This is a genomic window from Halomonas ramblicola, from assembly GCF_030409215.1.
Lineage (GTDB): Bacteria > Pseudomonadota > Gammaproteobacteria > Pseudomonadales > Halomonadaceae > Halomonas > Halomonas ramblicola.
The window spans coordinates 417,780-462,819 of sequence record NZ_JAUFPL010000017.1; the positions used below are offsets into that span (position 1 = coordinate 417,780).

The window sequence follows — 45,040 nt, forward strand, 5'->3', positions numbered from 1 at the left end:
GCGCGACACCCCACCCACCCCGCCTGCCACCCTGAGCCGGGCACGCGAGATCGCCCGGGCCAACGGGGTGCGCTACGCCTTCACCGGCAACGTCCACGACCCCACCGGCAGCAGTACCTACTGCCACGGCTGCGGCGAGTTGCTGATCGAGCGCGACTGGTACACCCTCTCGCGCTGGCATCTGACCGACGACGGCCACTGCCGCACCTGCGGCAGCGCCTGCGCCGGCGTCTTCGCCGGCCCGCCCGGCCGGTGGGGCCGGCGCCGCCAGCCCGTGCGCCTGGCCGACATGGTGTCGCACCGCTGAGGGAGGCCAACGAACGGCGCGTCTCCCGGGGGCGGCAGCGTTGCCGTCCATGGCGGCTACGCTCAGGCGACGAGCCCCTCCAGCCAGGCCACCACGAGATCCGCCATGGCCGCGTCGTCGAGCCCCTGGGCCTCGAGCGAGGCCCAGGTGGTGAATGCCAGGCCGTGCTGGAGGGTAGTCGCCAGGCGCGAGTCCCGATCCGCCCCGAAACCCTCGCACAGCCCCTCGCCGACTTCACGCAAGTAGTCGCGGAACGCCGCCATGGGCCCCTGCAGTGCCGGGACCTCGGGCTCGTCGCGGTGGGCGGCACGCCACATGCGCTGGGTGCCGCGGTAGTAGCGGTAGAAGGCCAGCAGGGTGGCACGGGCGCGCTCTTCGCCCGCCTCGCAGGAAGCCCAGCCGGCGGGCTCCGGCGGCGGGTGCAGTTCCAGCCAGCGCGCGGTGCAGGCCTCGAAGACCGCCGTCTCGTCGGGGAAGTGACGGTAGACGGTCAGGCGCTGCACGCCGGCCCGCTGGGCGATGGCGCTGATGGTGGTGGCGCGGGGGCCGACCTCCTCGTGGAGCTGCATCGTCGCCTCGACGATGCGTTCGTGGGTCTCCTCCCGGGCGGCGGCGCGCTTGCGCTGGGTGTAACGGCGTGTCCTGGTCATTGGATAAACATAACTGTTCACTCAATTCTTGACAAGGGTCGTTGGCGGGCCTATCACTTAACTTATGAACACTAGTGTTCACCCAAAACAAGACCGTCCCATGACCAGAGAGTGGAGACCCCGATGACCATCAACCCCTACCCCGTGATGCTGCCGACCCGGAATGCCGGACGCGACTGGCGCGTGCTGCCCGCCTTCCTGCCCCTGCCGGGCATGGGTGGCCTGGCGGTGAACGCCTTCCTCCACAAGGGCGCTGAACCCGTGCTGGTGGACACCGGCCTGGCCGCCCTCGGCGACGCCTTCGCCGCGGCGCTGGAGGCCGAGATCGACCTCGCCGACCTGCGCTGGATCTGGCTGAGCCATACCGATGCCGACCATATCGGCAACCTCAGCCGGCTGCTGGCGCGCGCGCCCCGGGCCCGAGTGGTCACCAACTTCCTCGGCATGGGCAAGATGGGCCTGCTCGGCCTCGACACCGATCGCGTATACCTGCTGGAGCCCGGTGCCCGCCTGGCGCTCGGCGACCGCGAACTGGTGCCGCTACGCCCGCCCTACTACGACGCACCGGAGACGCTCGGCTTCCTCGACACCCGCTCGCGCGCCCTGTTCGCCGTCGACAGCTTCGGCGCCCTGCTCCCCGAGCCGGCTGACAGCGTGGCGGCGATCGAGGCGAGCACCCTGCGCGACGGCCTGGTGACCTGGTCGGCGATCGACGCCCCCTGGCTGGCCACCACCGATCGCATCGCCCTGGGGCGCTCGCTGCGTGCCCTCGAGCGCCTGGCGCCGGCGACGGTGCTCTCCGGGCACCTGCCGGTCGCCGAGGGCGGCATCGCGGCGCTCACCGCCCTGGTACACGACGCCTGGTGCGCTGGACCGAGCGCCGGCGCCGACCCGCAGGCCATCGAGGCCGTGGCGGAGGCGCTGGGCTGAGGGCGAACCCACGGCAACGCCCGGCCCTCAAGGCAGTGTCTCGGCAGTCGACTCGAACAACAGCTGGACGTAGCGTCGCAGCAGCATCAACTGGGTGGGCAGGATCTGCGGATCCCCGGTGGCGCGGCCGAGCACCAGGCCGCCCTCGATGACCGTCGACACCATGTCGGCCAGGGCCTGGGTGTCCACCGGCTCGCGAGACGGATACTGTTCGACGATCTCGGCCAGGATGGCACTGAAGCGCGCCCGCCAGTGCAGGACGATGCGACGGTTGAGCTCGCGCACGCCGCGATCGAAGAGGCGCTCCTGGTAGCAATAGGTCGCCACGAGGCAGCCGGGATAGTCGCCCGGCAGGTCACTCATCGTCTCCGCCAGCAGCTTGAGGCCGGCGAGGAAACCGTACAGCGGATCGCCGGCCAGCTCCCGACCGCGGGCGAAGACATCGTCGAGCAGGACGTCCTCGCGCTCCATGTAGCGCTGAAGCAGCGCCCGCGCCAGCTCGTTCTTGTCGCGGAAGTGGTAGAAGAAACCGCTCTTGGTGAGCCCGGCCTCGGCGATCACCTCCTCGATGGAGGTGGCGCCGAACCCCTTCGCCAGTACCGCCGCTTCCGTGATCGCCAGGATCCGTTCGCGGGTCGCTTCGCCCCTGCCCATGGTCATTCCCCCGTCGCGACCGTACCGGAGGTCCAGTTTGTCGGCCCCGCCCCGGGCGGGGCCATGCAACAACCGGGGCGGCACGGTGCGTATACGGCTGATTGTAGTCGAGTCCGGTGACGCCTCGAGAACCCGACCACGGGTTCACTAGCCACGATCCCCGGTCACACCCACTCTGGTAGTGAAGCCGGACTACCCGGCTGCCACTCACCCACAGGGGGGGAAGAATCATGACGGCACCCGCTGATGTGGCCCCTGCCGCTTTCGATGAACGACGCGCCGAGGCCTTCGCCGAGCGGCTCGTCGAGATCCTCAACAATGGGGCCCTGTGCCTGATGACCTCGCTCGGCCATCGCACCGGCCTGTTCGACACCCTGGCGCAGATGGGCCCGGCCACCAGCGGCGAGATCGCCGACCGTGCCGGCCTCCAGGAGCGCTACGTACGCGAATGGCTGGGCGCCATGACCGTGGGCGATCTCATCGAGCACGACCCGACCGCCGGCACCTACCAGCTGCCCGCGGAGCACGCCGCCTGCCTGAGTCGGCGCTCGCCGACCGACAATATCGCGGTGTTCGCCCAGTACATCCCGCTGCTGGGTACCGTGGAGGACGACATCGTGCGCTGCTTCCGCGACGGCGGCGGCGTCCCCTACGAGCGCTACGGCCGCTTCCACGAGATCATGGCCGAGGACAGTGGCCAGTCGGTGGTGCCGGCACTGGAGTCGCACATCCTGCCGCTGGTCACGGGGCTGGCCGAGCGCCTCGAGCGCGGCATCCGCGTGCTCGACGCCGGCTGCGGCCGCGGTCGGGCCATCAACACCCTGGCGAGCCGCTTCCCCGCGAGCCGCTTCACCGGCTACGACCTCTCCGAAGAGGCCATCGCCGCGGCACGTCGGGAGGCCGAGGCCCTCGGCAACACCAATGCGACCTTCGAGGTCCGCGACCTGACCGACTTCGACCGCACCGCCGAACCGGCCGCCTTCGATCTCATCACCACCTTCGACGCCGTCCACGACCAGGCCGACCCGCCGGCGCTGCTGCGCGGCATCCGCCGCGCCCTGGCCGACGATGGTGTCTACCTGGCCCAGGACATCAAGGGCTCGGGGCACCACCACGACGACCGCGGCCACCCCATCGGCCCGCTGCTCTACACCCTCTCCTGCATGCACTGCATGACGGTGTCACTGGCCCGCGGCGGCGAGGGGCTCGGCGCGATGTGGGGCCGGGAGAAGGCGCTGGACTACTTCCACACGGCCGGTTTCGCCGACGTCGCGATCCACGAGCTCGACCACGACTTCCAGAACTACTGGTACGTCTGCCGACCCTGAACCAACGGGTGGGGCGCAGCAGCCCCGCCCGAGCCGTGGTGCTTTTGCCCAATGGCACTCGGGCATGCCGGGACGATGGCGCACTGGCGGCGGGGGTGAATCAGCCCAGTCAGCTCCGTGTAGCGCGCGCGAATGCTGACAGCTCCGTATTGAAGCGTTCGGGATCTTCCAGGAACGGCATGTGAGCCACCGCTTCGTACCAGGACGCTTTCGCGGTTGGACAAACCCCCAGGATGTGCTCGGCCATGGCAGGCAGAACATGTTGGTCCAACTTGCCCTGTGAAACCAGTACCGGTACTGCCAGGTGCTGAAGGACATCGTCAGAATCGATCTCCCGCATCAGCAGAGCGGCCCGAACCTCGGCAGGAACGATGATGTTATATGCCAGCGCATACTCGAAATCCACCTCCGCCATGGGGCGGGCGACCAACTCCCGAACGAACTGCCGCATTGCCTCGATATTGGTCGGCAAATCCGGCTGCGTCGCCGCCTCAATATAGCTCAGCAAGCCAGGCCCGTAGAGCATATTCAAGCTAGCTTGTGTGAGCTTCACCCCGCCTCCCACATAGTTAACCCCCGAGATGGCCGAGCTTCCATAAGCGCGTAGATAGTCGCCAATGACGAAACCGCCATACGACCAGCCGACCAGCACTGGGCGATCAAGATGCAACTCTCCAATGATGGCGGCAATGTCATCTGCCCAGAGTTGGGCATCGGTATAGTGATCCGCTTCCAGCGGGACATCGGACATTCCATGACCACGCAGGTCCATGGCCACCAGCCGAAACTCGTCCGCCAGGGAGCCTTCATACTGGTGTCGCCAGGCCAGATGGCTTCCGGACCACCCATGGATGAATAGTATGGGAATACCGGCAGTATTCCCCCATTCGCGTACGTGCAAGCGAAGGTTCCCGCCACCCGAAACCTCATGCTTCGTTGCCATGATACACCTCGACAGAATGTCAGCCTTTACTCGTATTATCATGGCTCGCAGAGTCGCAATGGGGAATGGGAAAAGTGTCCCTTATTGTCCACGTCACTGCCCGAGTCCGGGACAAGCGTCCCGGTCAGACGTCAAGCCCCTGATCACGTACAAGAACAATGGCTTGGGCACGGCTTCGGACGCCTAGCTTGCTGAACAGGTGGGATATGTGATTACGCACGGTCTTTTCACTGATGTTCAGGCGATCGGCGATCTGGACGTTGGTCAGTCCATCGGTGATTCCCGTGAGGACCTCATGCTCGCGTCGCGACAGGTCGGCGAATGCCGCGGCATGGGCGTGTTTCAAGCCGGTGAACTCGAGCACCCGCTCCTGGAAGGCCTGCCACGCGGGCTCGTGTTCGAGCAGGATGTGGTTGCGGGACTCCAGCTCGACAAAGGTGGCGTCGGGAATCTCCGAGGCGATCAGCCGGCCCTCAACGGCCGGCACCACCTCGTCGTCACGGGCATGGAGCACGAGTGTCGGCGCCCGGATCTTCGGAAGCAGCGCGGTGACGTCCAGGCCACCTCGGGCTTCCAGCAACTTCACGGCGATTTCGGCAGTGGTGGTCCGACGACAGAGGTCGTTGAACCAGCCGAGCTGTTCATCGCTCGCGCCCGGAATGAATCGAGAGGTGAAGACCTGGCGGAATGCCGGATTGTCGCTGTTCCACCCGTGGCGCATCAATTCCAGCATCGCGTGGTAGAACCGTTCCGTGTCCGGACTGTCGCGCCGCGCCCAACCACGGGCATAGCCACCATACAGGATCAGCCGTGAAACACGCTCGGGATGGCTGGCGGCATAGTCGATGGCGGTAGCCGCTCCCTGCGAGATGCCAAGCAGGATCACCGGCTCACGGGCCCTGGCCTCTTCGATGACCGCGGTGAGATCCGCCAGCCAGCAGGCTGGAGACAACATGTCACCGACATGCCAGTCCGTCATCCCGCTCCCCCGTTCATCGTAACGGATGAAGCGAAAATGTCGCGCGAAAAAACGCATCCAGTGCCGCCAGACCGGACTCTGCCAATCGTATTCGAGATGGGTCAACCAGTTCGCTGGCTTGGCGAGCATCGGCCCGCAGCCGGCCTCTGCCCAGGCCAGATGGATGCCGTCCGGCATCGTCAGGTATCGGATCCGCTGGTGCATGGCGCATCCCCGATCAGGGTAGGTGACGAGAGTAATGTCGCTGAATCAGGCGCATCATTGCGCCGGGGCACGCCGCTCAGCGAGCGTTTGACGCCCTCACGGCCCGGCACTAGCTTGAATCGATACCGGCACACCACCACCAACAACCCCCTGGTGACCACCATGCGCCCCTCTCCCTCGCTGAACGGCGTGCCCCGGGCCTGGCTTCTCCCCGGCACCCTGCTGCTGACCCTTTCCACCCTGTCGCTGTCGGCCCAGGCGCAGTCGTCGGATGCCGATGAACTGCCGCGTCTCGAGCCCTCGGAGTGCGCGACCGAAACGCTCAGCGCGCTGGAGGCGGAGTGCTACACCTTCCATGGCGAGGAGAACTGGGACGCACCCAACGGCAACGGCGTGGCCCTGCCCGTGGCCGTCTTCCAGCCCGAGCATGCCGAGGCCGGTGAGGTGCCGGTGTTCTTCTTCCCCGGCGGCCCCGGCTACTCGTCGCTCGACAACCGCGATTATCTCGAGCAGCTGCTCAAGGACGTCGGCGAACGCACCCTGGTGACCATGGACCACCGCGGCTTCATCCATGCCGAGCCGGCGCTGGAGTGCCCCGACTATGCCACCGTCTCGCCCTACCACAACATCATCCATACGCCGGCGATCACCGCCTCGCTCGACCCCATGGAACGGCTGGACGCCATCGCACCGCTGGTCACGGCGTGCTACGACAAGCTCACCGACGAGGGCATCGACGTCACCCAGTACAACCAGTACAGCGTGTCGCGCGATGTCGACGAGATCCGCCGTCTGCTCGACTACGACACCCTCGACGCCTTCGGCTCCTCCACCGGCAGCGGCACGGTGCTCTCCTTCATCCAGTATCACCCCGAGAGCGTTCGTGCAGCGATCCTCGGCTGGCCCTGGTTCGCCCACCTGCGCAACCGTCCGCCGGTCGACGAGTTCTATACCGCCAAGCAGACCTTCAGCGACGTGCTGTCGCGCTGCGTGGCGGACGAGCCGGCGTGCCGGGAGTTACTGCCCGACTGGCTGCTGGCCATCGACCGTGCCCGCCGCACTCTGGATGGCCACCCCTACATGGCCACCGTCGAGGAGAGCGACGGCAGCGAAAAGCGCCTCTATTTCGACGGCGCCGCCTTCCTCGACACCCTCTACCTGATGCTGCCCGTCGCCTACGCCGAACTGCCGAGCCTGCTCGCCGATATCGAGGCCGGCGACTACTCGCGCCTTCACGACTTCTTCCTGATCGACGACTACAACCCCGAGCCGACGGCGCCCAACTACGCGCTGGGCTACTTCCTGGCCCACGTGTGCGGCGACATGGGCGGCAACCGCCCCACGCCGGCGGACTCCACCGCCGCCGTGCAGCGCGAACCCGCGGTGCTCGGCTTCGAGCCGCCCTGGCTGTGTGCCTGGTGGGGCGAGGATGGCGACGTGCCCGCCGAACACAACGATCCGCCCGACACCGAAACGCCGGCGCTCGCCATCCACGGCCAGATGGACCCCTGCTGTGGCACGCGCTGGAGCGAGCACGTGCGCCCGGGCATGCCCAACCTGCAGTTCGTCGAGTACCAGGGCCTCGGCCACAGCCCGGTCAACGAGTGCCGCTCGACCATGATCGACGCCTTCCTGGCGGACCCTCACGCCCGCGTCGACGACAGCTGCAAGGACGAGGTCGCCCTGGAGCCCTGGGTGGTCGACCCCCCGCAGTAGCGCTGGCCAGCTCGGGCGGCGCGAACTCAGCTTTCCGGCTTGCGCGCGGTGATGGTCCAGGAGCTCGAGCCCATGACGATCCTGCCGTCCTGCTCGAAGGGCGCCAGGGCCTGGCGCAGCGCCTCCTCGATCTCGGGGCGCTGCCGCTCGGCCTCCTCGCCGGCCTCGCGGAATACCTCCCCCGCCGGCCCCAGGGCGAGCTGGAAGCGCATGGCGTTCTCCACCGAGTCGCCCACCTCCACCGGCCCGTCGTTGCGCTCGAAGGCGATGTTCTCGAAGCCGGCGATCTCCAGCTGCTGGGTGACCACCTCGGGATTGGCCATGGAGAAGGGCCCCGGACCACAGGTGCGGGCGTCCTCGCCGGGCGGGGGCAGGAAGTCCAGCACCACCTGCCTGGGCAGGCCCAGCCAGGGGTTGTCCTCGATATCGCGCCAGACGATGAACATCAGCTCGCCGCCCGGCTTGAGCGCCTTGTGGACGTTGCGCATGGCCACCACCGGATGCTCGAAGAACATCATGCCGAAGCGCGAGAAGCACAGGTCGTATTCCGGCTCGAAGGGGTAGTGCTCGACGTCGGCGGCGATGAAGCGCACGTTGTCGACGTCCGCCTCCGCGGCGCGGCGCAAGGCGTCCTCCAGGAACTGCTCGACACAGTCCAGGCCCAGGACCTCGCCCCGGGGGCCGGTCCGGCGCGCCAGCTCGATGGCGGTGTCGCCCCAGCCGCAGCCGACATCGACGATCCGGCTGCCCGGTTCGATCTCGAGACGCTCGAGCGGCACCCGGCTGTGGTAGCTCAGACCGTTCATCAGGATGTCCTGGAAGCTATCGAACTTCTCGGCCAGGGTGTCGTTCCAGAACTCGACGTATTCGCTGGCGGGTTGCGTGGTCTGCTGCATGGCGTACCTCCAGGATGGGGGCCATGGATGTCGCGGCGCCGAGGCACCGCAGGACGGCGACGGGGCATCTCGATTCCACGCCCCGCCGCCTATCTATCAGTTCTAGCAGTTGGGTCATCTTTCTGCGGCCCTAGTCGAACCCTGCCCGGCGCAACCCCTCCAGATAGTGCTCGGCATCGGCGTCGCGCCGGTAGGGATCGAGCGCGGCCAGCCATTCCAGACAGCCGATGTGCGCGGGGAAGGTCCCGCGGGCCAGTTGATAGCGGAAATGGCGATAGACGGTGTCACGGTGATGCCGGCCCTGCTCGAGCTGCCCGAGATGGGCATGGGCCGCGGCGAGGAAGGCCGGCGTGTTGCAGAAGGCCTGGGGCGCCGAGGCCAGGGTGTCGATGGCCTCGCCATAGCGCCGGGCGCTGAAGAAAGCGATCCCGGCCATGCCGGCGTACCACTCCGGCCGGTAGGGGGCCAGGCGTAGCGCCTTGCACGCCGCCTCCACCCCGCGCTCGGGGTCGCCGATCAAGGCCAGGGCGAAGGCGGCATGGGCGAGCACGTCGGCATCGTTGGGATTGAGGACGAGGGCCAGCGTCAGCTCCCGGTCGGCGGCCTCGTAGCGCCGTGCGTAGAGCTCGGCCAGGCCCAGCATGCAGTGGGCGCGATGGTCGTGCTCGTCCAGGGCGACCGCCCGGCGGCCGAGCGCCAGGGCCTCGTCCTGCAGGAACGCCCAGTGCTGCCAGGCGTAGCAGGCCCATTCATCCAGGTGCGCCAGGGCCAGCCCGACGTAGGCCCGGGCGAACTGCGGGTCCCGGGCCAGCGCCTCCCGGAAGCAGCGCCGCGCCTCCTGGATCGCCGGCAGGTCCGGGTGGCGCAGGGCGTGCCAACCGCGCAGCCAGAGGTCATAGGCCTGCCAGTCCCGGGGCGGGATCCGCCGGGTCCGGGTCAGGCGGTCATCCTCGATCCGCCCGACCAGGCGGCCGACGATATGCGAGACGATCTCGTCCTGTACCGCGAAGAGCTCGTCGCGCCGGCAGTCGTAGCGCTCCGCCCAGACCTGGTGCCCACCCTCGGTCGCCAGCAGGCGGGCGGTGAGCCGCAGCCCCTTCCCGAAGCCGCGCAGCCGCCCGTCGAGGAGATAATCGACGCCGAGTTCGCGACCGATCCGTTCCCGGCTGGCCCCACTATGGCGATAGGCCAGGGCGCTCGCCGGGGCGATCACCTCGAGCTCACGGAAGCGACCCAGCTCGGTGGCGATGTCCTCCGCCAGGCCCTCGCCCAGGTGACGCAGCCCCTCCTCGGCCGGCTCGAGGGCCAGCACGGCCAGCGCCGGCAGCCCGGAGGGCTCACCGCGGCGCCACCGGCGTGCCGCGGCGGCGGCCTCGATCACATCGGGGCGCTCGGGCAGGTCGTCGATCTCCCACGCCAGGTCGGTCGCATCGCCCGGCAGCAGCGCCAGCAATTCCTGCCGCAAGCGTTCGGTCTGCGGGGCGGGAGTGGCGCCGAGTTCATCGGCGAGCCGTTCGCCGAAGCGTCGATACTGCGCGAGCGCCGCCCCGATCCGGTCCTGGTAGAGGTAGAGGCGCATCAGGATGCGCAGCACCCCCTCGTCGAGCGGATCCTCCGCCAGCAGCCGCAGGGCGAGCTGGATCCCCGGGTCGATGGCGCCGGTGATGACATAGTGGTCGAGCAACCGGCGCATCAGCTGCTGCAGCTGCTCCTCCAGGTGGCAGCGCTGGGCCGCCAGCCACATCTCGTAGGCGTCGCCGCAGTCGACCATGCCCTCTAGGAAGGGTCCACGGTACTGGGCGAGCGCCCGTTCCAGGGTCTCCGGGGTACCGTCGGCCACCCGCCGCTCGAATGCCTCCAGGTCGACCTCGAACGCCTGCGCCTCCACGCCCACCTCCCGGGCGCCGATGACCAGGCCGTCGCGCGCCTCCGGCGGCAGCGCATACCGCAGGCGGGACAGCACCTGGCGCAGGTTGGCCCGGGCCCGTGACTCCGCCATGTCGTCCCACAGCAGGCCAGCGAGCCGGTCCCGCGTCTCCCGCCGGGACGGGCTCGCCACCAGGTAGGCCAGCAGGGCCTCGACCTTGCGGGTGGGGAAGGCGAGCGCCTGCCCGTCCGGCGTATGGCAGGCGAACGGGCCCAGCAACGAGACATGCAGACGAATCATGAGCAGTCCTCCTGACTCAAGCCTATCCCCGGATGCGGATCGCTGCCCGACTTCGTTCCCTCCTCCCGTCACGCCGTCGTCACGCTTCCGGGACGGTCACCCTGCTATGCCTGGGGATGAGCCGGCCCGGGCCGGTTCGCCCCCTACATCGCCGACGTCCCGGCGTCGCACGGGGGCGTCGACCCCGCCGGGCGGTCCGATAACCCCAAACCGGGAGGTGCGAGATGAAAGTTGCCGATATCGAGACGGGGCATGGCGCCCTGGATGCAAACGCCCTGCACGCCCTGGAACAGCGCCTGCACGGCGCCCTGATCCGACCGGGTGACGAGGGCTACGACGCGACACGCCGGGTCTACAACGCCCAGCACGATCGCCGCCCCGCCCTGATCGTCCAGGCCGCGGATGTCGCCGACGTGATGGCCGGCGTCACCTTCGCCGGCGAGCACGACCTCCCCCTGGCCGTGCGCGGCGGCGGACACAGCGTGCCCGGCTTCGGGACCTGCGACGACGGCCTGGTCCTCTCCCTCGAGCACATGCGGGGCATCCGGGTCGACCCCGAGCACCGCCGCGTGCGCGCCGAGGGCGGCTGCACCTGGGCCGACCTCAACCATGCCACCGCCGCCTTCGGCCTGGCGACCACCGGCGGTATCGTCTCCAGCACCGGCATCGCCGGCCTGACGCTGGGCGGCGGCCTCGGCCACCTGGCGCGGCGCTGCGGGCTGACCTGCGACAACCTGGTAGCGGCAGACCTGGTCACCGTCGAGGGCCGCTTCCTGACCTGCAGCGAAGGCCACCACGAGGACCTGTTCTGGGCCATTCGTGGCGGCGGCGGCAACTTCGGCGTGGTCACCTCCTTCGAATACCGCCTGCACGAGGTGGCCGACATTCTCGGCGGCCCGACCTTCTATCCGCTCGAGGCCGGGGTCCTCCAGGCCTACCGGGAGCTGATCGCCGAGGCGCCCGAGGCACTGGGGGCGATTCTCGGCATCACCCTGGCGCCACCGCTGCCCTTCGTGCCCGAAGGGTGGCACGGCCGGCCGGTGGTCGTGGTGCTGACCTGCTGGAGCGGGCCGGCCGACGAGGACGAAGCGATACGCGAGCGGCTCGGCCGCCTCGGCCCCGTGCTGGGACAGTCCGTCCAGCGCATGCCCTACCCGGTGATCAACACCCTGTTCGACGAACTGCTCCCCGCCGGGCTGCATCACTACTGGAAGGGTTGCTTCAGCCGGGAACTGACCGACGCCGCGATCGCCGTGCACCTCGACTTCGGGGCCCGCATTCCCTGCCCGCAGACCGCGACCCTGCTGTTCCCCATCGACGGGGCCTGCCGGCGCGTCGCCGCGGAGGCCACGGCGTTCGCCTACCGGGAGGCGACCTTTGCCACGGCCCTCGGGCCGAGCTGGCCGGACGCCCGCGACGGCGAGGCCAACATCGCCTGGGGACGGGCCTACTACCAGGCGCTGCGGCCGCACTCCCAGGAGGGTGGCTATGTGAACTTCATGTCCGCGGACGACGCCGACCGGGTCTCCGCCAACTACCGGCAGAACCATGATCGCCTGGTGGAACTCAAGAGCCGCTTCGACCCGACCAACCTGTTCCGCCTGAATCAGAACATCGCGCCGACCCAGGCCCCCGGCGCCTGAGCCGGGAATCGCCGACCGGGTAGCGCCCGAATCCTTCGAGCGCTACCCGGCCGTTGCCGCACCGCGGCGTGACAGCTGTAACGCTGCTGTATGGTGGTCAACTGCCACGCTGCCATGGTGGAATACACCGGCCTGCCCAATGCCCCACCGCCGGGCAGGACACGTCGGTCGACCGACGACTTCCCGGGGCGACGCCCGCCGCTGCCCCGGACGGTGCAGCCGGCCCCGCCTCCTCACCCAAGGCCCCTCGTCATGCAGAACGTACTGCTGCTGGTGGACGTACAGAACCTGTATTACACCGCTCGCCATGCCTACGGTCGGCATATCGACTACAACGCCCTCTGGGCCCGGGCGACCCGGGGACGCCGGGTGGTCAGGGCGTTCGCCTACGCCATCGAGCGAGGCGACGAGAGGCAGCGCCAGTTCCAGAACATCCTCCGGGCCATCGGCTTCGAGGTGAAGCTCAAGCCCTTCATCCAGCGGGCCGACGGCTCGGCCAAGGGCGACTGGGACGTGGGTATCACCCTGGATGCGGTGAAACACGCCGGGCGGGCCGACGTCGTGGTACTGGCCTCCGGCGACGGTGACTTCGCGCTGCTGGCCGACACCCTGCGTCTCGAACACGGCTTGGAGGTCGAAGTCTACGGCGTGCCCGCGCTCACCGCCGGGGCGCTGATCCGGTCGGCCACGCGCTTCGTGCCCCTCGAGGACGACCTGCTGCTGTGAGCGGACGGCCGGGGCGGGCCAGACGCTCCCCTGGTGGAATGCACCACCCTGCGCCATAGTCTCCTTGACGACCCACCGGAGCCCGGCGAGGTGCCGTGATGCTACCCATCCGCGGGATCGATCATCTGGTGCTGCGCATCCGCGACGAGCACCGCATGCTCGCCTTCTACTGCGAGGCGCTGGGCTGCACCCTGGAGAAGCGCCAGGACGAGCTCGGCCTGATCCAGCTGAGGGCGGGCGACTCCCTGATCGACCTGATCCCCGTGGACGGCCCCCTGGGCCGCCGCGGTGGCCCGCCACCCGGCCGGGACGGCCATAACCTCGACCACTTCTGCCTGCGTCTCGCCCCCTTCGACGAGGCGGCGATTCGCCGCCACCTGGCCGCCCACGGCATCGAAGCCGGCGAGTCCAAGCCGCGCTCCGGGGCCCAGGGCACGGGCCCCTCGCTCTACCTCGAAGACCCCGAGGGCAATACCATCGAGCTCAAGGGGCCGCCCAAATGACATCACCGCCGACCGGCTGCGCTCTCAACGCCTCTCCAGGGCGGCTCTCAATTCATCGCCAGGGCTAGATGGAAGTCCCCCGTGTAGCCCTCTCCGCTTTCGGTCAAATCCAGCACCAGCTCGTCTCCGCCACTGCGCCGGTAGATGCCGTCTCCGTCATTGCGCACATTGCGTGGCCCCCTTTCGGCATACGGGGGCTGCTGGTGCACGCGATCGGTCAGGGCGTCATCGAAGTACAGCTGCGAGGTGAATTCCAGACCACGCTCGGCCTCGGGGTCGGTACGAATCTTGAAGTGGATATGCACGGCCCGCCCCGAATACCAGCCGGGGTAGAGGGTGGTGAATCGGGCCATGCCACGGCTATCCGTTACCTGATAGCCGCGCAGGAAGCGCTGTTCACGAGTATCGAAGCGCCCCGCGAAGTCCCGCACTCCCGAATAGACGCCCCGGGCGTCGCACTGCCAGAGATCGACCACGGCTCCGGCCAGCGGCGTGCAGGTGTCTTCGTCGAACCGGGAGACGTGAAACGTCAGCGCCACCGGCACGCCCGGCTTGCGAGTCCCATCGGTGGGGTCCGAACGAAGGTCGCTGCGCTCGAGCCGGGCATCCACGAAGTAGGGGCCCTCGGACTGGCGTGGCCTGGCCACGCAGAAGGGCGCATTAGCCTGCGCCCCACCGGCATCGCCGGCCGACGCCGTGACGCCGCCCGCCCGGCCCCAGAGTGACGCGACAGCGGCCACCCCGGCACAACGCAGTATCTGGCGGCGACTCAGCCCCTGACGGCTCGGCATGGTGCCCCATTTGGCCATCTCATGGCCCTCGAAGAACGCTTCCTGTATAGCGTAGCCCGCCTTTACCCACGATTGGCGCTTCACTCAAATGATTACCATCACTGGAAATGCTTGCCAGGTCGCAGACGGTCGATTTCCTGACTCATCCTGGTCGACCGCGGCGCGTCATCCCCGCCTCGTTGCACTATGCTGCGGTCATGACCGGCCACTGACCGATTCGCTTCGAACGGGAGGGAGGCGCATGACACACGCGAGCGGCAAGCCAGCGTGCCGGCATCTGCCGGGGGAGCGCGGCAGATCCTTCGCCGCCCGGAAGGGACTCGCCGGCGTGGCAGCGGCACTGCTTGTGATGCTGGCCGTGGCCTGCTCCGAGGCTCCCCAGTGGCAGACCCGGACGCTGGAGCCGGGATTCCCCGGCCTCGATTTCGAACTGATCGTGGAGGACGGCGAGACGATAACCGAAGCGCAACTGGAAGACGCCGTGACCCTGCTGTTCTTCGGCTATACGCACTGCCCCGACGTGTGTCCCACGACCCTGGCGAGATTGGGCGCCGCCCTCCGGGAATTGCCGGAAGCGCAGCGCGATCACGTCAAGGTGCTCTTCGTCAGCGTGGATCCCGAGCGTGACGATCCGCAACGCCTGGCCAGCTATACCGGCGCCTTCGGTGCCCAATTCATAGGCGCCACCGCCGAGCCGGAACGCCTCAGGCAACTGGCGAGCCGCTATGGCTCGAGCTTCCACCACGACGCCGAGAACGAGGGCGAGCACTACCTGGTGACTCACGGCAGCAACGTGCTGGCGTTCGATCGTGAGGGGAGTGCGCGCCTGCTCATCCGACCCGAGGATGGGGTCGAGGAGATCGCCCATGATCTACGGTTACTTCTCGCGTCGTAAATGGCGGGTCGCCGGATCGCGCCCCGGCCTGCCCGCCAGTCGACGCCTCAGACACTGGCTCGCCGCCATCCTGCTGCTGGGCGCCTTCGGCCTGGCATACGCAGGCACCCTCGGCTACCTGTTCCACGAGGCGACGTTCCTGACGCAACCGGGAGATCGTCTCGTCGTCGTCTTCCCCCCCGATAGACCTGTCGCCACCGCGCTGGAGCAGCTGGGCTCCGCCGGCGCGACCCTCACCGGCACCACGGCCTGGCCCTGGCTCTACCGGGCCAGGGCGCTCGACGACGGCGCCGCGGAACGGCTCGCCCCGCATGCCTGGGTGATGCGGATGCCTGGCCAGCCGACCTTCGCCGGCTGTATCGCCTTCGTCCTGAACAAGCGAGCGAGCGCGGACTCATGGTGAGCACAGCCCGGATGACGAGCGCGCCTCAGGCGCCGCGCCGACACGACGCGCCGGTGTCGTGGCCCCCGCATATCGCCGCCACCGTGGCCTTCGGCGGCTTGTACCTGGGCGTGGCGGGCTTCTCCGGCGGGCTCGTGCCGGTGGGCGCGGCAGGGCTGCTGGTGATCGGGCTCGCGCTGGGGTTCATCGGCGGCCTGGGCAAGCGCATCCTGGTGGCCATCGCACTCTGGAGTGCCGTCACGGCGCTCGCCACCATCAGCGCGAGATTCGGGGAGGTGGGATTCGTGGTGATCGCGCCGGTGATCTTTTGCCTGCTGATCGTGGCGTTGGGGCAGATGGTCGGCACGCTGGCAGGCGCGGCGTTCCGCCGCCCCGAGCCAGCGGCAGAACGCCAGGAAGCCTCGACGGAAGACTGAGGGAGCACGCCTGGTCGCCAGGCTGCTGCTCGCCTACAGCGAGGCCGGCGAGACGGCGCGAAACGCCACCGGCAGGCGCCGGCCATCCTCGAACTCCAGCGTGACGGTCACCTCATCTCCCACGGCCAGGGGTCGACTGCGCTCCATGAGCATGAGGTGATAGCCACCGGGGGCAAAGTCGACGCTGTCGCCCGACTCGATGACGAGCCGCGGGACATGCCTCATCTGCACCTGCCCGTCGTCTTCGACGCTCCGGTGCAGCATGACCCGTGCAAAGGCCGGGCTTTGCGCCCCGACCAGCACCATCGTTTCGTCGCTGGTATTGCGCAGGCCGTAATAGCCTGCCGCAGGCAGGTCCCCCGGCAGTAACCGTAAGCGTGGGTTCTCGACTTCGAGGTCGGCGGCGAGCGCCGTAGAAGAAAACAGCCACAGTACCAGCGCCCAGAGTAGCCGCTTATCGATTGGTAGCATCCCCTTCCTCCTCACTTGTCCAGGATGGCGACTCGGCGTCGAACGCCCCCCTTGGCGATGCCGGACATGGATGTAGCAGCCGGCCGTCAACCGGCCTCCGCCAGGCGTTCGAGCAACCCCGGCAGCGCCGCCTGCGAATCGAGGTCGGGCAGCACCTGGGTCAGGGCGACATGGCTGGCGGCCGCGAAGCGCTGCGGGTCGCCGATGGCGACCTGGAAGGCGTTGACCACGGCCACCAGGGCCTCCGGGGTCTCGCCCACCTGCATGGCGCCGTGCGCCAGCATCGCCATGTCGCGACTGCCGCGCACCCGGCGCCAGCGCTGGGCGGTGCCCACCAGCTTGCGCTCACCGATGCGCACATTGAAGCGGCCGTCGCAGTAGGCACCGGGGGCCGGACCGAGGTTCGCCGCCTCGACGCCCAGCGAGGCGAGCCAGTCGCACCAGGGCTCCCCCAGGCGATGGTAGCCCCACTCCAGGTGGGCCGCGGCACTGCCGACCTCGCGGCGCAGCGCCAGGGCGACATTGACCACTGCCTCGCACTGGGGGACCGGGGTGCCGCCGGTGGCCCGGAACAGGATCGGCCAGCCCCGGTCGCGCAGCGCCCGACTCGCCGCGGGGAAGCCCGCGAGGCGTGCGTGGCGCCGCGGCATCACCAGGGCCCGGTCCGTGGGCGACCAGGCCAGCAGCCCGAAGCGGCGCTCGCCCTGGCAGATCGACTCCAGCAAGGCTTCCTCCAGGGCCAGTCCCTCCTCCACGCTGGGCCGTTGCAGCCGAAGCTGGATATCGCCGAGGGGCTGGACTGGCGACATGGTCGGGGCTCCTTATTCATGCATGGTCTCGGCGGCCGGCTCGACCCGGGTCTCGGCCGAGCTCAAGGGGTGAGCCCGCGTTGATTCGGTGAGACCAGCCCATGGCGCCGCATGCGCCGGTAGACCGTGGGTCGGGAAACGCCCAGCTGACGCGCCACCCGGCTCACGTTCCAGCCGCAGCGTTGCAGCAAGGCCTGTAACGCCTGTCCGTCATCATGCCCACTCTCATCCGCTACCTGCTCAAGCAAGAGAGACGTGGCGTCCTGCCCGCACTGGCACTCATCCGGCAGGTCATGCACCGTGATCTCGTCCCCTTCGACGGTGGCCAGGGCAAATGCCAGGGCGTTCTTCAACTGGCGGATATTGCCCGGCCAGGCGTAGGCCAGCAGCGCACTCATGGCATCGGCCCGCAGGTGCACGGCCCGTTCACGCTCCCTGGCCAGCGCCTGGTAGACGCTGCGAATCACGAAGTGCCGGTCGGCCCGGTCGCGCAAGGCCGGGAGCCGCAACTGGGCCCCGTTCAAGCGGTAATAGAGGTCCTCCCGGAAGCGGCCCTGCGCGATCCACGCGCTCATGTCGCGGTGTGTGGCGGTGATGACCCGGATATCGACCCGGACGGGCTGCTCGGCACCGAGTGGCATGACCTCACGCTCGGCCAGGACCCGCAGCAAGCGAGTTTGCAGCGGCAACGGCATGTCGCCGATCTCGTCCAGGAACAGGGTGCCGCCGTCGGCCTGCTGGATCAGGCCGCGCATCCCCTTACGACGCCCACCGGTGAAGGCCCCGGGCAGGTAACCGAAGAGTTCACTCTCGATCAGCGCTTCGGGAATGGCGGCGCAGTTCACCGCCACGAAGGGCCCCTTCCCCCGTGCCCCGCCATCATGCAGGGCCCTGGCCAGCACCTCCTTGCCGGTGCCCGTCTCTCCGGTGATCAGTACGCTCACGTCCTCGTTGCGCAGGCGCCGCGCCAGCTTGAGCACTCGGTGCATGGCCGGATCGTCGGAAGCGAGTCGGTCCAGTTCCGGTACCGGCGTCGGCGATGCCGATGCGGCCTGCCCGGCGATACGCCGCCCCCGAGGCTCGATCAGGGTGACGAAGCAGGTCGTGCCGCCGGCACGGGCACGGAAGGCCCGGATCTGGTCCTGACCGGACACCAGGATCCCCAGCAGATCGGCGATCTCGGCATCGAACAGCTGGGTCGCCTTGGGCGCCCGCTCCGGCGACCAGGAAGGCCAGCGACTAAGGTGCTCCTCGATAAGGGCCCGTCCATTACCGTTGGCGGCGATGATGCTGCCGTCTTCCTCCATGGCGATCAGCCCTCGGCCATTGAGGTGGACGAACTCGCGGGCCGTGTCATAGCGCAGGATCAGGCAGTCTCGGTAGCGATGCAGGAAGTAGGCGTCCTCGATCATCCGTGCATAGAGCGTCACCAGGTGCAGGCCGAAGTTCTGGCTCTCCTGGGCACGGGGCGACTGGAGGGCCGAGATATCCAGCACGGCCATGACCCGCCCTTGTGGGTCGGTGATGGGAGCCGCCGTGCAGGTCAGGGCGATATGGGTCGCGTCGAAATGCTCGCTCCGGTGACAGGTGAGGGCTTGGGTGTCGTGGATGCTGGTGCCGACGGCACAGGTTCCCGCATAGCGCTCGTCCCAGTCGGCACCGAGATAGAGGCCGGCACGCCGCAGGGCGCGATCCTGATCGCGGAAGCCGCGAAATTCCACGGTGATGCCGCGGCGGTCGGTCAGCAGCAGCACGTACCCCAGGGGGGCCACCTGAGTGAAGAGCTGATCGACACCCGCCCGGGCCACATGCAGCAGCTCGTCCACCGGCTCCCGGTGCTCGCGCAAGGCCTGCTGAGTCAGCACCCGCACGGGACGCGGCCGGCTCGGGTCGAGACGATACTCATCGACGCAGCGTTCCCAGGAGCGACGAATCACGTCGCGGCATGAAGCCGGCTCCGCGAGTCGTCCCTCGCCGAGCCGGATCAGAGTCTCGATATGCTGGCGTTGCTGGATGCCCAGAGTCACGTCACTGCCTCCCGGAGACCTTGTTTCGCCACCACAGGTGGTGACGGGCCTTCATGGTGGTCTGGAAGACCTGCTTCCAGCCTATGCCGTGCCGACCGGGTGTCAATCGAGGGCGTCTTCACCCTTGGTCGAGGGGGTTACACCTGTAACCCCCCGGACACCCGCCGGCGTGACAACTGTCACGCCGAGGCCGCTGCCAAGCGGCACCGGCCGCCCCTTCCACCTTGCGCATCTCCGTGAAAATCCCTTTCCTATCATCGAGATAGAAATTCACACCCACCGTCCTACCGAGGCTGGCACGCATCCTGCGTGGAGCGAAGGGGATTACCCACGCACCACGAGCGGAGAACAATGATGACAACACACACGCCAACTCAGGATGTCCGGCAGTGGCTCAGCGAGTTCGAGTCCGCCCTCACGACGCGCGACATCCAGCGGGTCATGGACCTGTTCGGGGAGGAGTGCTACTGGCGGGATCTGGTGGCCTTCACCTGGAACCTCAAGACGCTGGAAGGCCAGGACGCCATCCAGTCCATGCTCAATGCCACCCTGGCCGAGACCCACCCCACCCACTGGCGTCTCGATGGCGAGGCCAGCGAGGCGAACGGGGTCACCGAGGCCTGGATCACCTTCGAGACCGTCGCGGCCCACGGCAAGGGCTACCTGCGGCTGAAGGACGGCAAGTGCTGGACGCTGCTGACCACCATGCAGGAACTCAAGGACCACCCCGAGCCGCAGGGCCACTACCGCCCCAAGGGCGCCGAGCATGGTGCCAACAAGGCGCGCGAGACCTGGCTCGAGGCACGCCAGCGCGAGCAGGAGGAGCTCGGCTACACTCGGCAGCCCTACTGCGTGATCATCGGCGGTGGCCAGGGCGGGATTGGCCTGGGTGCGCGCCTCAAGCAGCTGGGCGTGCCGACCCTGATCATCGAGCGCAATCCACGAGCCGGCGACTCCTGGCGCAACCGCTACAAGTCACTGTGCCTGCACGACCCGGTATGGTACGACCACCTCCCCTACATCCCCTTCCCCGAAAACTGGCCGGTATTCGCCCCCAAGGACAAGATCGGCGACTGGCTGGAGATGTACACCAAGGTGATGGAACTCAACTACTGGAGCTCCACCGAATGCGAGAGTGCCCGCTACGACGAGGCGAGTGGCGAATGGATCGTCGAGGTCGACCGCAACGGCGAACGAGTGACGCTGCGCCCCAAACAGCTGGTACTCGCCACCGGCATGTCGGGCATGCCCAACGTCCCGAAGTTCCCAGGCGCCGAGACCTTCGAGGGCGAGCAACAGCACTCCAGCCAGCACCCCGGACCGGATGCCTATCGCGGCAAGAAGTGCCTCATCGTGGGTTCCAACAACTCCGCGCACGACATCTGCGCAGCACTGTGGGAACACGACGCCGACGTTACCATGCTGCAGCGCTCCTCGACCCATGTGGTGAAGTCCGACTCCCTGATGGAGGAGGTCCTCGGCCCGCTCTACTCCGAGGAAGCCGTGCAGAACGGCATTGACCACGACACCGCCGACCTGCTCTTCGCCTCGCTTCCCTACAAGGTTCTGCCCGACTTCCAGCGTCCTGCCTTCGACGCCATCCGCGAGCGGGATGCCGACTTCTACAGGAAGCTGGAAGAGGCCGGTTTCCTGCTCGACTTCGGCGCCGATGACTCCGGCCTGTTCCTGAAATACCTGCGCCGGGGCTCCGGCTACTACATCGACGTGGGCGCCTGCGACCTGGTCGCCAACGGCGACATCAAGCTACGCAGTGGGGTCGGCATCGAGCGGATCAACCCGCGCTCGGTGACCCTCACCGACGGCTCCGAGTTGCCCGCCGACCTGATCGTCTATGCCACCGGCTATGGCTCCATGAACGGCTGGGCGGCCCGGCTGATCTCCCAGGAGGTCGCCGACAAGGTCGGCAAGTGCTGGGGGCTGGGCTCCGACACCGCCAAGGACCCCGGTCCCTGGGAAGGCGAGCTGCGCAACATGTGGAAGCCCACCCAGCAGGAGGCGCTGTGGTTCCACGGCGGCAACCTGCACCAGTCGCGTCACTACTCGCGCTACTTGGCATTGCAACTCAAGGCGCGCATGGAAGGCATCCCCACCCCCGTCTACGGCCTGCAGGAGGTGCATCACCTCTCCTGAAGCAATGCCACCTCCCATGACCTCCGGCACCCGGTGGGTGCCGGAGGTCATGGATAGCATGAAAAGGTACCGACATGAGTCAGGACACCATGAAAGCCGCGGTCTGATACGAGGCCAGGGACCTTCGCGTGGAAGCGGCCGAGATCCCGATCCTCAGGGACCCTCACCAGGTCAAGGTGAAGGTCGCCGCCCCAGGGGCTGAGTCCTGTGCCCCCCATCAGGCGTTATAGCGCACCTCGCCCAGCTCGCCGACGTCATAGCCGCCGAGCGCCCGGGCACGCTCGGCGAAGCGGGTCTCGCGGGCGAAGGCCAGCAGCCGCTGCACCGGCGGTTCGAAATAGCTGCGCCGGCGCAGCGCCAGGTCGAAGGCCTCCTCGTGCAGGGGCACGAAGGCCAGCCCCTGACGCCGCGCCGCCGACTCCACGCCCAGTCCGACATCGGCCTCCCCCTGGCGGATCGCCAGCGCCAGGTCGTCCTCGCTGAGCGAGGGGTGCGCCGTGAAGCGCAGCCGACCGGCATCGATGCCGGCCCTGGCCAGCAGCCAGTGCAGCAGGCGTTGGGCGCCGGCATCGGGCTGGCGATGGGCGAGGCGAGGCGCGGCGTCCAGCAGGTCCTCCAGCGAGGCGATGCCCAACGGGTTGTCCGGCGCCAGCAGCAGCCCCTGGCGTCGCCTCGCCCAGCGCAGGACCACCAGGTCGCGCATGCCGCCGAGCCCCAGCGCCTCGGGGCGGTTGTACTCGCCGGACGGCGCATCCAGCAGGTGCAGGCCGGCGAGCATCGCCTCCCCCGCCAGCAGGCGACGCACGCCATCGCCGCTGCCCTGGCAGAGCAGCGCCAGCTGCGCGCCGCTCTCGCGACTGGCCCACTCCAGCAACGGGTCCTGGCTGCCCGCCAGCACCCGCGGTACCGGCCGGCTGGCCGCCTGGTCGCCCTCCAGGTGGTTCATCAGCCAGAGGTCGATGCTGTGGCGCGGAAACAGCAGCTTGCCGGTCACGCGCACGCAGGGGATGGCGCCTTGGCGCACCAGGTCGTAGACCTTGCGCTCCTTGAGGCGCAGGTAGTCGGCCACCTCGGCGGTGGTCAGGTAGGCGTACGGCGGCGTCTCCATGCGGCCTCCCCTCCGGCCTTCATGTCGTTTTCCTGCAGGATACTGCACCCATTACTGCGTTGGATGCGGATACCAGCATCAACGCACATCATGCAGGAGAACCGTCGGAGAACGCCATGTCCCAGGACGCCAACGCCTTCCAGACCGCCCTGGCGCTGATCCTCAGTCTCGACCCCGACCTGCTCGACATCGTGCGGCTCTCGCTGCAGGTCTCGTGCAGCGCCGTGCTGCTGGCCGCGCTGATCGGCCTGCCCCTGGGCGCGGCCCTGGCCCTGTGGCACTTCCCCGGCCATGGCATCCTGGTGGTGGCGCTGAACGCCCTGATGGGCCTGCCCCCGGTGGTGGCCGGGCTCTGCGTCTACCTGCTGCTCTCGCGCGCCGGCCCGCTGGGCGAGCTCGGCCTGCTGTTCACGCCCACCGCCATGGTCGTCGCCCAGGTGATCCTGGTACTGCCGATCATCGCCGCCCTGACCCGCCAGCAGGTCGAGGAACTCCATCACGAATACCGCGAGCAGCTGCAGTCGCTGGGGCTCTCGCGGCTGCGCATGATCCCGACCCTGCTGTGGGATGCGCGTTTCGGCCTGGTCACGGTGATTCTCGCCGGCTTCGGCCGCGCCAGCGCCGAGGTCGGGGCGGTGATGATCGTGGGCGGCAACATCGACGGCGTGACCCGTGTGATGACCACCGCCATCGTGCTCGAGACCAGCAAGGGCGACCTGCCCCTCGCCCTGGGGCTGGGCATCGTGCTGCTGGGACTGGTGGCACTCATCAACGCCGGCGCCTACCTGGTGGGCGAATCGGCGCGGAGACGACTGGGATGAACGACATGACGGCCCCCCTGCTGGACGATATTCCCACCCTGCTGCTGGAGGGCGCCGGTTTCATGCATCGCGGCCAGCGGCTGCTCGCCCCGGTGGACCTGCGGTTGGCGGGCTGCCGCCGCACCCTGTTGATGGGCCCAAACGGCGCCGGCAAGAGCCTGTTGATGCGCCTCGCCCATGGCCTGCTGCCGCCCAGTCAGGGCCGGGTACGCTGGCAGGGCCATGTGCCGCGCCAGGCGATGGTCTTCCAGCGCCCGGTGCTGCTCAAGCGCTCGGCGCTGGCCAACCTCACCTATGCCCTGGCGGTCCAGGGCACGCCGCGCACCCGCCGCCGGTCACTGGCCCGCGAGGCGCTGGAGCGTTTCGGCCTCGCCGCCGTGGAGAAGCGCCCGGCCCGGGTGCTCTCCGGCGGCGAACAGCAGCGCCTGGCCCTGGCCCGGGCCTGGCTGCTGGAGCCCGAGGTGCTGTTCCTCGACGAGCCCACCTCGGCGCTGGACCCGGCGGCCATCCAGGCCGTCGAGGACGCCGTACGGGAATTCCATGCCCGCGGCACGCGCATCCTGATGAGCTGTCACGACCTCCACCAGGCCCGACGCCTGGCCGACGACGTGCTCTTCCTCCACGACGGGCGCCTGCTGGAACACACCCCCACGGAGACCTTCTTCACGGCCCCCGCCTCGCCCGAGGCCAGGGCCTTCATCCGGGGCGAGCTGGTCGTCTGACCCGGCCCCGACACGCACCCAGCACGATAAGGAAGATCCCATGTACAAGGCAGGAGTCACGCTGACCGCCATCGGCCTCATGGGCCTCTCCATGACCGCCGTGTCCCAGGACGAGGAGCGCCACATCACCCTCGCCTCCACCACCTCCACCGAGAACTCGGGGCTCTTCGACGCCATCATCCCCCAGTTCACCGAGGCCACCGACATCGCGGTACGCGTGGTGGCCGTGGGCACCGGCCAGGCCTTCGAGATCGCTCGCCGCGGCGATGCCGACAGCCTGCTGGTGCACGACACGGCGGGCGAGGAGCGCTTCGTCGAGGAGGGCTACGGCACCGAACGCGCCGACGTCATGTACAACGACTTCGTGCTGATCGGCCCCGGCGACGACCCGGCCGGGATCGCCGACGCCGAATCGGCGGACGAGGCCTTCGCCGCTATCGCCGAGGCCGAGGCGCCCTTCGCCTCCCGCGGCGACGACAGCGGCACCAACCGCGCCGAGCTGCGCCTCTGGGAGGCCGCCGGGGTGGAGCCGGGCGGCGAGTGGTACCGCGAACTCGGCAGCGGCATGGGCCCGACCCTGAACACCGCCGCCGGCATGGACGCCTACGTGATGGCCGACCGCGCCACCTGGGTCGCCTTCGACAACCCCCAGAACCTCGAGCTGCTCTTCGAGGGCGACGAGGGGCTGTTCAACCAGTACGGCAGCCTGCTGATCGACCCCGAGCGCCACCCCCACCTCAAGCACGACCTCGCCGAGCAGTGGCATGAGTGGCTGCTCTCCGACGAAGGCCAGCAGGCCATCGCCGACTTCGAGGTGAACGGCGAGCAGCTGTTCTTCCCCAACGCCGCTAACTAAACCTTGGGGTCGGACCCTTCAGAATACTTAAGGGTCTGACCCCAATCCCGCCAGCAGCCCCTCGAGTTCGTTGCTGAGGAAGCGCGGCTCGACGCACTCGTCCAGGTGGCCGGCGGCGAAGCGCAGGAAGCCCAGCGCCGCGTGGGCCAGGCGGCGGTCGCGGCGCACGATGAACTGCCAGTGGCTCTCGATGGGTAGCCCGGCCACCGGCATGATCACCAGGTCCGGATGCTCCGGCGGCAGCACGTGCTCGGAGAGCACGGCGAGCCCCATCCCCGAGGCCACGCCGACGCGGATCGCTTCGTTGCTGGCCATCTGCAAGGTCGGACCCAGGGAGAGCCCCTGCTCCTGCAGCCAGCTCTCGAACAGCATGCGCGTGGCCGAGCCCGGCTCGCGCAACAGGAAGCGCTCCCGGAGCAGCTCGCCCATCGCCACCCGCTCACACCCCGCCAGGGGATGGCCGCGCGGCGCCACCGCCACCAGGGGGTTGCGCAGGAAGCGCCCGGCCAGGGCGTGGGCCAGCGACGGCGGATGGCTGAACACGTAGAGGTCGTCCTCCTGGCGCTCGAAGCGGGTCAGCATCTGGCGGCGGTTGCCGATGTGCAGGGTGACGTCCACCTCGGGGAAGGCATGGCTGTAGGGCCCCAGCAGCCGTGGCAGCACGTACTGGGCAGTATTGACCAAGGCAATGGAGAAGCGTCCCCGCTCGCCACCGCGCAGCGAGGTGAGGTAATCGGCGAAGTCGTCGAAGCACCCCAGCACCTCGCGGCTGGCCCGGTAGAGCTCGCCACCCGCCTCGGTGGGCACCAGGCGTCCCTGGCGGCTCTCCAGCAGCGGCTCGCCCACCGCCTCGGCCAGCCGCTTGAGCTGCAGCGAGACGGTGGGCTGGGTGAGGTGCAGCCGGCGCGCCGCCTCGCTGATCGAGCCGGCGCGCACCACCGCCACATGGACCTGCAGCAGCCGGAAGGTCAGGTGTCGGATATTCATGGGCCCCTCCATCATAGATGATCATCTATGATGACTTACTGAAATCTTAATTGGTATCAATGCCCCGGACTTCGCACAATGCGCGGCGATTCCTTCCCCGCTGCGCGAGATTCCCAGATGCCCGATATCGTGGTGATGTTCTTCCTGCTCGGCCTGCTGGCCGGGCTGGTGAAGTCCGACCTGACCATTCCCAAGGCCGCCTACGACACCCTGAGCCTGCTGCTGATGCTGACCATCGGCCTCAAGGGCGGCATGGCGCTCTACGGCAACCTGGGTTGGTCGCTGGTGCCGGAGCTGGCCGCGGTGGCGGCGCTGGGCGCGCTGATCCCGCTGGCGCTGATGCCGGTGCTGCGCCGTCTGGTGCGCCTCTCCGCCGCCGACAGCGCCAGCCTGGCCGCCCACTACGGCTCGGTGAGCGCCGGCACCTTCGCCGTGGCGCTGGCCTTCGCCGAGGGCCGCGGCCTGCCCATCGGCGCCGAGGTCACCCTCTACCTGGTGATGATGGAGCTGCCAGCGATCATGGTGGCCATCGCCCTGTATCGCCGCTATCGCGGCGCCGAGGCCGGCGAGGCATTGAGCGGCCTGTGGCACGAGACCCTGACCAACCGCGGCGTGATCCTGCTGGCCGGCGGCGTGGTGATCGGCGCCATGTACGGCCCGGCCCAGGGCGCCAACGTCACCGACCTGCTCACCGGTGCCTTCCATGCGGTGCTGGCACTGTTCCTGCTGGAGATGGGCCTGACCGCCGCCGAGACCCTGCGCCCCCTGCCCTGGCGCCACTGGCGGCTGCTCGCCTTCGCCCTGCTCACCCCGCCGCTGCTGGCCCTCAGCGGCCTCGCCGTGGGCCTGGCGCTGGGCCTGCCCGCCGGGTCGCTGCTGATCCTCACCGCGCTCGCCGCCAGCGCCTCCTATATCGCCGCGCCCGCCGCCATGCGCACTGCCATCCCCGAGGCCAACATCGGCCTGGCGATGCTCGCCGCCCTGGGCCTGACCTTCCCGCTCAACGTGATGCTGGGGATCCCCCTCTATCACCAGTTGATAGGCTGGTTGGCGAGCTGACCCGCATCCACGGCCGTTCGCTGCTCCCACGGGGCACCCGGCTCCCCTCGCTGCGCCACCCTCCGGATGGCCGGTCGAACCGGCTATCCTCAGGGGACCGGGTGCCTCATCGGGGATTCGACATTCGTCGAACCCCTGAAAGCTGCACTTTACGTTAACGTAAACCTATTCTAGGCTTGGGCCTACACCGGCATCGACCGCCTGACACTGCCCGTCGTGCCCGCCCCGCGCCTTACCGGCAGGCGGCACGACTCCTGAAAGACACGGGAGCCACGCCATGCTTACGCCCTTCAAGCCCCTCGACTTCGGCCTCGACGACGAGCTCAACATGCTGCGCGACCAGGTCAACGCCTTCGCCCGCGACGAGATCGCCCCGCGCGCCGCCGAGATCGACGAGAAGAACGAATTCCCCAACGACCTGTGGCAGAAGTTCGGCGACATGGGCCTGCTCGGCATCACCGTGCCGGACGAGGACGGCGGCAGCGGCATGGGGTATCTCGCCCACTGCATCGCCATGGAGGAGATCTCCCGGGCCAGCGCCTCGGTGGGGCTGTCCTACGGCGCCCACTCCAACCTCTGCGTCAACCAGCTCAAGATCAATGGATCGGCCGCCCAGAAGGCCAAGTACCTGCCCCGGCTGATCAGTGGCGAGCACGTCGGGGCGCTGGCCATGTCCGAGCCAGGCGCCGGCTCCGACGTGGTCTCCATGAAGCTCAAGGCCGAGAAGCGCGGCGAGGGCTACGTGCTCAACGGCAACAAGATGTGGATCACCAACGGCCCCGACGCCGATGTCCTGGTGGTCTACGCCAAGACCGACCCGGAGGCCGGCTCCAAGGGCATCACCGCCTTCATCATCGAGAAGGGCATGCCCGGCTTCTCCACCGCCCAGAAGCTCGACAAGCTGGGCATGCGCGGCTCCAACACCTGCGAGCTGGTGTTCCAGGACTGCGAGGTGCCGGCCGAGAACGTGCTGGGTGAGGTCAACCGTGGCGCCAAGGTGCTGATGAGCGGCCTGGACTTCGAGCGCACCGTGCTCGCCGCCGGCCCCATCGGCATCATGCAGGCGGCGCTGGACGTGGTGGTGCCCTATATCCACGAGCGCAAGCAGTTCGACACCCCCATCGGCGAGTTCCAGCTGGTGCAGGGCAAGATCGCTGACATGTACACCACCCTGAACGCCTGCCGCGCCTACCTCTACGCCGTGGCCGGTGCCTGCGACCGCGGCCAGACGTCGCGCAAGGACGCCGCTGGGGTGATTCTCTACTGCGCCGAGAAGGCCACCCAGGTGGCGCTGGACGCCATCCAGTTGCTCGGCGGTAACGGCTACATCAACGAGTACCCCACCGGCCGCCTGCTGCGCGACGCCAAGCTCTACGAGATCGGCGCCGGCACCAGCGAGATCCGCCGCATGCTGATCGGCCGCGAGGTCTTCAACGAATCGGCCTAAACAAGACGTAAGAGTGAAGAAGGAAGAGGGAAGAAAAGGCGAAGAGCATCCAGATTAGACCGGGTTCATCTCTTCCCTCTTATCTCTTACTTCTTTCTTCTTGGCCATGTCCCAGCACCTCGTGTGCCTAGCCACGCGAGCCAGTTCAGGAACCGAAACATGTCCATCCTGACATCCCAGATCAATCCGCGCAGCGAGACCTTCCAGGCCAATGAGCAGGCCATGCGCCACGAGGTGATGAAGCTGCGCGAGCTGACCGCGGCCATCACCCAGGGCGGCGGCGACAAGGCCCGCGCCCGCCACGAGTCCCGCGGCAAGCTGTTCGTGCGCGACCGCATCGACCACCTGCTCGACGAGGGCTCGCCCTTCCTGGAGTTCTCGGCGCTGGCCGCCCATGAGGTCTACGAGGATACGGTGCCCGCCGCCAGCATCGTCACCGGCATCGGCCGCGTCTCGGGCGTGGAGTGCGTGATCGTCGCCAACGACGCCACCGTCAAGGGCGGCACCTACTACCCGCTGACCGTGAAGAAGCACCTGCGCGCCCAGGAGATCGCCCGCAAGCATCGCCTGCCGTGCCTCTACCTGGTCGACTCCGGCGGCGCCTTCCTGCCCCGCCAGGACGAGGTGTTCCCCGACCGCGACCACTTCGGGCGCATCTTCTACAACCAGGCGACGCTCTCCGCCGAGGGCATCCCGCAGATCGCCGTGGTGATGGGCTCCTGCACCGCCGGCGGCGCCTATGTGCCGGCCATGGCCGACGAGTCGATCATCGTCAAGCAGCAGGGCACCATCTTCCTGGGCGGCCCGCCGCTGGTGAAGGCCGCCACCGGCGAGAGCATCAGCGCCGAGGACCTGGGCGGCGCCGACGTCCACACCCGCGTGAGCGGCGTGGCCGACCACTACGCCGAGAACGACGCCCACGCCCTGCAGTTGGCCCGCGCCTGCGTCTCGCGGCTCAACTGGCAGCAGCGCGGCCGGCTCAAGCGCCAGGACCCCAGGCCCCCGCGCCTGGATCCGGCCGAGCTCTACGGCATCGTCGGCACCGACCTCAAGAAGCCCTACGACGTGCGCGAGGTGATCGGGCGCATCGTCGATGACTCCGACTTCGACGAGTTCAAGCGCTACTACGGCGACACCCTGGTCACCGGCTTCGCGCATATCCACGGCTACCCGGTGGGCATCGTCGCCAACAACGGCGTGCTGTTCTCCGAGAGCGCGGTGAAGGGCGCACACTTCATCGAGCTCTGTGCGAAGAGGAAGATCCCGCTGATCTTCCTGCAGAACATCACCGGTTTCATGGTCGGCTCGAAGTACGAGCACGAGGGCATCGCCAAGCACGGTGCCAAGCTGGTAACCGCCGTGGCCTGCGCCAAGGTGCCCAAGTACACCGTGCTGATCGGCGGCAGCTTCGGCGCCGGCAACTACGGGATGTGCGGCCGCGCCTACGAGCCCAATATGCTGTTCATGTGGCCCAACGCGCGGATCTCGGTGATGGGTGGCGAGCAGGCCGCCGGCGTGCTGGCCCAGGTCAAGCGCGAGCAGATCGAGCGCGAGGGCCGCGAGTGGACGAAGGCGGAGGAAGAGGCCTTCAAGCAGCCCACCCGCGAGCAGTACGAGCACCAGGGTCACCCCTACTACGCCAGCGCGCGGCTGTGGGACGACGGCGTCATCGACCCCGCCCAGACCCGCGACGTGCTGGGGCTGTCGCTGGCCGCGGCCATGAACGCCGAGATCGAAGACACCACGTTCGGCGTGTTCAGGATGTAGGCGCGCTAAGCGCGAGAAGGAAGAAGGAAGAAGGAAGAAGGAAGAACTTGCGCAGCTTAACAAGGGGTTTTCTTCCCTCTTCCAGGCGCGAAGCGCCGCTCTTCCCTCTTCAATCTTTTCGATAGAGGTCCGAGATGTCACAGACAAGCTACTCAAGACTCGAGATCGACGAGCGCGGCGTCGCCTGGCTGACGCTGGACCGCCCTGAGGTGCACAACGCCTTCGACGATGCCCTGATCGCCGAGCTCAACGCCCACCTGGCGCGGTTGCATGAGGCCGCCGAGAAGGGCGAGGTGCGCGTGGTGGTGCTGGGCTCGGAGGGCAAGAGCTTCTCCGCCGGCGCCGACCTCGGCTGGATGAAGCGCATGGTGGAGTACGATTTCGAGGGCAACCTCGCCGACTCGCGCAAGCTCTCCGCACTGATGCACGGCCTCGACACCCTGCCCTGCCCCAGCGTGTGCCGCGTGCAGGGGGCCGCCTTCGGCGGCGCCGTGGGCCTGGCCGCCTGCTGCGACATCGTCGTCGCCTCCGAGAAGGCCAGGTTCTGCCTCTCCGAGGTGAAGATCGGCCTGTCGCCGGCGGTGATCAGCCCCTATGTGCAGCGCGCCCTGGGAGAGCGTCAGATGCGCCGCTATGCGCTCACCGCCGAGGTGATCGATGCGCCCACCGCCCTGGCGCTGGGCCTGGCCCACCGGGTGGTGGAACACGACGCCCTGGACGATGCCGTCGACGCCATGCTCGACACCCTGCTGGCCACCTCGCCCCAGGCCAGCCGCGCCACCAAGGCGCTGCTGGCCGCGGTGGCCCGCGAGCCCGATTCCGAGGCCACCCGCGAGCACACCTGCCGGGTGATCAGCGAACTGCGCGTGAGCGCCGAGGGCCAGGAGGGCCTGGCCAGCTTCTTCGAGAAGCGCCGCCCGGCCTGGCACCCATCCGAGAACAACGCCGCGGAGCCCCGCTCATGACCCCTGACGTGAACAAGTTCGATACCCTGCTGGTCGCCAACCGCGGCGAGATCGCCTGCCGGGTGATGCGCACCGCCCGCGCCATGGGCCTGCGCACCGTGGCCGTCTACTCCGATGCCGACGCGGAGGCCCGCCACGTGCGCGAGGCCGACGAGGCCGTGCGCCTGGGCCCCGCCGCGGCCCGCGAGAGCTACCTCAAGATCGAGGCGGTGGTGGAAGCCGCCCGGCGCACCGGCGCCGGCGCCATCCACCCCGGTTACGGCTTCCTCTCCGAGAACGGTGCCTTCGTCGAGGCCCTGGACGCCGCCGGCATCACCTTCGTCGGCCCGCCCGCCTCGGCCATCGCCGCCATGGGCGACAAGTCCGCCGCCAAGGCGCGCATGGCCCACGCCGGCGTGCCGCTGGTGCCGGGCTACCACGGCGAGGCCCAGGACGACGCCCTGCTCAAGGCCGAGGCCGACAAGATCGGCTACCCGGTGCTGCTCAAGGCCAGCGCCGGCGGCGGCGGCAAGGGCATGCGGGTGGTGGAGTCCGCCGCCGGTTTCCAGGCCGCACTGGACGGCTGCCGCCGCGAGTCCCAGGCCGCCTTCGGCGACCAGCGCATGCTGATCGAGAAGTACCTGACCCAACCGCGCCACGTCGAGGTCCAGGTGTTCTGCGACGCCCACGGGGCAGGTGTCTACCTCTTCGAGCGTGACTGCTCCGTGCAGCGCCGCCACCAGAAGGTGCTCGAGGAGGCCCCGGCTCCCGGCATGACGCCCGAGCTGCGCCGCGACATGGGCGAGGCCGCGGTGCGCGCCGCCAAGGAGATCGGCTATGTGGGCGCCGGCACCGTCGAGTTCCTGCTGGATGCGGATGGCAGCTTCTACTTCATGGAGATGAACACCCGCCTGCAGGTGGAGCACCCGGTCACCGAGATGATCACCGGCCAGGACCTGGTCGAGTGGCAGCTGCGCGTGGCCATGGGCGAGCGGCTCCCTCTCGCCCAGGAGGAATTGACGATTACCGGCCATAGCTTCGAGGCGCGCCTCTACGCCGAGGACCCCGAGCAGGACTTCCTGCCCGCCACCGGGCGGCTCGAGCGCTTCGGCCTCGACCTGGCCGGTGCCGGCCTCGATCCGTCGCGCGTGCGCCTGGACAGCGGCGTGGAAACCGGCGACGCCGTCTCCATGCACTACGATCCCATGCTCGCCAAGCTGATCGTTCACGGCGACGACCGCGACCAGGCGCTGGCCACCCTCAACCGCGCGCTGGCGGCACTCGACGTGCAGGGCGTGATCACCAACCGCGCCTTCCTGCAGCGCCTGGCCACGCATCCGGCCTTCAAGGCCGTGGAACTCGATACGCGCTTCATCGAGAAGAACGAGGCCACCCTCTTCGCCCCGCGCCGCTATCGCGTGGAGGAGTACGCCGGCGCGGCGCTGATCGGGCTCAGCCAGCTGGCCCGGGAGTGCGAGAGCGACTCCCCCTGGGACCGCCATGACGGCTTCCGCCTCAACGCCCCCCACACCATCCGCATCGCCCTGTGCGATCCGGCACATGCCCAGGATCCCGACGACAGCGAGGCCGTGGTGGTGGTCGAGGGCACCCGCGACAGCGACGCCGCCCCCTGGCATTTGACGATCGGCGAGGAGACCCTCACCGCGCGCATCCAGCACCTGGAAGGCGATGCCGTGGCGGTGACGCTGAACGGCCACCGCCGCCGCCTGCAGGCGCGGCGCGACGGCCATGTGGTGATCATGGTCGACCCCAGCGGCGAGACCCGGCTGTTCTGGCGGCGCATCGACGCCATCGACCACGGCCACCGCGAGGCCGAGTCCACCCTCACCGCGCCCATGCACGGCACCGTGGTAGCGCTGCTGGTGGAACCCAACCAGTCGGTCGAGAAAGGCATGCCGCTGATGGTCATGGAAGCCATGAAGATGGAGCACACCATGACCGCCCCCACCGACGGCCACGTGGAGAGCTTCCACTTCAACGCCGGCGACACCGTGGGCCAGGGCGACGTCCTACTCGAATTCACCCCCAACGCATGAAGAGATGGTAGGAGGGCAGCTCCGCTGCGCGATTGGAGGCCGCAGGCCTCCCGAAGACGCCGGCAACACCGACAACGCAGGCAACGCCGCTCGGTAGGAGGGCAGCTCCGCTGCGCGACTGGAGGCCGCAGGCCTCCCGACGACGCCGACGACATAGGCAACGCCTCCGGGCGCCTATCGGCGCCAATCGCGCAACAAAGTTGCCCTCCTACAGCGGCCCCCCAGACTGCTGGAGACCCAAATGGCCTTCCCCCAACACGTACGCCTGGTCGAGGTCGGCCCCCGCGACGGGCTGCAGAACGAACCCGAGCCGATCGCCACGGCCACCAAGCTCGAACTGATCGACCGCCTCGGCGCCGCCGGCCTCTCCTATATCGAGGCGGCCAGCTTCGTCTCCCCCAAGTGGGTGCCGCAGATGGCCGACCACCGCGAGGTGATGCTGAACCTGGCCCGCCTGGACGGCGTCACCTACTCGGCGCTGACCCCCAACCTCAAGGGCCTGGAAGCCGCCCTGGAGTGCGGCGTCGAGGAGGTCGCGGTGTTCGGCGCCGCCTCCGAGGCCTTCTCGCAGAAGAACATCAACTGCTCGGTGGCCGAGTCGCTGGAGCGCTTCGCCCCGGTGCTGGAACGCGCGCAGCAGGCCAATGTCCGCGTCCGCGGCTACGTCTCCTGCGTGCTCGGCTGCCCCTACGAGGGCGAGATCGCCCCCGCCAAGGTCGCCGAGGTGGCCAGGGCCCTGCATGAGATGGGCTGCTACGAGGTCTCGCTGGGCGACACCATCGGCACCGGCACCCCGCTCAAGGCCAAGCGCATGCTCGAAGCCGTGAGCAAGGACATTCCCATGGCCCAGCTCGCCGCCCACTTCCACGACACCTACGGCCAGGCGCTGGCCAACCTCTACGCCGTGCTGGAGGAAGGCGTGGCGGTGGTCGACAGCTCCGTGGCCGGCCTGGGCGGCTGTCCCTATGCCAAGGGCGCCTCGGGCAACGTGGCGAGCGAGGACGTGGTCTACCTGCTCGACGGCCTGGGCATCGACAGCGGCGTCGACCTCGACGCCCTGGCCGCCACCGGTACCTGGATCACCCAGGCCATCGGCCGCCCCAACCGCTCCAAGGTCGGCGTAGCCCTCGCCGCCCGATAACCGCCCCCGAAACGCAAGAGCCTCCGCGCCAGTCGCCTGGCGCGGGGGCTCGTTCGTCGGGAAACTCGGCGACCGGAAGGAAAGGTTCGCTACACGGCGCCCGGCATGCCGTCCAGCTCGCGTTCGTCGACACCGAGCATCTGCAGGATGTTGCGCTGGGCGGCGTTCAGGATGTGCTGACGCTCCTGCTCGCCGGGCAGGCTCTTGGCGATGGCCACGGCGCCCACCAGCGAGGCGAGGATGGCACGCGACTTCTCGGCGATGACCTCGCGATCGGGCTCGAAGGGCAGTTTCTTCAGGCGGGCCAGGGCGATGAGCCGGGTCTCCAGCATCTTCTTCATGCGCAGGTAGGAGGCCTCGAACAGCGTGCGAACCTCGGCGTTCTCGTTGCCGATCTCGTTGAACAGCACCGCCTCCGGCCCCGGCTTCCGCTTGCGTTCCAGTTCCTGAAGGTTCCAGCAGTTGGCAACCAGCTCCGTCAGGTGCTTCACTGATAGAGGCCCCTTGACCAGCCTGGCCGCGCGGCTGCTCTCCAGGGTTTCCCGCACCGAGGCATGATAGAGCGCTTCCTTCGAGGCAAAGTGCGCGTAGAAGGCCCCGTGGGTCATCTTGGCCAGCTTCATGATCTGCCCGATGGAGACCTTCTCGAAGCCTTGGCGACTGAACAGCTCGATGGCCGACTTGAGGATGCGCTCACGGGATCTCGCCTTGTGGTTTGCCGAGTAGGGCATGGCGACCTCACATTCTCACGCTGAATATTACCTTGATCATATCAAGCCCGGTGCTAGCGTGGCATAACCCCAAGCTGTTCAGGACATTACCATGCAATCACCACTCGTTATCACCGGCATGGGCATGGTCAGCCCGCTGGGTTGCGGCGTCAAGGCGGGCTGGGAGCGCCTCCTCGCCGGCCGCTCCGGCCTCTCCACGATCACCCGCTTCGATACCGGCGACCTGCCGATCAAGGTGGCGGGCTCGGTGCCCGACATCGCCGACGACCCCGAGGCCGGCCTCGACCCGGACCGGGTGGTCGACGCCAAGGAGCGTCGCAAGATGGAGCTCTTCAGCCTCTACGCCATGGCCGCCGCCGAAGAGGCGCTGACCCAGGCCAACTGGTTCCCGACGAGCGATGCGGACCGCCTGGCCACCGCCACCATCGTGGGCTCCGGCATCGGCGGCTTCCCCACCATCACCCAGGCGCAGAACACCCTGATGACACGCGGCCATCGCCGGCTCTCCCCGTTCACCGTGCCAGCCTTCCTGGCCAACCTGGCGGCGGGCAACGTCTCGATTCGCCATGGCTTTCGGGGGCCGCTGGGCTGCCCGGTGACCGCCTGTGCGGCAGGCATCCAGGCCATCGGCGATGGCATGCGCCTGATCCGCAGCGGCGAGGCCGAGGTGGCCTTGGTGGGCGGCGCCGAGGCCTGCATCGACCCGCTCTCGCTGGCCAGCTTCCACGCCATGAAGGCCCTCTCCACCGAGCAGGACGACCCCGCCAGGGCGTCGCGCCCCTTCGACCAGGCACGCAACGGCTTCGTCATGGGCGAAGGCGCGGGGCTGCTGGTGATCGAAAGCCTGGCCCACGCCGAGGCCCGTGGGGCAACGCCCCTGGCCGTTCTCAGCGGCTATGGCACCAGCGCCGACGCCCACCACATCACCGCCGGCCCGGAAGACGGCGCGGGGGCCGCGGCGGCCGTTCGCGCGGCACTCAAGATGGCGGGGCTGACGCCCGAGGCGATCGACCACATCAATGCCCACGCCACCTCGACGCCGGTCGGCGACCGTGCCGAGATCGCCGGGCTGCGCAACGTCTTCGGCGACGCCCTCGCCGGCATCCCGATCTCCGCCACCAAGGCGAGCACCGGCCACCTGCTGGGGGCCGCCGGCGGGGTGGAGAGCATCTTCTCCACCCTGGCGGCGATGCACGACCGCCTGCCCCCCACCCGGAACCTGGAGAATGCCGACGAGGACCTGCACGACCTGGACTTCGTGGCGGGCACGGCACGCGAACACCCCACCCGGCACGTGCTGTGCAACGGCTTCGGCTTCGGCGGGGTGAATGCCGCCCTGATCCTCAGCAAGCCGTAGCGCGGCTTGCCTAGGCGCGCCCCGCCCTGCTGGAGGAGGCCATGTCGCTGCCGCCAGCGGGCGATGTGGTGGTGATCACCGGCGGCAATATGTACCTGCCAGGCCACCAGGAAGAGGGCCAGGCTGCCCCAGACCCTTCACGGTGGTGAAGGCGCTGTCGTGAAGCGTGGCCGTGGTGCCGTCCGGATCCTCCCCGATGAAGCAGGGACAGGGCACGGCACAGGAGCAGATCTCCAGCATGGTGCCCTCGAGGCGATAGCTCGCTTGCGTTGTCGTGTTCTTCTTCCATTCTCCATGAGCGTCGGGTGTGGGTTGGCACGGCCTCGGCCTATCGATGAATGATCTCCTCCTTGAGCGAATAGGCAACGCCCAGGACCTCGTTGCAGACCGGCTGCGGATACTCCATCTCCTGCATGGCCTGCAGGATGTCGTCGACCACGGCGACGAATTCGGCCGCGCTGACGTTCATCCCGGTGTGCGTCTCGATCATCGAGCGCCCCGTGTACTCCACCGGTCCGCCGGAGCCGGCCGCGAGGAACTCCTTGACCTTCTCGCGGGCGTGGTCGATTGCCGCCTCATCGAGGGCTCGGTACCGGGGTCCGGCGACGTCGTTCTGGAGGTGCAGCTCGACAATGCGATTGACGAGCTTGTCGATACCGGCGAAACCGCCGAGTCTGTCATACAGGGTGTCACTCATGGCACTTGCTCCTCTCTTGGATGGTTGCTCGCCAGGTGCACTGGGCACCTACCCCAAAGAGCGTGACAATCCTTGTGACAACCGAAACAAGAAGGGCCAAGCGATGACTGCAACGGAGCTATCGCCTGTTCGCGCTGCCCTCGACAGCGGCGACTTCGTCCGGGCACAGCAGCTGCTCGCCGGGCTGACCGCGCCACCCTCGGCCGAGCTGCTGGAGCTGCGCGCCCAGGCGGCGTATGGGGCCGGCGATCTGGAAGGCACGCTGGCCGCCTATGGCGACCTCTACCACCTGCACCTGGAAGACCACCGCACCCACGAGGCGGCGTTCGCCGCGGTCATGGTGGGCATGTACCTGATGATGGACACGGGCCTGATGGCCACCGTGCGGGCCTGGCTGTCGCGGGCGGAACGCCTGGTGGAAGACGCGCCCGAGAGCCCGGTCTGGGCGTGGCTCGCCGCGGTGCGCACCTACGAGCGCCTGATGTGTGGCGACATGCCGGGGACGGAGCAATGGGCCCGACGGGCCATGGAAGGAGGGGAAAGGCACGCCCTGGCGCCGCCTTCGATCATCGGCCAGGTGGCCCTGGCCAGGGTCCGTATCCATGACGGCGAGGTCGATGAAGGACTTCGCGCACTGGACGATGTGGCCGTGGAGTTGAGCTCGGGTAACCTCGATCCCCTCACCACCGGACAGATGTGGTGCGAGCTCATCTGCGCGATGCAGTGGATCGGCCAGCACGACCGAGCCGAAGAGTGGACCGAAGCCATGGAGCGCTGGCGCCAGGGAGCGGCGTTCGGGGGCCTCCACGGCCGCTGCCGGGTGCACCAGGCGGAGATCATGCGCCTGCGCGGGCCTTGCGACTCCGCCGAACAGGAAGCCTTGCTGGCCTGCGAAGAGCTGCGCCCCTGGATGCGGCGGGAGTTCGGTTGGCCGTTGACCGAGCTCGGCAACGCGCGGCTGCGCAAGGGTGATTTCGCGGGTGCCGAGGATGCATTCCTGGCGGCCCACCAGAATGCCTGGCTCCCGCAGCCGGGGCTGGCGTTGTTGCGGTTGGCCCAGGGACGCGTCGATGACGCCTTCTCGATGATCGAGAGCGCCCTCGAGTTCCCATTCGACGTCCCCTCGAAGGAGCGCCCGCCGACGGGGGGCCTGAGACGGGCGCCCCTGCGCGAAGCCCAGGTCGTGATCGCGCTGGCGGCCGGAGACGATAACGCGGCGCGAGACGCCGCCGCCGACCTTGCGGAGATCGCCCGGACGTATCAGAGTCGCACATTGCACAACTCGGCGCTCGCCGCGAAGGGTCGCCTGGCGCTGCACGACGGGCTGGGAGGCGAAGCGATCCGGCTGCTAAGCGAAGCCGTCATGGAATGGATCTCGCTGCGAATGCCATTCGAGGCGGCGACTCTGCGCGTCGAGCTCGCCGCGGCCCACCGCGCGGCGGGCGACGACAGGTCGGCTGAGCTTGAGCTCGACGCCGCCTGTCGAGCGTTCGAGGAGCTCAACGCCGGGCACTGGGCGAACCTGGCTCGCGAACAGGTGCCGGCGACGCCCTCGCGGCAAGATGCCGGCTCCGAGCCTTGCGTCTTCTGCCGCGAGGGCGATATGCGAAGGGTGACCTTCAGCGGCACCACTGTTCACTTGAGGGATCTCAAGGGCATGCGCTACCTGGAACGCCTGCTGACGGAGCCCGGCCGGGAGTTCCACGTCCTCGACCTGGTATCGGTGGAGCGCGGGGCGCTCACCGTCGGCGAGCCTTCGGAGGATCTCGGCGTCAGTACCCAGTGTGGACTGGAGGTGTTCGATTCGAAGGCGCGCGAGGCCTATCGGCAGCGGCTCGCCGAGACGGAAGAGGACATCGCGGAGGCCGAGGCGAACAACGACCTGCACCGCGCGGAGCTCGCGCGTGCCGATCGCCAGTTTCTCATCGACGAACTCCGCCGCGGCGTCGGCCTGAACGGTCGGGCCCGAAGCGTCGGCGGTGGCGTAGAGCGCGCACGCACCAGCACGACCCGTTCGCTACGCTACGCCCTGGATAGGATTGCCCGGCACCATTCGAGCCTCGGCGAGCACCTGGACAGGACGATACGCACCGGTACCTATTTCGCCTACGAGCCGGATCCCCGTGCACCGGTGAACTGGAAGACCTGACCGCTCTCACGCATGCCGTGTGCAGGTGCGCTAACGCTGAGCGCGGTTAGCCCGGCAACCCTTCGGGTCGGGTCACCCGCGTCCTACCGGCAGCGGCATGCCGCTTGGCGCGGTGCGCGTGCAGCTTCCGGTAGCTCTCGATCAGGCGCTGGTGCCTCTCCAGGCCCTCCAGCGCCATGCTGGTGGGGGTCAGGCCGTGGAAGCGCACCTCGCCATTCACCGAGCCGATCACCGCCTCCAGGGTCTCCTCGCCGAACAGGCGGCCGAGGTTGTAGCGGTAGTCGGAAAGCTCCAGTTCGTCGTCCAGGGCGATCTCCAGCACCGCATTCACCGCCTGGTAGAACAGGCCGCGCTCGACGGTGTTGTCGTTGTACTGCAGGAACATCTGGACCCGGTCCAGGGCCTCCTCGTGCTGGCCCAGCGCCAGGTGGATCAGCAGCTTCAGCTCGAGGATGGTGAGCTGCCCCCAGACGGTGTTCTCGTCGAACTCGATGCCGATCAGGGTGATGATGTCCTCGTGATCATCGATCTGGCTCTCCTCCAGGCGCTCCAGCAGGGCCGCCAGCCGGTCATCGTCCAGCGCATGGAGGTTGAGGATGTCCTCGCGGAACAGCAGGGCCTTGTTGGTGTTGTCCCAGACCAGGTCCTCCACCGGGTAGACCTCGGAATAGCCCGGCACCAGGATGCGGCACACCGGCGCGCCCAGGTCCTCATGGACGGCCACATACGCCTCCAGGTCCAGCTCCTCGAGGATGCCGAACAGGCCGGCGGCCTCCTCCTCGTTGCTGCCCGAGAAGTCCCACTCGACGAACTCGACGTCCGCCTTGCTGCTGAAGAAGCGCCAGGACACCACCCCGGAGGAGTCGATGAAGTGCTCGACGAAGTTGTTGGGCTCGGTGACGGCAAGCGAGTTGAAGGTGGGCGGCAGGAAGTCGTTGAGGCCCTCGAAGCTGCGGCCCTGCATCAGCTCGGTGAGGCTGCGCTCGAGCGCCACCTCGAAGCTCGGGTGGGCGCCGAAAGAGGCGAAGACACCGCCGGTCTTGGGGTTCATCAGGGTGACGCACATCACCGGGAACTGCCCGCCGAGCGAGGCATCCTTGACCAGCACCGGGAAGCCCTGGGCCTCCAGCGCCTGGATGCCCTCGAGGATATCGGGGTACTTCTCGAGCACTGCCATGGGCACGTCCGGCAGCGCGATCTCGCCCTCGATGATCTCCCGCTTCACCGCCCGCTCGAAGATCTCCGACAGGCACTGCACCTGGGCCTCGGCCAGGGTGTTGCCGGCGCTCATGCCGTTGCTGAGGTAGAGGTTCTCGATCAGGTTGGAGGGGAAGTAGACCGTCTCGCCGTCCGACCGGCGCACGAAGGGCAAGGCGACGATGCCGCGGGCCGTCTTGCCGGAGTTGGTATCGATCAGGTGCGAGCCGCGCAGCTCGCCGTCCGGGTCGTAGATCGCCCGGGTGGTGGCGTCGAGGATGCCCGCCGGCAGCGCGTCGCCCGGCCCCGGCTGGAACCACTCCTCGTTCGGGTAGTGGACGAAGGCGCTGCCCGCGATCTCCTCGCCGAAGAACTGGTCGTTGTAGAAGAAGTTGCAGCTCAGGCGCTCGATGAACTCGCCCAGCGCCGAGCACAGCGCGCTCTCCTTGGTGGCACCCTTGCCGTTGGTGAAGCACATCGGCGAGGCGGCGTCGCGGATATGCAGCGACCAGACGTGGGGCACGATGTTGCGCCAGGAGGCGATCTCGATCTTCATGCCCAGGTCGGCGAGGATCCCGGTCATGTTGGCGATGGTCTGCTCCAGCGGCAGGTCCTTGCCCTCGATCCAGGTGCCCTGCCCTGCCGTCGCCTCGCCCTGCGGCACGCCCATCAGCATGGCCTGGGCGTCCTCGTCGATGTTCTCCACCACCTCGATCTCGAACTCGGGGCCGGTCTGCACCACCTTCTTGACCGTGCAGCGGTCGATGGAGCGCAGGATGCCCTCGCGGTCCTTGGCGGAGATGTCCTCCGGCAGCTCGACCTGGATCTTGAAGATCTGCTTGTAGCGGTTCTCCGGGTCGACGATGTTGTTCTGCGCCAGGCGGATGTTCTCGGTGGGGATGTCCCGCGCCTTGCAGTAGACCTTGACGAAGTAGGCCGCGCACATCGCCGAGGAGGCCAGGAAGTAGTCGAAGGGGCCGGGGGCCGAGCCGTCGCCCTTGTAGCGGATCGGCTGGTCGGAGATGACGGTGAAGTCGTCGAACCTGGCCTCCAGGCGGAGGTTGTCGAGATAGTTGACCTTGATTTCCATGGGGACGGCACCGAACGGTTGAGCGTGGGCGGCAGAGCGATGGAGGAAAACCCGCCATTATCCCGATTTTGGCGCCGCCCGTCTCGGGATTGCACAAAAATTCACCGATCAGGCACCCCGTACAGCATCATATCGATGTGCCGGCATCTTCAAAACGACGTATGGTGAGGGTGTTGCCCCGTCAGGAGGAGATGCCATGTCCACCGCCGAGCTGCGCGAGGTCGTCGCGGGGGCCTGGATCCCGCCGTCTTCGACGACAGCGCCGAGTTCATCCGCACCGTGCGCCGCGGCGTCCCCGGCAGCGTGATCAAGGAGGCCATCGCCGCCCTCGGCAACACACCGGAGGCACTGAAGTGACCCCCTCCAGAGCTGCACAGGCTATAGTGCAGCCCTCAGGAGGGCCGATCGGTCAATATCTTTTTGACATTTCCGGTAAATGCCGCCGCACGCACGCCAGTGGGTTCAAAGCCCAACGTATTCCAGGTCGCCTTGGCCTCTTCATTGGCGAGCGAATATTCCAGAACCAGCTCCTGCGCGCCATGGTGCTCGGCAAAAGCCACCAACTCACAGAGCATGGCAGTAAAAATACCGCGTTTCCTGAATTCCGTCTCCACCCACACATCATCGATAAACCCGGATTTATCGACCTCCGCGCTCGCCTGCTCCCAAATGCCCTCGTTTCGCCATACGGCCACATCCCCCATGCCCACGAGGCCGTAATCCGGCACCTCTGCCACGATAATCAGCTTGTCCGTATCCGCCAGTGCACTAGAAAGTGCCTCCACCAGCCGTTGACGCTCCTTGGTTTTCAATCGCTGCGTCTGCGCCCCCGCCACATGCATGGCCAGCTTGGAAAGAAACTCGACCAAGGTAGGAATATCAGCGTCATCAGCTTTGCGTAGTAGAAAGTCACTGTCGTGCTGCTTGGGTTTGGCCATGCAGGGACTCCTCGCCGCCCAACGCGACAAGCGGTGTACACCCAGCGATCAGGTTGTGAGTGATATAGAGAGTATAGATGATGGGTGGGATTGGGGGGGAGCGGCTTCGACTCTCGCCATATAACGGCATTTTACCGGTGCAATCGGAGAGCGGGAAGACTTCTTTTTTGGCAACTCAGACACCTAACGAGGCTGTAGCAAAAGGTAAGAGCCTTTCAAAAACCACGAATCGATCAATTTCTGTACTGCATTTCGCGTTCTCTCGTAAAACCCATACCAGCTTGCAACAGAAGATTTGGTCAGATTTTTCGTACGAGCACATCCTTCTACAATGCCTAGACTTTTTCTAAAACCTCAACGCCACAAATCACCGGCGACGAAAAGCAGAGCGACAAAGGAGCGGCGCTTTTCGCCGTCCGCGCGAATTTTCTTTGTTATGCGCTTGCACTTAACAGCCTCGTCAACCTTCGAGTTAATTTGTTAATTTCTGACTCTGTCACTTCAAAATCACTGGGTTCGAACAGCCTATCTTGCTTCCCTGTGCGTGAACCGATAATTTTATGGGATAGTTTCCAGTAAAGCATCCCCTTTCTCGTTTCGATTACCTGCACTCCTATTTGGTAAGAAATCTTCCATTTTTCATTGGTCGTTCGCCAGTATTGGTATCCGACGTCCTTTGGATCAGTAGTGGCTGTGCCGAATATTGCATTTGGCGACACCAAGAACCCTTCCGCCTCAAGTAGGCTCACCACCTCATTAAGCGCAACATCTGAATTATCTATTGACGCTCGTGCAACAGGAGTATATTCAAACAAAAATGGGTCTGTATTCTTTGATGCTGTAGATGCACAGCCGGCAAGCATAACCGCTAATACCGCACAAAGGATTATTTTCATTCTTCTTTGTCCTTTTTGAAATAGTATCCCATCACAAAACCAACGGGCCCTAGAAGAAAGTTAGCTTTGTTTAAATGATCGAAGAACAGCCCCATATCACCAGCCTCACTTACCATATTCCACACGAGAAGGGAAAGCACCACAATCAAATAGAGTCCGATTACTAATAGAGCGATTATGTTTCTTGTTTTGGCGTCCATCTTTTCTCCTCCTGCGTATAACGCTTGGCTTTGCGGCGTACCGGAGCGGAGCGTAGATACGTCCGGCAAAAGCCACTGGTTATACGGTATTCTCCAATACGGTGACCGCCTCAATAATCTTTTCTTTTCTCAACTCGTATTCACTACTCACTGGTTCTTGGCTACGAGTGGCCATAAAAAACAGCTGTGATGAAATGTTTTTCAACAACTTAACCACTTCAGAAGAAGGGCCAAGCTGGTTGGACACAGCCCAGCGATCAATCGCACTGGATGACAATCCTAAGAGCTTCTCATCAAGCTCTAGTCTTGAGTTAACTATATCCAAAACTTGTCTCTGCGTTGCCATTCGGCTTACGAACTCATCCATCAATATTCACCTCATGGCATATTTCATCAATCCAAGAGCGGCAGCGCTCCAACTCCGGAATTACAACAGTCAAATCAATTTCACTAACACTCTCACCGACACCTCTTGTCGATAATAGACGAGCCTGCATCAATAAATAGTAGACGTCATCGTCAATATTCAGGCTCCTTGGCCCAAGCCTTCTCGCCGAATCTCTTCCAAAGGTTGGGATATTCATCCTTGCAAGTGAATAACAGGTGGAGATGTTTCGCAAAGCTAGAAAAATCGTTGAAAGTTCAAACACTAGACTCGGCGAACCCTTTTTGATAGACCGGAATGATGAATCAAAGATATTTCGAAACTTTGAGCAGTCGGCTGCTCCTTCGGTGTAATTGGACGGCTCCCCGAGGCTTTTAAGGAAATCACTTCCATCAGCACTGTAAACTAGGCGGCTCTCAAGGGATAGATGCCAAGCGAAGGCGTTACCAAGCTCCCAAAGTTCCCGTATCCGAGCGTACGAATAAATCGAAAACTTGTCTGGATTGATTCGAGAATCTCGACCTTCCACAAGCGCGAGAAGATCGATATCTGAATCAACAGAAATATCACCACGGCAGATTGATCCAAAGGCGTATATATGCATTATCGGCGACTAAATCGTTTAACGAGAATTGAAACTAAGCAAGCGAGCATTACATACCTCAAAGCTGTGATACCCGCTAAAAGTAGACCTGAAAATCCATCTGGCCGAGAAATACCAAGGAATACTTGTGGAGCGCTCTTCGCTGCAGCAACGTAACTGCCCAGCAACGCAGGATGGCGGTCTCAATGACCAAGTGCAACACGTAACTCATCAGGTACGGTGTTGCCATGACTTACTGCTATCGCCATCTCTCTGCTGAAGACCGAGCCGCCATCATG

Annotated in this window: 42 protein-coding genes (1 of these 42 running past the window's edge); 22 read left to right on the forward strand and 20 right to left on the reverse strand. The window is 67.0% G+C overall.

The genetic code is table 11. From position 1 onward, the window contains the following. Positions 1–307, forward strand: the 3' end of a protein-coding gene (amrS, locus tag QWY80_RS06315) for an AmmeMemoRadiSam system radical SAM enzyme (protein WP_290229871.1). The gene continues 797 nt to the left of window position 1, outside the view; 307 of the gene's 1,104 nt are visible here — the last part of the coding sequence; its start codon lies off the left edge, out of view; it ends in the stop codon at positions 305–307. 62 nt (positions 308–369) lie between these two features. Here the strand turns inward: amrS and QWY80_RS06320 are convergent, their stop codons facing one another. Next, positions 370–957, reverse strand: a complete 588-nt coding sequence (locus QWY80_RS06320; protein WP_290229872.1) for a TetR/AcrR family transcriptional regulator — start codon at positions 955–957, stop codon at positions 370–372. A 123-nt stretch (positions 958–1,080) separates the two neighbouring features. Between QWY80_RS06320 and QWY80_RS06325 the strand changes: the two genes are divergently transcribed. Continuing rightward, entirely contained in the window at positions 1,081–1,887 is an 807-nt protein-coding gene (locus QWY80_RS06325; protein WP_290229874.1) for an oxygen-binding di-iron domain-containing protein, read from the forward strand. Between the two features lie 27 nt (positions 1,888–1,914). Here QWY80_RS06325 and QWY80_RS06330 read toward each other — a convergent pair whose 3' ends face one another. Then, entirely contained in the window at positions 1,915–2,541 is a 627-nt protein-coding gene (locus QWY80_RS06330) for a TetR/AcrR family transcriptional regulator (protein ID WP_290229876.1), read from the reverse strand. A gap of 230 nt (positions 2,542–2,771) precedes the next feature. On the opposite strand from QWY80_RS06330, the gene QWY80_RS06335 reads away from it, so the two are divergent. Then, positions 2,772–3,869, forward strand: coding sequence for a class I SAM-dependent methyltransferase (locus tag QWY80_RS06335; RefSeq protein ID WP_290229877.1), 1,098 nt, complete (start codon positions 2,772–2,774; stop codon positions 3,867–3,869). 109 nt (positions 3,870–3,978) lie between these two features. On the opposite strand, the gene QWY80_RS06340 is transcribed toward QWY80_RS06335, so the two are convergent. Beyond that, a complete protein-coding gene (locus tag QWY80_RS06340) occupies positions 3,979–4,812 on the reverse strand; it encodes an alpha/beta fold hydrolase (RefSeq protein WP_290229879.1) in 834 nt (277 codons plus the stop codon). A 124-nt stretch (positions 4,813–4,936) separates the two neighbouring features. After that, positions 4,937–5,995: an alpha/beta fold hydrolase gene (locus tag QWY80_RS06345; protein ID WP_290229880.1), complete on the reverse strand. Its 1,059-nt coding sequence runs from the start codon at positions 5,993–5,995 to the stop codon at positions 4,937–4,939. A gap of 114 nt (positions 5,996–6,109) precedes the next feature. Between QWY80_RS06345 and QWY80_RS06350 the strand changes: the two genes are divergently transcribed. Further along, positions 6,110–7,711: an alpha/beta fold hydrolase gene (locus tag QWY80_RS06350; RefSeq protein ID WP_290229881.1), complete on the forward strand. Its 1,602-nt coding sequence runs from the start codon at positions 6,110–6,112 to the stop codon at positions 7,709–7,711. Between the two features lie 26 nt (positions 7,712–7,737). On the opposite strand, the gene QWY80_RS06355 is transcribed toward QWY80_RS06350, so the two are convergent. Both QWY80_RS06355 and QWY80_RS06360 read right to left on the reverse strand, forming a co-directional pair. After that, positions 7,738–8,607 carry a class I SAM-dependent methyltransferase gene (locus QWY80_RS06355; protein WP_290229882.1) on the reverse strand — a complete coding sequence of 290 codons (870 nt, stop codon included), beginning with the start codon at positions 8,605–8,607 and terminating at the stop codon, positions 7,738–7,740. A gap of 130 nt (positions 8,608–8,737) precedes the next feature. Further along, the gene (locus QWY80_RS06360) at positions 8,738–10,774 is read right to left on the reverse strand and encodes a BTAD domain-containing putative transcriptional regulator (RefSeq protein ID WP_290229883.1); all 2,037 of its coding nucleotides are present in this window, start codon (positions 10,772–10,774) and stop codon (positions 8,738–8,740) included. Between the two features lie 224 nt (positions 10,775–10,998). Between QWY80_RS06360 and QWY80_RS06365 the strand changes: the two genes are divergently transcribed. The 3 genes from QWY80_RS06365 to QWY80_RS06375 all read left to right on the forward strand — a co-directional run bounded on the left by QWY80_RS06365 (position 10,999) and on the right by QWY80_RS06375 (position 13,646). Beyond that, positions 10,999–12,417, forward strand: a complete 1,419-nt coding sequence (locus tag QWY80_RS06365; RefSeq protein WP_290229884.1) for an FAD-binding oxidoreductase — start codon at positions 10,999–11,001, stop codon at positions 12,415–12,417. Between the two features lie 252 nt (positions 12,418–12,669). After that, positions 12,670–13,143: a LabA-like NYN domain-containing protein gene (locus tag QWY80_RS06370; RefSeq protein WP_290229885.1), complete on the forward strand. Its 474-nt coding sequence runs from the start codon at positions 12,670–12,672 to the stop codon at positions 13,141–13,143. A 98-nt stretch (positions 13,144–13,241) separates the two neighbouring features. Continuing rightward, positions 13,242–13,646, forward strand: a complete 405-nt coding sequence (locus QWY80_RS06375) for a VOC family protein (protein ID WP_290229924.1) — start codon at positions 13,242–13,244, stop codon at positions 13,644–13,646. Between the two features lie 47 nt (positions 13,647–13,693). Here QWY80_RS06375 and QWY80_RS06380 read toward each other — a convergent pair whose 3' ends face one another. After that, on the reverse strand, positions 13,694–14,521 hold the full coding sequence (locus QWY80_RS06380) for an intradiol ring-cleavage dioxygenase (protein WP_290229886.1): 828 nt from the start codon (positions 14,519–14,521) through the stop codon (positions 13,694–13,696). Positions 14,522–14,678: 157 nt separating this feature from the next. Between QWY80_RS06380 and QWY80_RS06385 the strand changes: the two genes are divergently transcribed. Genes QWY80_RS06385 through QWY80_RS06395 form a run of 3 tightly spaced genes read left to right on the forward strand, consistent with a single transcriptional unit; the run spans position 14,679 to position 16,151 of the window. Further along, entirely contained in the window at positions 14,679–15,332 is a 654-nt protein-coding gene (locus QWY80_RS06385) for an SCO family protein (protein ID WP_290229887.1), read from the forward strand. Continuing rightward, on the forward strand, positions 15,304–15,735 hold the full coding sequence (locus QWY80_RS06390) for a hypothetical protein (RefSeq protein ID WP_290229888.1): 432 nt from the start codon (positions 15,304–15,306) through the stop codon (positions 15,733–15,735). Before QWY80_RS06385 ends, QWY80_RS06390 begins: the two co-directional genes overlap by 29 nt. Continuing rightward, positions 15,729–16,151, forward strand: coding sequence for a hypothetical protein (locus QWY80_RS06395; protein ID WP_290229890.1), 423 nt, complete (start codon positions 15,729–15,731; stop codon positions 16,149–16,151). The genes QWY80_RS06390 and QWY80_RS06395 overlap by 7 nt, the downstream gene beginning before the upstream one ends. 33 nt (positions 16,152–16,184) lie before the next feature. On the opposite strand, the gene QWY80_RS06400 is transcribed toward QWY80_RS06395, so the two are convergent. From QWY80_RS06400 to QWY80_RS06410, 3 genes are all read right to left on the reverse strand, one after another. Then, positions 16,185–16,622: a copper chaperone PCu(A)C gene (locus QWY80_RS06400; RefSeq protein WP_290229891.1), complete on the reverse strand. Its 438-nt coding sequence runs from the start codon at positions 16,620–16,622 to the stop codon at positions 16,185–16,187. 86 nt (positions 16,623–16,708) lie between these two features. Next, complete coding sequence (locus QWY80_RS06405; protein WP_290229892.1) at positions 16,709–17,431, reverse strand: lipoyl protein ligase domain-containing protein; 723 nt, start codon at positions 17,429–17,431, stop codon at positions 16,709–16,711. 62 nt (positions 17,432–17,493) lie between these two features. Further along, entirely contained in the window at positions 17,494–19,458 is a 1,965-nt protein-coding gene (locus QWY80_RS06410) for a sigma-54-dependent Fis family transcriptional regulator (protein ID WP_290229893.1), read from the reverse strand. Between the two features lie 354 nt (positions 19,459–19,812). Between QWY80_RS06410 and QWY80_RS06415 the strand changes: the two genes are divergently transcribed. Continuing rightward, positions 19,813–21,609: an NAD(P)/FAD-dependent oxidoreductase gene (locus tag QWY80_RS06415; protein ID WP_290229925.1), complete on the forward strand. Its 1,797-nt coding sequence runs from the start codon at positions 19,813–19,815 to the stop codon at positions 21,607–21,609. A 217-nt stretch (positions 21,610–21,826) separates the two neighbouring features. Here the strand turns inward: QWY80_RS06415 and QWY80_RS06420 are convergent, their stop codons facing one another. Further along, positions 21,827–22,717, reverse strand: a complete 891-nt coding sequence (locus tag QWY80_RS06420; protein ID WP_290229894.1) for a substrate-binding domain-containing protein — start codon at positions 22,715–22,717, stop codon at positions 21,827–21,829. Between the two features lie 116 nt (positions 22,718–22,833). On the opposite strand from QWY80_RS06420, the gene QWY80_RS06425 reads away from it, so the two are divergent. The 3 genes from QWY80_RS06425 to QWY80_RS06435 are packed head-to-tail and all read left to right on the forward strand — an operon-like array spanning position 22,834 to position 25,116. Then, positions 22,834–23,538 (forward strand): ABC transporter permease, encoded by a 705-nt coding sequence (locus QWY80_RS06425; protein WP_290229895.1) that lies wholly within the window; start codon positions 22,834–22,836, stop codon positions 23,536–23,538. Beyond that, entirely contained in the window at positions 23,535–24,260 is a 726-nt protein-coding gene (locus QWY80_RS06430) for an ATP-binding cassette domain-containing protein (RefSeq protein ID WP_290229896.1), read from the forward strand. The genes QWY80_RS06425 and QWY80_RS06430 overlap by 4 nt, the downstream gene beginning before the upstream one ends. A 40-nt stretch (positions 24,261–24,300) precedes the next feature. Further along, entirely contained in the window at positions 24,301–25,116 is an 816-nt protein-coding gene (locus tag QWY80_RS06435; RefSeq protein WP_290229897.1) for an ABC transporter substrate-binding protein, read from the forward strand. A 27-nt stretch (positions 25,117–25,143) separates the two neighbouring features. Here QWY80_RS06435 and QWY80_RS06440 read toward each other — a convergent pair whose 3' ends face one another. After that, the gene (locus QWY80_RS06440; protein WP_290229899.1) at positions 25,144–26,103 is read right to left on the reverse strand and encodes a LysR family transcriptional regulator; all 960 of its coding nucleotides are present in this window, start codon (positions 26,101–26,103) and stop codon (positions 25,144–25,146) included. A 117-nt stretch (positions 26,104–26,220) separates the two neighbouring features. On the opposite strand from QWY80_RS06440, the gene QWY80_RS06445 reads away from it, so the two are divergent. From QWY80_RS06445 to QWY80_RS06470, 6 genes are all read left to right on the forward strand, one after another. Continuing rightward, entirely contained in the window at positions 26,221–27,162 is a 942-nt protein-coding gene (locus QWY80_RS06445) for a sodium-dependent bicarbonate transport family permease (RefSeq protein WP_290229900.1), read from the forward strand. 277 nt (positions 27,163–27,439) lie between these two features. After that, positions 27,440–28,609 (forward strand): isovaleryl-CoA dehydrogenase, encoded by a 1,170-nt coding sequence (locus QWY80_RS06450; RefSeq protein WP_290229901.1) that lies wholly within the window; start codon positions 27,440–27,442, stop codon positions 28,607–28,609. 159 nt (positions 28,610–28,768) lie between these two features. Continuing rightward, entirely contained in the window at positions 28,769–30,376 is a 1,608-nt protein-coding gene (locus QWY80_RS06455; RefSeq protein WP_290229903.1) for a carboxyl transferase domain-containing protein, read from the forward strand. A gap of 134 nt (positions 30,377–30,510) precedes the next feature. Then, on the forward strand, positions 30,511–31,341 hold the full coding sequence (locus tag QWY80_RS06460) for an enoyl-CoA hydratase-related protein (RefSeq protein ID WP_290229904.1): 831 nt from the start codon (positions 30,511–30,513) through the stop codon (positions 31,339–31,341). Then, complete coding sequence (locus QWY80_RS06465) at positions 31,338–33,377, forward strand: acetyl/propionyl/methylcrotonyl-CoA carboxylase subunit alpha (RefSeq protein WP_290229905.1); 2,040 nt, start codon at positions 31,338–31,340, stop codon at positions 33,375–33,377. The genes QWY80_RS06460 and QWY80_RS06465 overlap by 4 nt, the downstream gene beginning before the upstream one ends. Positions 33,378–33,618: 241 nt before the next feature. Beyond that, positions 33,619–34,518, forward strand: a complete 900-nt coding sequence (locus QWY80_RS06470) for a hydroxymethylglutaryl-CoA lyase (protein ID WP_290229906.1) — start codon at positions 33,619–33,621, stop codon at positions 34,516–34,518. An 89-nt stretch (positions 34,519–34,607) separates the two neighbouring features. On the opposite strand, the gene QWY80_RS06475 is transcribed toward QWY80_RS06470, so the two are convergent. Continuing rightward, positions 34,608–35,249 carry a TetR/AcrR family transcriptional regulator gene (locus QWY80_RS06475; protein WP_290229907.1) on the reverse strand — a complete coding sequence of 214 codons (642 nt, stop codon included), beginning with the start codon at positions 35,247–35,249 and terminating at the stop codon, positions 34,608–34,610. A gap of 91 nt (positions 35,250–35,340) precedes the next feature. On the opposite strand from QWY80_RS06475, the gene fabF reads away from it, so the two are divergent. Further along, a complete protein-coding gene (fabF, locus tag QWY80_RS06480; RefSeq protein ID WP_290229908.1) occupies positions 35,341–36,606 on the forward strand; it encodes a beta-ketoacyl-ACP synthase II in 1,266 nt (421 codons plus the stop codon). 328 nt (positions 36,607–36,934) lie between these two features. Here fabF and QWY80_RS06485 read toward each other — a convergent pair whose 3' ends face one another. Next, positions 36,935–37,303 carry a truncated hemoglobin gene (locus QWY80_RS06485; protein ID WP_290229909.1) on the reverse strand — a complete coding sequence of 123 codons (369 nt, stop codon included), beginning with the start codon at positions 37,301–37,303 and terminating at the stop codon, positions 36,935–36,937. A gap of 103 nt (positions 37,304–37,406) precedes the next feature. Here QWY80_RS06485 and QWY80_RS06490 point away from each other — a divergent pair, with 103 nt between their 5' ends. Next, a complete protein-coding gene (locus QWY80_RS06490; RefSeq protein WP_290229910.1) occupies positions 37,407–39,452 on the forward strand; it encodes a tetratricopeptide repeat protein in 2,046 nt (681 codons plus the stop codon). Between the two features lie 46 nt (positions 39,453–39,498). Here QWY80_RS06490 and QWY80_RS06495 read toward each other — a convergent pair whose 3' ends face one another. The 6 genes from QWY80_RS06495 to QWY80_RS06520 all read right to left on the reverse strand — a co-directional run bounded on the left by QWY80_RS06495 (position 39,499) and on the right by QWY80_RS06520 (position 44,762). Further along, entirely contained in the window at positions 39,499–41,739 is a 2,241-nt protein-coding gene (locus QWY80_RS06495; protein ID WP_290229911.1) for an OsmC domain/YcaO domain-containing protein, read from the reverse strand. A 392-nt stretch (positions 41,740–42,131) separates the two neighbouring features. After that, positions 42,132–42,677: a GNAT family N-acetyltransferase gene (locus tag QWY80_RS06500; protein WP_290229912.1), complete on the reverse strand. Its 546-nt coding sequence runs from the start codon at positions 42,675–42,677 to the stop codon at positions 42,132–42,134. Positions 42,678–43,111: 434 nt separating this feature from the next. After that, positions 43,112–43,573 carry a hypothetical protein gene (locus tag QWY80_RS06505; RefSeq protein ID WP_290229913.1) on the reverse strand — a complete coding sequence of 154 codons (462 nt, stop codon included), beginning with the start codon at positions 43,571–43,573 and terminating at the stop codon, positions 43,112–43,114. Next, on the reverse strand, positions 43,570–43,773 hold the full coding sequence (locus tag QWY80_RS06510; protein WP_290229914.1) for a hypothetical protein: 204 nt from the start codon (positions 43,771–43,773) through the stop codon (positions 43,570–43,572). Before QWY80_RS06510 ends, QWY80_RS06505 begins: the two co-directional genes overlap by 4 nt. A gap of 79 nt (positions 43,774–43,852) precedes the next feature. Next, entirely contained in the window at positions 43,853–44,140 is a 288-nt protein-coding gene (locus QWY80_RS06515; protein ID WP_290229915.1) for a hypothetical protein, read from the reverse strand. Next, the gene (locus QWY80_RS06520; protein ID WP_290229916.1) at positions 44,133–44,762 is read right to left on the reverse strand and encodes a nucleotidyltransferase domain-containing protein; all 630 of its coding nucleotides are present in this window, start codon (positions 44,760–44,762) and stop codon (positions 44,133–44,135) included. The genes QWY80_RS06515 and QWY80_RS06520 overlap by 8 nt, the downstream gene beginning before the upstream one ends. Positions 44,763–45,040 lie beyond the last annotated feature (278 nt).

What these genes read in the sequence shown, in the direction of transcription:
- QWY80_RS06395 (WP_290229890.1), top strand. Translation starts at nt 15,729, where the DNA reads ATGGTGAGCACAGCCCGGATGACGAGCGCGCCTCAGGCGCCGCGCCGA.
- QWY80_RS06505 (WP_290229913.1), bottom strand. Translation starts at nt 43,573, where the DNA reads ATGAAAATAATCCTTTGTGCGGTATTAGCGGTTATGCTTGCCGGCTGT.
- QWY80_RS06430 (WP_290229896.1), top strand. Translation starts at nt 23,535, where the DNA reads ATGAACGACATGACGGCCCCCCTGCTGGACGATATTCCCACCCTGCTG.
- QWY80_RS06465 (WP_290229905.1), top strand. Translation starts at nt 31,338, where the DNA reads ATGACCCCTGACGTGAACAAGTTCGATACCCTGCTGGTCGCCAACCGC.
- QWY80_RS06450 (WP_290229901.1), top strand. Translation starts at nt 27,440, where the DNA reads ATGCTTACGCCCTTCAAGCCCCTCGACTTCGGCCTCGACGACGAGCTC.
- QWY80_RS06390 (WP_290229888.1), top strand. Translation starts at nt 15,304, where the DNA reads ATGATCTACGGTTACTTCTCGCGTCGTAAATGGCGGGTCGCCGGATCG.
- QWY80_RS06375 (WP_290229924.1), top strand. Translation starts at nt 13,242, where the DNA reads ATGCTACCCATCCGCGGGATCGATCATCTGGTGCTGCGCATCCGCGAC.
- QWY80_RS06520 (WP_290229916.1), bottom strand. Translation starts at nt 44,762, where the DNA reads ATGCATATATACGCCTTTGGATCAATCTGCCGTGGTGATATTTCTGTT.
- QWY80_RS06440 (WP_290229899.1), bottom strand. Translation starts at nt 26,103, where the DNA reads ATGAATATCCGACACCTGACCTTCCGGCTGCTGCAGGTCCATGTGGCG.
- QWY80_RS06325 (WP_290229874.1), top strand. Translation starts at nt 1,081, where the DNA reads ATGACCATCAACCCCTACCCCGTGATGCTGCCGACCCGGAATGCCGGA.
- QWY80_RS06515 (WP_290229915.1), bottom strand. Translation starts at nt 44,140, where the DNA reads ATGGATGAGTTCGTAAGCCGAATGGCAACGCAGAGACAAGTTTTGGAT.
- QWY80_RS06485 (WP_290229909.1), bottom strand. Translation starts at nt 37,303, where the DNA reads ATGAGTGACACCCTGTATGACAGACTCGGCGGTTTCGCCGGTATCGAC.
- QWY80_RS06445 (WP_290229900.1), top strand. Translation starts at nt 26,221, where the DNA reads ATGCCCGATATCGTGGTGATGTTCTTCCTGCTCGGCCTGCTGGCCGGG.
- QWY80_RS06360 (WP_290229883.1), bottom strand. Translation starts at nt 10,774, where the DNA reads ATGATTCGTCTGCATGTCTCGTTGCTGGGCCCGTTCGCCTGCCATACG.
- QWY80_RS06475 (WP_290229907.1), bottom strand. Translation starts at nt 35,249, where the DNA reads ATGCCCTACTCGGCAAACCACAAGGCGAGATCCCGTGAGCGCATCCTC.
- QWY80_RS06330 (WP_290229876.1), bottom strand. Translation starts at nt 2,541, where the DNA reads ATGGGCAGGGGCGAAGCGACCCGCGAACGGATCCTGGCGATCACGGAA.
- QWY80_RS06355 (WP_290229882.1), bottom strand. Translation starts at nt 8,607, where the DNA reads ATGCAGCAGACCACGCAACCCGCCAGCGAATACGTCGAGTTCTGGAAC.
- QWY80_RS06385 (WP_290229887.1), top strand. Translation starts at nt 14,679, where the DNA reads ATGACACACGCGAGCGGCAAGCCAGCGTGCCGGCATCTGCCGGGGGAG.
- QWY80_RS06460 (WP_290229904.1), top strand. Translation starts at nt 30,511, where the DNA reads ATGTCACAGACAAGCTACTCAAGACTCGAGATCGACGAGCGCGGCGTC.
- QWY80_RS06435 (WP_290229897.1), top strand. Translation starts at nt 24,301, where the DNA reads ATGTACAAGGCAGGAGTCACGCTGACCGCCATCGGCCTCATGGGCCTC.
- QWY80_RS06490 (WP_290229910.1), top strand. Translation starts at nt 37,407, where the DNA reads ATGACTGCAACGGAGCTATCGCCTGTTCGCGCTGCCCTCGACAGCGGC.
- QWY80_RS06425 (WP_290229895.1), top strand. Translation starts at nt 22,834, where the DNA reads ATGTCCCAGGACGCCAACGCCTTCCAGACCGCCCTGGCGCTGATCCTC.
- QWY80_RS06405 (WP_290229892.1), bottom strand. Translation starts at nt 17,431, where the DNA reads ATGTCGCCAGTCCAGCCCCTCGGCGATATCCAGCTTCGGCTGCAACGG.
- QWY80_RS06365 (WP_290229884.1), top strand. Translation starts at nt 10,999, where the DNA reads ATGAAAGTTGCCGATATCGAGACGGGGCATGGCGCCCTGGATGCAAAC.
- QWY80_RS06320 (WP_290229872.1), bottom strand. Translation starts at nt 957, where the DNA reads ATGACCAGGACACGCCGTTACACCCAGCGCAAGCGCGCCGCCGCCCGG.
- QWY80_RS06400 (WP_290229891.1), bottom strand. Translation starts at nt 16,622, where the DNA reads ATGCTACCAATCGATAAGCGGCTACTCTGGGCGCTGGTACTGTGGCTG.
- QWY80_RS06420 (WP_290229894.1), bottom strand. Translation starts at nt 22,717, where the DNA reads ATGGAGACGCCGCCGTACGCCTACCTGACCACCGCCGAGGTGGCCGAC.
- QWY80_RS06335 (WP_290229877.1), top strand. Translation starts at nt 2,772, where the DNA reads ATGACGGCACCCGCTGATGTGGCCCCTGCCGCTTTCGATGAACGACGC.
- QWY80_RS06345 (WP_290229880.1), bottom strand. Translation starts at nt 5,995, where the DNA reads ATGCACCAGCGGATCCGATACCTGACGATGCCGGACGGCATCCATCTG.
- fabF (WP_290229908.1), top strand. Translation starts at nt 35,341, where the DNA reads ATGCAATCACCACTCGTTATCACCGGCATGGGCATGGTCAGCCCGCTG.
- QWY80_RS06415 (WP_290229925.1), top strand. Translation starts at nt 19,813, where the DNA reads ATGACAACACACACGCCAACTCAGGATGTCCGGCAGTGGCTCAGCGAG.
- QWY80_RS06470 (WP_290229906.1), top strand. Translation starts at nt 33,619, where the DNA reads ATGGCCTTCCCCCAACACGTACGCCTGGTCGAGGTCGGCCCCCGCGAC.
- QWY80_RS06370 (WP_290229885.1), top strand. Translation starts at nt 12,670, where the DNA reads ATGCAGAACGTACTGCTGCTGGTGGACGTACAGAACCTGTATTACACC.
- QWY80_RS06510 (WP_290229914.1), bottom strand. Translation starts at nt 43,773, where the DNA reads ATGGACGCCAAAACAAGAAACATAATCGCTCTATTAGTAATCGGACTC.
- QWY80_RS06500 (WP_290229912.1), bottom strand. Translation starts at nt 42,677, where the DNA reads ATGGCCAAACCCAAGCAGCACGACAGTGACTTTCTACTACGCAAAGCT.
- QWY80_RS06455 (WP_290229903.1), top strand. Translation starts at nt 28,769, where the DNA reads ATGTCCATCCTGACATCCCAGATCAATCCGCGCAGCGAGACCTTCCAG.
- QWY80_RS06495 (WP_290229911.1), bottom strand. Translation starts at nt 41,739, where the DNA reads ATGGAAATCAAGGTCAACTATCTCGACAACCTCCGCCTGGAGGCCAGG.
- QWY80_RS06340 (WP_290229879.1), bottom strand. Translation starts at nt 4,812, where the DNA reads ATGGCAACGAAGCATGAGGTTTCGGGTGGCGGGAACCTTCGCTTGCAC.